Below are 57,671 nucleotides of genomic sequence, written 5' to 3'. Positions count from 1 at the left end.
AAATATGCCAAAGTAAAACCAATTCGTGGTGATATTAAAGATAAAGACGGTAACGTGGTAGCAAGCAATGTGGCTATCGACTTTGAAATTGAAGGTGAATACCCACAATTTGGTAACAACGACAGCCGTGTAGATGATTTAGCCGTAGATTTAGTTGAACGTTTTATGAAAAAAATCCAAACCCATAAAACATACCGCAATGCGGTACCAACACAATCTGTGTTAACCATTACCTCTAACGTAGTTTATGGTAAGAAAACCGGTAACACCCCAGACGGTCGTCGTTCAGGTGCACCATTTGGACCGGGTGCAAACCCAATGCACGGTCGTGACCAAAAAGGTGCGGTAGCCTCATTAACTTCGGTTGCCAAACTTCCATTTGCTTATGCGAAAGACGGTATTTCCTATACATTCTCTATCGTGCCAAATGCGTTAGGTAAAGACGATGATGCTCGAAAACGTAACCTTGCTGGTTTAATGGATGGTTATTTCCACCACGAAGCCACTGTAGAAGGTGGTCAACACTTAAATGTGAACGTATTAAATCGTGAAACATTATTAGATGCCATTGACCACCCTGAAAAATATCCACAATTAACCATTCGTGTTTCTGGATATGCGGTACGTTTCAATTCATTGACCCGTGAACAACAACAAGATGTGATTACACGTACCTTTACTGCTTCAATGTAATGATGAGATGCCCTGCACTTGCGTACAGGGCTATTACAGTAACGATGCTCCGCATCTGATTAATAAGCTACGGAGTAGCAACTACATGCTTAGCCTAGTACGTCAGTGCTAGGCTTTTTTCTTATTTATGCGTATAATACGCCAATTCATTTTTAACTAATAAATCAACGTAACTATGCAATTGATCCGCAACCTAACGCATTTTCCAGCCAATTTTCCATCATGTGCGTTAACCATCGGCAATTTTGACGGCATTCATTTAGGGCATCAAAAAATCTTAACGCATCTAAAAGAAAAGGCTCGAGTATTAAATTTACCCACAGTCGTGATGATTTTCGAGCCACAACCTCGGGAATATTTTCAAGGGGAAAACGCACCCGCAAGATTAATGCGATTGCGAGATAAGTTACATTATTTTCAACAAGCTGGCATAGATTATGTGATCTGCACCAAATTTGACCGTACTTTTGCACAACAAACCGCACAAAATTTCATTAGTGAGTTATTAGTCAATAAATTAAATGTTAAATTTCTCAGTATCGGTGATGATTTCCACTTCGGACAAGCCAGACAAGGCAATTTTGCTTTACTCCAGCAAGCAAGCCCAAAATATGGATTTGAAGTAGAAAATAACCGCACTTTTTGCTTTAATACATTACGAATTAGCAGTTCTGCCATTAGACAAGCTTTAGCAGAAGATCGACTAGCGGATGCAGAAAAATTGCTCGGCAGACCTTATTGTATCTGGGGAAAAGTGATCCATGGTCAAAAACTCGGACGTACCCTAGGTTTTCCTACGGCAAATATTCACTTACATCGCCAAGTCAATCCCATTAAAGGGGTATATGCGGTGCAAGTAAAATTAAATGGTAATCAAATTGTGCAAGGTATTGCGAATATCGGGCAACGTCCAACTGTGCAAGGTACGATACAATTATTAGAAGTTCATCTATTTGATTTTAATCAGAATCTATATGGAAAAAATATCCAAATTGAATTTTGCTATAAACTACGCAACGAAATAAAATTCGCCACCCTTGATGCTTTAAAACAACAAATTAAGCTAGACGAAGATATTGCCAGAGCTTATTTTAATTCCAAATAACCACATTAACAAAAGTGCGATAAAAAACAAAATTTTTAACCGCACTTTGCTTTCTAATAGCGAACAACATTAATAATAAGAATGCTCACCGCGTTGGTGTTCAGTCACATCTTTTGCCCCTTTTAATTCATTCGGAAACATTTCGACTAATTGTTTTTCTACACCGTCTTTTAAGGTCACATCCACCATTGAACAACCGTTACAACCACCACCAAATTGTAAAATAGCGTAGCCGTCATCGGTTAATTCGATTAACGTAATACGTCCACCATGACTTGCTAATTGGGGATTAATTTGGGTTTGAATGACATAGTCCACACGCTCAATTAACGGTGCATCATCTGATACCTTACGCATTTTAGCATTAGGTGCTTTTAAGGTTAATTGTGCCCCTAATTCTTCCGTAACATAATCAATTTCTGCATCTTCCAAAAACGGCAAACTGACTTCATCCACAAAGGCAGAAAACGTATCATATTGTAATTCTGTATCCGTATCTTCTACCGCATTGGTTGGACAATAAGACACGCCACATTCTGCACTTGGTGTACCGGGATTGACCACAAAAATACGAATATTAGTCCCCTCTTCTTGCTGATCTAATAACTTACGAAAATGCGCCTGTGCGGCGGCTGAAATAGTAATCTGTTGCATCATGTTGTTTCCTTAATCTTACTGATTTTGTCAGAAATGATACGCTGAGATTGTTCTTTATGCAAATTTTTATGTACGAGCAAGTCCCCAAACTTGAATATGTTGGACCCCCATTTTGCGTAACTGTTTAGCGATTTCATTCATCGTTGAACCTGTGGTAATCACATCATCAAGGATGCAGACCGATCTATAGTTGCATTTTGTTAGTTTATTTTGCACCATAAATGCATTTTTTAAATTGTTACGCCGAGCTTTAGCGGTTAAACCTCGCTGGCTATGGGTATTTTTAGTGCGTAACAAAAGATCTTCTCGCACCGGAATATTTAACCAACGAGCCAGCCATTTTGCCAGTAATGCTGCTTGATTATAACCTCGTTGCCAGTGACGAAAATGATGTAATGGAACGGGTAAAATCACATCAGGCAAAGACAAAGCATGGGTACGTCTTGCATTTCGCACCGCTAAATAAAGCAAGCGTGCTAAACTCCGATCTAACCAAAATTGCCCTTGGAATTTAAAACGATGAATCAAGGTAGATAAAGGTTCGGAATAACGTCCAATAATCACCATTTGTTGCCATGCTGGTTCTTGCTGTAAGCATTTGCCACAACGCAATTCATCACGAGTTAATTCTGCCCCACAGCAACCACAATAAGCAAAACGGTAAATCTCCGCATTACAACGGCTACATAAACCATGGTACCCTATTGCTAATTTCTGCTGACATTTCACACAACTTAAAGCGAACCAGTTCATTTTATTTTATTCTTGATGTTAATTTGTGATATTCTTATTAAAAAGCCAAATAATCACAAATAGCAACTGAAATATTTGGAATACAAATCACAAAAATTTATTATATTAAGATAAAGGAGTATAAAATGGCTGATCCACATATCCAGTCACCAATGGACTTTTTAGACTATCTCACAGTATGTTTATATCGCACAGGATTTATTCTGGCGGCAATTTTCACCGCACTTCTCCCCTACTACGAATTTGCTCAAATTGGTATTTTAGCGGCAGCGTTGCTTTGTGCTTCATCATTGCATATTTATCTCAAAAAATTCCGCTTGTTGTTGCAATTTGCTACTTGGTTAGCGCTATTTTTCCAGATTATCGGGCAAACAGAACTCGCCTTGGGAGCTGCGTTAGTGACACTAGGTGGGCTTTGTTTTAAAGAATATTTTTGCTTCCGCATTTTTGCGTTAAATCTGATGCCAATTTTTGTAGCCTTATTATGGTTGACTAAAGTGGCTGAAATAATAATCGGATTACAAGTTCTTTCTGTGATTTGCACCGCACTTTTTGCCGTATTAGCGATTCAAAAATGGCGTATGCCATTGCATTTTGATATTGGAGATAAGGGAAAATATCAAATCTAGCAATTAACTTGGCTCCCTAGTAAAGGGAGCTAAACCATTAATCAATTAACCCTGTTTTGTGCAGAAAACGAGCGATCCCGTCTTGTTCAATATGATCGGTTTCAAAATCTGCAACGGCTTTCAATTCATCACAAGCATTACCCATTGCCACCCCCACACCAACGGTAGTTAACATTTCCAAATCATTTAAGCCGTCACCAAATGCCATTGCATTTTCGATAGATAAATTTAAATGCTTAAGTAAATGCAAAATACCACGTGCCTTAGAACCTTGAGCATCAAATAGATCGACCGATTGTTCATGCCAACGAACCGTTTTTAGTCCCTTTAACACCCCAGAATCTGCCACTAATTGATCTTTGCTTTCATCATAAAAGGGCAAAATTTGAAATACATCATGTGTCTGGTAATAGTCTTTATCAATATGGTAATCCGTTTGCAATGGATCTAACGCACTACGCACTTGATCAGTAATTGCTGATACGGCTAAATGTTCGTTTGACACAAAGGCATAATCAAACCCAACAGATTCAAAAAATGCGACGACTTCTGTAATCTTTTGCGGTGGAATCGGTAGCTTATCCACTACGTTGCCCTGATGTATCACATATTGTCCATTCATGGTGACAAAGGTATTCATTCCAGTTTGTTTAGCTAATGCTTTGATTTTAGGTGGAAAGCTACAAGGTGAACGCCCTGTGGCAATAGCCGCAATAATCCCTTTTTGTTGTAATTTTTGAATGCTAGACAATATGCTTTCAGGTAACAAATCCTTATCTTTAACTATGAGTGTTTCGTCAATATCAAAAAATACAATTTTAATTTGATCGCTTAAATTAGGTAAATTCATATAAAATCCTTGAACTCTTGATTAAAATATCCCATTATTATGAATGAATTTGGGCTTAGGGTTAAGTATTATTTATTTATAGGAGCATAAAATGACACAAGTAACATTAGCAGGAACCCCCATTGAAGTAAAAGGACATTTCCCACAAGTGGGTGAAACCGTTGAAAATTTAGTTTTTACTAACACCAAACTAGAAGACGTTGCTTTAAACGACTTTGCTGGCAAACGTAAAATCTTAAATATTTTTCCAAGTATTGATACGGGGGTTTGTGCTACCTCAGTACGTACTTTTAATCAAAAAGCGGTAAATTTAGCCAATACTGTCGTGCTTTGTATTTCTGCCGACTTACCTTTTGCGCACGCTCGTTTTTGTGGCGCGGAAGGCATTGAGAACGTGCAAACGCTATCCACTTTCCGTGATAAATCTTTACACACTAAATTAGGCGTAGATATTGCCAGTAGCGGTTTAGCAGGTTTAACTTCTCGTTCAGTCATTGTGTTAGATGAAAATAACAAGGTATTGCATTCTGAATTGGTGAGTGAAATTAAAAGTGAACCAGATTATGAACAAGCATTAGCGGTTCTGTAAAAAATAAGCCACAGCGTGGCGTAACCATAACCCCGTACGCCAGTACGGGGTTATATCTACATTTAATCCAACTGCCAAACCCCATTTACGGCTGTATTTTCTACTTTAAAATCATGGGTAAACACCGTTAAATTAGCAATTTTGCCGACTTCAATGGAACCAAGTTTATCATCTACACCGATCGCTCGAGCAGGATAAAGGTTACACATTCTCAAACTTTCATCTAATGGAATACCCACTTCTTTCACGGCATTTTCGACACTTTCAATCATGGTGATAGACGAACCACTTAAAATGCCGTTGCCGTCAACACATTTGCCGTCTCGCACATAAATAGTTTTACCTACGAAAGTAAATTCTTTAATATCTGAACCCGCTGGTGCAATGGCATCTGTAACGATACAAAGTTTATTCCCTTTGGTACGTTTAGCGATTTTTACGTTGCCAAAATCCACATGCAAACCATCCACAATAATCCCTGCATAAATATCATCAGAATCCAATACCGCACCAACTACTCCCATATCTCGTCCGGAGCTAATCGGTGACATCGCATTATGTAAGTGCGTTGCAAAAGTAATCCCTTTTTTGAAAGCATCTTTTGCCACATCATAAGTTGCATTAGAGTGACCGATAGATACCACCATACCAGCTTTGACAAAATCAGGCACATATTTTACGCTTGGGTTATCCGCTGCTAAGGTAAGTTTAGTAATCACATCTGCATTCGCACAGAGAAAATCTTTCATCTCCGGGGAAACTTCACGGATATATTCAGGCTGATGCGTACCTTTTTTAGCCACACTCAAATAGGGACCTTCCAAATGCAAACCTAAGGCTTGGTTTTGGTGTTTGGCTAAATATTCTCGCATAATTTTCACCGCAGTTTTCATATCGTCATCAGGAGATGTGATAAAGGTTGGTAAAAAGCTAGTCGTCCCCGAACGTACATTGGTGTCTTGCATAATCTCAAGGGTTTCCACGCTAGTTTGATCATTAAACATCACGCCACCACAACCGTTTAATTGTAAATCAATAAATCCAGCTGTAAGGTTATTACCTTTTAAATCAAAATGTTGAATATCATGAGGTAAATGTTCTTGGCGAACAATATCCACAATTTTATCATTATCCACGATGACGGCATGACCATACAACACATTATAGCCGGTATAGATCACGGCGTTCGTTAAAGCATATTTCATGTTATATTCCTTAAAAGCGTTTAGGGCGTAAAAATATCTAGTTATTCATTTAGTCATTAACGACTGAATGAATAGCTCGGGCTTCTAACTCAGTAAAATATTTCACTGTTTTTACTTTTAATTCTTGCGTCGCTGGCTCATCACAGACCAAAATATAATGGCGATGTTGTTGCAATGCACTAATCGTCCAGAAATGGTTTACACAGCCTTCCACGCCTGCTTGTACCGCAAACGCTTTATTATGCCCCGTGGCAAGAATCATGACTTCTTCCGCATCTAATAATGTGCCTACGCCAATAGTTAAGGCATATTTTGGTACTTTATTCACATCATTATCAAAGAAACGGGAATTGGCAATCAGTGTATCTTGGGTGAGCGTTTTAATTCTGGTGCGAGATGCGAGTGACGATGCGGGTTCATTAAACGCAATATGACCGTCATTACCGACCCCTCCCATAAAGAGATTAATTTTACCATAGGACTTAATTTTTTCCTCGTAACGACGGCATTCAGTATCGTGCTCTTTGGTATTTCCATTCAGAATATTGATATTTTTTTGTTGAATATCAATATGATTAAAGAAATTATTATACATAAAACTATGATAGCTTTCGGGATGTTCTATAGGTAAGTCAACATATTCATCCATATTGAATGTGACAACATGTTTAAAACTCACTTCCCCAGCTTTGCATAAAGCAATCAGTTCTTTATAAGTGGCTAATGGTGTACCACCAGTAGGTAGCCCTAAGACAAAAGGATGATCTTCTGTTGGTTGAAACTGATTAATTCGATCTACAATATGACGTGCAGACCATTTAGCTACTTGTTCAGCATTTTTTAATGGAATTAAACGCATATTATCTCCTTGGAAAAGTTTTGTTTTTTACACCGCGGTTTTTTGTTAACCTTTGTTTATTTCACATTGTAGGGGCGTATTGCATACGCCCTATTAATTCGATCCTTTTATGCCCCATTTACCTATTTGGATACAAGGGCGTATGCAATACGCCCCTACAGAACCTAACCAACATAAAATCAATCAAAACTGCGGTGTTTTTTTGATGATTTTTTTAATTATTTAAGAAATTGCTCATATAACTCTTTAGCGCGAACTAATTGTGCTTCAGTGGCTTTCGCTGTCATTGGTTCACGACAATAACCTGCATCTACACCTTGTAATTTCAAGATTTCTTTGATTGTTAGGTATAAACCATTGGCCAAAATACCTTCAATTAAATCGTTAGTCACGTGTTGAATTTCCAATGCTTCTTTTACTTGGCCGGCTTGCGTTAATTCAAAAATTTGTCTTGCACGTAAACCGTTCACGTTGAACGTTGAACCGATCGCACCATGTACACCTAAAGATGCCGCAGGTACCATCATTTCATCAAAACCCGCCCACACTAATTTTTCTGGATACGCTTTACGTAAACGTTCTAATAAATAGAAGTCACCTGCGGTGAATTTCACACCTAACACTTTTGGATTTTTGTAAAGTTCACCAAATTGTTCCACACCAATATTCACGCCAGTTAAGAACGGGATAGAATACACGATCATATTATTGCCGGTTTCTGCAATAATCGTTTCGTAGTAATGTTTGATTTCTGGAAAACTGAATTTGTAATAAAATGGTGTGACTGCTGATAAACTGTCATAACCTAATTCTGTGGCATATTTACCTAATTCCACCGCTTCTTTTAAGTTTACACTACCTACTTGAGCAATTAATGCGACTTGATCTTTGGCTTCATCTTTGGCAATACGGAAGATTTGTTTTTTCTCTTCGGTAGAAAGCATAAAGTTTTCACCCGTAGAACCACCTACATATAAACCATCGACTTTCATTTTATCAATGTTATGACGAATGATTTGACGTAACCCTTTTTCGTTGATGGAACCATCTTCATTAAAAGACACTAATAATGCACTGAAAATACCTTTTAAGTTTTTCATTAAATTTTCTCCTATTTGTTCTGTTGTTGCTCAATAACGGCAACAGTTTTCTGTTTAGATTGTTTCGCTTTTTCTTGTTCGGCTTGAACTAACAAGGCATAAATCAGATCAAGCACGAATAATTGAGTGATTTGTGTACCGACGGAATCGCCTTGTAATTGACCTTGGCGATTACCGTTATTTAGCACATAATCGGAAACTTTAGTAATGGGGGAACGTAAATTATGGGTAATTGCCACCGTTACTGCGCCAGCCTGTTTAGCAATCTCAAGTGCTTTGGTCGTTTCTGGTGAAGCACCGGAATGACTAATACCAATTACCACATCACCTTTTTTCATCAATGACGCTTGCATATACATAAAATGGTTATTGGTTTCAGAATCTACCTGAAACCCCACACGCATTAATTTATTTTTTGCACCATCTGCCACAATACCTGATGAACCGACACCGAATAAATAAATGCGTTTAGCGTTACGCAATTCTTTTACTACTTTGTTTAACTCATTAAAATCTAACAAATTAATGGTTTCACTCACCACTCTATCAATCACATTTTGTAATTTAGTCGCAATGGATTTAGGGCTATCCTTGGCAGTGATATTGGTATCTAACAACGCGGAAGGCTGTTGACTTTGGGTCGCAAGCTCAATAGCAAAATCTAATTTAAAATCACTAAATCCTTTAAACCCAAGAGTACGACAAAAACGGATAAACGTGGCTTCACCCACATTTAATGATTTTGCAATTTCAGATAAAGAAGATTGTGCCAGTAATTGCGGCGTTGTAAGAATCTGTTCTGCAATGCGTTTTTCGGTTTTCGTCAAACTACTTTGCAATGCTCCGATAGTATCTAAAATCTTACCACCTTTATTAGAATTATTGACCATATTCATTCCTCTAATTATTATGCCTTAGCTAAAACGATTTCACCCCAATATGCCGCACCGATTAACCCAGCATCGCCGGCATATTTTGCAGTGCTTAATTTACAATGATAGAAATGTGGCATCGCTTGCATATATTGTTGCACTAAAGGCAAATAACCGTCTGCTAACCCTACACTACCGCCAATCACAACATGTTGAATATCCAAGCAAATCACTAAATCTGCCACTAGATTTGCAATGGCTTTGGCAGAACGGTGAACAAGCGCGGTGGCTTTTTCATCATTTTCACGAAATAACGCGAACACTTCTTTCGGCGAACAAGGTTTATCCCATTTTTGTGCATCACGTTCTATTGCTCGTCCTGCCGTGACGGCTTCCACACAACCACGACGGCCACAACCGCACATTTCACCATTTGGATCCGCCAAGCTATGTCCAATATGTCCCACTACACCATTTGGTCCAGTTTGCAATTCACCGTTTAAAATAATGCCTCCGCCGACACCAGTCGAAACCACAATAAAGGCAAAATTAGGTACTTCTTGCGGATCCATATGTTGATATTCCGCACAAGCCGCTGCTTGTACATCATTTAATAAGAAAATCGGTTTATCCGTATGACGAGCAATACTGTCTTGGAGTGGAAATTCCGCTAATCCACCTAAATTTTTCGGGTTAAGTGCGGTTAAAATTCCATTATTTATGATACCGGTAGAAGCCACTGCTACGTAATCAAATTGACCGACATATTGCTGAACTAATGTGGCTAAGGCTTGATGCATAGCATTGGCAGCATCATCTTGTGGTGTGGTAATTTGCTGGCGTTGTTGGATTTGGTTGTTTTCCACCAACGCTGCCGCAATTTTAGTACCACCAATATCTAGGGCTAAACAACGCATATAAACTCTCTTTATTTCAATTAGTTAGCAGATTTCACCGCATTGGCAAACCAGCTCACAATATGTTCTAAACGGGTTAATGCAGAACCTACCGTGACGGCATCTGCGCCGATTTCAATAGCCGTTTTGGCTAATTCTGGGGTATTGTAACGACCTTCCGCCATGACAAAACAACCGGCGGCTTTTAAATCTTTGACTAATTGATAATCCGGTTCACGGGGAATTTCGCCACCGGTATAACCTGACATGGTGCTACCCACAATATCAAAACCGAGTTTTTGACAATATAAACCCTCTTCTAAATTAGAACAGTCTGCCATGGCTAAACAGCCACATTCGTGGATTTTTTTCACCGCACTTTCTATATCCACTGGACGAGGGCGATTGGTGCCATCCACCGCAATAATATCTGCTCCCGCAGTAGCTAAATCTTCAATATCTTGTAAGAATGGGGTGATGCGAACCGGGCTATCTGGTAAATCACGTTTTTTAATACCAATAATCGGAATGGTCACAAAAGGACGAGTGGCTTTTAAATTTTCTACACCCTCAATACGCAAGCCAGCAGCCCCACCATGTTGGGAAGCTTGCGCCATCGCGGCAACAATTTCAGGTTTATCCATAGGACCGCCATCAACCGGTTGGCAAGAAGAAATAAATCCTTTTGTGATTTGAGTAAGCACGTCGGAATGAGATAGTTTTGACATATATACTCCATGTAATTTTATTTTTAGAATTAATACTTCATTTTTTTGCTAGGTTACGCCCTAACAAACAAAATAGCAAGACCTTTTGCAATACTTTGCATAAATTTACAGCAAAATAATTTTAAACTTAAATTAAAGATCATATATTGAACTTATTATATGCCTAAAAAATCCCAATAGTGGAGTAAAAATTCAAAAATTTTAAAATAATTTTTCAATTTTGTGATCTATGTCTCATTTTTGAAATTTAACTTCAAAAATATATTTATTTTTTGACTTTTATGATCCAAAATGCTAAGTATATTAAAACCGCATAGGTTTAATTCACTCTCACACTTTTAAACTCTGACAATTAACAGGAGCGTACTATGAAATTTAACAAACTATTACTAGCGACATTTTGTGCCGGCATTGCGGCATCTGCTTTTGCAACTTCTGCCTTTGCCGCAGATTACGATTTAAAATTTGGTATGAATGCGGGTACAAGCCAAAACGAATACAAAGCCGCTGAATTTTTCGCCAAAGAAGTGAAAGATAAATCTGCGGGCAAAATTGAAGTGAAACTTTTCCCATCATCTCAATTAGGTGATGATCGTACTATGATGAAACAATTAAAAGATGGTGCATTGGATTTCACCTTTGCAGAATCTGCCCGTTTCCAAATTTTCTATCCAGAAGCAGAAATCTTTGCCTTACCTTATGTAGTGCCAAACATTGAATTTAGCAAAAAAGCATTATTAGACACCAATTTTGGTAAAGAATTATTACGTAAAGTGCATGATGAACAAGGTATGACGTTATTATCTGTGGCGTATAATGGTACGCGTCAAACCTCATCAAACCGTCCAATTAATTCTATTGCTGATATGAAAGGCTTGAAATTACGTGTACCAAATGCAGCAACTAACCTAGCCTTTGCAAAATATGTCGGTGCAGCACCAACCCCAATGGCATTCTCTGAAGTATATTTAGCCTTACAAACTAACTCTGTAGATGGTCAAGAAAACCCATTACCAACTATTCGGGCGCAAAAATTCTATGAAGTGCAAAAATATTTAGCCATCACTAACCATATCTTAAATGACCAACTTTACTTAATCAGTAATGAAACTTGGGATGATTTACCAGCCGATTTACAAAAAGTGGTGAAAGATGCCGCTGAAGCTGCCGCGGAATACCACAGCAAATTATTCCACGATGGCGAAGCTAACGACATTGCTTTCTTTGAACAACAAGGAGTAACCGTTACTCACCCTGATTTAGCACCGTTCAAAGCAGCATTAAAACCTTACTATGACGAATATTTGAAAAAGAACGGCAAAGTGGGACAAGATGCCTTTGATGAATTTTCACAAATTAAATAATTAAATAATCTCGCCTTGCTCTCATTTTCCTCTGGTGGGAGTAAGGTTTCTTATCTAAGTTTCCGTATTTTACTCGGCGTATCGGAGTAGTTATGAAATTTTTTAACAAAATAGAAGAATGGGTCGGTGGGACATTATTGTTCATCGTATTCCTAATTCTTTGTGCTCAAGTCATTGCACGTCAAATCTTTGATTCTCCCTTAATTTGGTCAGAAGAATTAGCCAGATTGCTGTTTATTTATGTCAGCATGTTCGGAATCAGTATGGCGGTGCGTAGCCAACAACATATTTATCTCGACTTTATCACCAATCTCATGCCGCCAAAAGTAAAAAAAGCCACTAATACTTTTGTACAACTACTGATTTTTGCCTCTATCATTATTTTTATTCATTTAGGTTTTAAAGTCTGGATTGGGGCATCCTTTGAATTGGTGGCGTTGGAAATCAGTGATAAATGGTTATATGCCGCACAAGCCTTTATTTCCTTGCTGGTGCTAATCCGTTTCTTACAAGCACAAACTGAAAATTTTGCCAATCAAACATCCTATTTATCTGCCACGGTTTTTACTATAGGTGCGGTGATTTTATTAGCTCTTTTATTCTTCGTCCCTGATGTATTTAAAGTGCTTCGTATTTCGCAATATGTCAAACTCGGTGATAATGCCGTTTATGTAGTGCTTTTAGTTTGGCTAGTGATTATGTTCTTAGGTACACCAGTGGGTTGGTCGTTATTTATTGCTACCTTGCTTTATTTCTCCATGACGCGTTGGAATATTGCCAATAGTGCCGCCAATAAATTGGTGGACAGTCTAAACAGTTTCTCATTATTAAGTGTGCCATTCTTTATCTTGACTGGTATTTTAATGAACGGAGGTGGTATCACAGAACGAATTTTTAGCTTCGCCAAAGCCTTATTAGGTCATTACACAGGTGGTATGGGGCATGTAAATATCGGGGCGAGTTTACTTTTCTCTGGTATGTCAGGTTCCGCCATTGCCGATGCGGGTGGTTTGGGTCAATTAGAAATTAAAGCCATGCGTGATGCAGGCTATGATGATGATATTAGCGGTGGTATCACGGCAGCCTCTTGCATTATTGGACCACTTGTCCCACCAAGTATTTCCATGATTATTTACGGCGTCATTGCCAACCAATCCATTGCCAAATTGTTCGTGGCAGGCTTTGTACCGGGCGTATTAATCACTATTGCGTTAATGACCATGAACTACTTCGTATCCAAAAAACGTGGCTATCCAAGAACACCAAAAGCCAGTATGGCAGAACTTTGTACTTCCTTTAAATCCAGTATCTGGGCAATTTTAACCCCAATTATCATCATTGGTGGTATCTTCTCAGGCATGTTTACCCCAACGGAAGCCGCCGTAGTGGCTGTGGCATACTCCATCATTGTCAGCCGTTTTGTCTATAAAGAATTAACCTTAAAATTATTGTTCAACAGCTGCGTTGAAGCGGTAGCAATCACTGGTGTAACTGTATTAATGGTAATGACCGTGACTTTCTTCGGCGACATGATCGCACGTGAACAAGTGGCAATGCGTTTAGCCGAAATGTTTATGGCGGTAGCCGATTCTCCATTGACAGTGCTTGTGATGATTAACTTACTGTTATTATTCTTGGGTATGTTTATCGATGCGTTAGCGTTGCAATTCTTAGTGTTGCCAATGCTGATTCCAATTGCACAACATTTTGGTATTGACCTCATCTTTTTTGGGGTGATGACCTTATTGAACATGATGATCGGTATCTTAACACCACCAATGGGCATGGCATTGTTTGTAGTAGCACGTGTGGGTAATATGTCTGTATCAACTGTGACCAAAGGGGTGTTACCATTCTTGGTACCAATCTTTATCACCTTGATATTGATCACGATTTTCCCAGAAATTATAACCTTTATTCCAAATTTATTAATGCCGAATTAACGGTAAACATTTAAACATATACATTAAGGAGTTCTATTATGAAATTCACTCAATCTTTATTAGCTGTCTCTGTATTAGGTTTAACTGCTTTCACTGCTCAAGCAGCACAATATCCTGATTTACCGGTGGGGATTAAAAGCGGTGCAGGTGCCTTAATTGGCGATACCGTTTATGTAGGCTTAGGTTCAGGTGGTGACAAATTCTATTCTCTTAACTTAAAAGAGAAAGATGCACAATGGCAAGAATTAGCGGCTTTCCCGGGCGGTACTCGTAACCAACCAGTCGCAGCTGGTATCGATGGCAAACTTTATGTGTTCGGTGGTTTCCAAAATAACGATGTAGCCGATAACCAAGTAATTAATGATGCCTATTCTTATGATCCAGCCACTAACACATGGACGAAATTAGACACACGTTCACCTCGTGCCGCAGTGGGTGCGAGTGGTGTCACTGATCACGGCAAAGTTTACTTCGTGGGTGGTATCAACCAAGAAATCTGGAACGGCTTATTCCAAGATGTGAAAAAAGCAAGTAGCGGTCTTGATAAAGAAGCCGACAAAGATAAAATTGCTGCCGCCACCAAACCTATCTTTGATGCCTACTTTAACTTACGTGCGCAAGATTTCTTCTTCTCATCAGAAATCGTCAGTTATGAACCTGCGACTAACACATGGCGTAACGAAGGTTACTTCCCATATTCAGGTCGTGCAGGAGCATCAGTCGGCATTAACAATGACAAATTGTTAGTGGTCAACGGTGAAATCAAAGCGGGTCTTCGTACTGACGGCACCGCACAAGGTACCATCACTAAAGACGGCGTAAAAGACTGGAAAAAACTTGGCGACTTACCAGCCCCGAAAGGCTATGACGCACAAGACGGTATCGCAGGCGGTATGGGTGGTTATACCAATGGTCATTTTATCGTCACTGGTGGGGCAAATTTCCCGGGGGCACGTGCAAACTATGCCAAAGGTATCAACGATGCACACCGTACTGGTGGTTTGAAAAAAACCTATCATAGCGATTTCTACGCATTGGATGCACAACATGGTACATGGAAAATCATTGGTAACTATCCGAAAAACATCGCTTACGGTGTAGCATTACCGTATGAAAACAAACTCTTATTTGTCGGTGGTGAAACTGATGGAGGTGCTGCTTTAACAGAAGTTCGCACAGTTAGCTTTGATGGCAAAAAACTTGTCGTTGAAGAATAAAAATCTTCAAAAAATACCCTCACTTTTGCGTTTTCCAGATGCGACTGGTGTAAAAGTGCGGTGTGATGTCCTCTTAATTTTAATCAACCAACGATATCAAGGATGATGTCGTTGTTTTTTTGTCCAACTATAATTAATCCCCCCTGCACTCACGTACAGGGCTCAGCACAGTCACGATGCTCCGCATCTTATCCACCTCTGAACCCAAGCCACAGCGTGGCGTCACTATGCTTAACCCCGTACGCCAGTGCGGGGGTCTATGAGTAATTCCACTTGACATTAACAGACAAAAATTTATACTTAGTAATAATCTGACCCTTAGTTGTACGCTTTTGTCACTTGTCCAGACATTATGCTGAACCTTAGGGTTTTTTTCTATATAAGGAGAATTCAATGGAATTAGTCAATGAAACCAAACTAAACCAAACCGCCCGAAAAGACACATTCTATACTGCAGAAGAACTTGATTTAATCTACAAAATGCGAAATGGGTTAGAAGAAACTGTTACACATGAAGAAGTAATGAAAAATTTAAAAAGGGTTTTAAAACTGGATGAAAACTGACTATAAAATTATTTGGAGAAAAGTCGCTGAAGAAAAGTTAGAAAAACAAGCTCAATATCTTTTGGAACAATCTAAAAATCTAGTTGTTGCAAGTAATTTTTATCAAACAATTAAAGATGGAGTAAACAGATTATCCTATTATGCAGATGCTTACAAGTTTCAGGAAATGAAAAAGATTTACCTTTATAATGGATGATATATTGTTGATTTTCTTATGGATGATGAGTATGTCTATATCGTCAATTTCAGATCTGCACGTCAAAATTTACATTAAACCTACTATTGCATGGAGCAAACATGAAACTCAAACTACACTATCTCGATCGTTCTCGTGCTATGCGAGTGACTTGGTTATTGGAACATATTGGTTTACCTTATGAACTCATCCCGCATAAACGTCAAGAAAATATGCACGCACCGGAAGCATTGAAAGATATTCACCCGTTAGGCAAAGCGCCATTACTCGAAATTGACGGAAAAGTCATTACTGAATCCGTCGCTATGGTGGAATGGATTATCGCAAATCACGCCCCACAACTTGCTCCAGCGACAGATAGCCCTGAATATGCCGACTATTTACAATGGCTACAATTTAGTGAAAGTACCGCAATGATCCCATTAGTGCTTAAATTTATTGCTGCGAGAGAACCCACTCCACCACAAAACACCTTGGCTTATGCAGACAGTGAAATAGAAAAAGTTTATGACTATGTAAACCGTCAATTAGCCAATAAACGCTATATTATGGGCGACAAACTTACGGGAGCCGATTTTGCCTTAGCATTTTCTCTAATCTTTATGAAAATGGTTTATCAAGGTAAATTCACGCATATTGATCGTTATCTTGCCGATTTGAACCAACTTCCAAGCTGGCAAAAAGCCCAACAAATTGAACAACAAGTGTTGCAAGGAAAATAAGGCTTGTCACCCTGCACTCACGTGCAGGGCTCAGCATAGTGACGATGCTCCGCATCTTATTCATCTCCGAACACAAGCCACGGCGTGGCGTTATCATGCTTAGCCTCGTACGTCAGTGCGGGGCGAATGTCTTATTACCCTGCACTTACGTGCAGGGTTAAGCATAGTGACGATGCTCAGCATCTTATTCATCTCCGAACACAAGCCACAGCGTGGCGTTATCATGCTTAACCCCATACGCCAGTGTGGGGGATCTTGACTAACCCCTTGTCATTTCTCAAAAAGTTCCCACTAAAAATGTGATCTAGTTCACATTTTTGAAATAAAGTTTCCTAAATATATTTATTTTTGAATATTTACTTTAATAAAAAATAGTTATTTATAATTATTCATTATAAATCAATATGTTATAAAATTACTAGAAATAAACAAATAAAAACTTTTTTTCAATTTTGTGATCCAGATCTCATTTTTAAGATGACAATGAGTTAGCATAACTCATTGATTTATATATAAATCAATGAGTTAGCATAACTCATTGATTTATATATAAATCACGTTTTTTCATAAAAAACCCATGATATTGACAAGAAAAAATAGTTCAATTAAATTTCAAATCAAGAAGTAAAACTTCAAAAAGCAAAGCAATTTGCTAAATTCTAGTCGAAATGTTCGATTTGTTACTTAACCAAAATAAGGAAACATTATTATGAAAAAAACACTTATCGCTCTAGCCGTTGCCGCTCTTGCTTCAAGTGCTGCTAATGCAACTGTGGTTTATCAAAAAGATGGTACGAAAATTGATATTGATGGACGTGCACATTTTGAGTTACAAAGTGCAAAAAATAAACGTACCGATTTACATGATGTCGGTTCTCGTTTGCGTGTTCGTGCTTATCAAGATTTAACCGATCGCCTTTCTGCTTACGGTGGTGTGGAATTGCGTTTCTCTCAAGGAAAGTATAGTGATAGAGCTGACCAAATTGGTAGTAACTTGCGTACTCATCGTATGTATGCGGGTTTTATTCATAAAGACATTGGTACATTAACTTTCGGTCGTCAATTACATTTAGGTGACCATATTCCTAAAGCAAACTATACCTACGAATGGGGTGGTAACGTACTCTTTGATGCCCACAAAAAAGCGGCTACCTTTATGTCCGTACCGTTTGGTGGTGTTCGCGTAGCAGCAGACTATTACTTCGGTAATTCAAATAAAGCAAATGAAACCTCTAGCGGTAACGCTAACTGGGATGAAGGTCAAGGTTATGGTGTAGGTTTGTACTATGATGGTAAATTGACTGATGATCTTGCAGTGCGTTTTGGTTCAGGTTTCACTGAAGTTACTCAAGCTGTCAATACTGGAACCTCTACTAATCCTATTTTCCTAAAACAAGATGAATTTAAATTACAACGTGGTGGTATCGGTTTTGATGTAACCTATAAAATTGTACATTTAGGTTTTGACTGGGCGTATGGTAAAGCAACTAAAGGAAAAGAAAGCTCAAACATCAATTTCCAAGATGTTTTACCATTAAGCGGTACTCCAGTTCATAAAATTAACCGTTACCAAGTTGGTTTAAAATTTGATGTGACCGAACAAAATGCACTTTATAGCGCCTACTACTTCGGTAAAGCTGAAAAAGCAGATACTACTATTGCAGACTATAAAATGAACGCTTGGATGATTGGTGCTGACCATCGTTTCAACAAAAATGTTGCCGTTTATCTTGAAGGCGGTAAAGCTAAAATTAAACAAAGTGGTGCAGCAGACATCAAAAATCACCGTATCATAACTGGTGTGAGAATTTTATTCTAATTCTCCTAGCTAATGTTTTTTCTCATTTGATCCTTTCGCCCCATTATGTTAATGGGGCTTTTTTATTTTCATTACATTTTTTCTTTTTTCATCTCTTCGGATTTCATCATATCCGATTGCATGTCTCCTTTTTTCATTTCATCAGTTTTCATCATTTCTGATTGCATGTCTCCTTTTTTCATCTCATCGGCTTTCATCATTTCTGATTGCATCTGATCTTTGCTCATCTGATCTTTTTTCATATCAGCCGCATTTGCGTTCACAGCAAACATAGAAAGTAATGATACCGCACTTAAGGTTTTTAAAATGTTTAAAGATTTCATAGTATTCTCCTTTGATTAATATAACGAGATAATGAGTGAAAGAACATATTCACTATCCTTTCATTAGCATTAGTCGAACGAGTAGCAGAAACCTTACAAAATTTTTCGGTATAGTAGTAAAAAATAATCTTTAAACTATTTTTTGTCAGAAAAACAATGCAAAAGAGAGAAATAGAATGTGCCAAATAGCATTTGGCACAAGCATGGATTGCTATTTAATGACAGGTTTACGTGATGGACTACACATCAGGTGTATAATCTTCCCCTGCACCTAATTTCAGATAGGCTTGGCGTTTTGGATCAACTAATTTTGCACTTTTGATCATTTTTTCAATGGTCACGCCCTGTACTAAAATAGAAAATGTAACCACTGCATAGGTCATCAATAGGATTAAATCGCGAACATCAACTACCACGTCATCACCCGTCATCAAACCAACGTGGCTCGGAATACTTAATGCCATGGCAAGTGCCAAACCACCACGTAAACCACCCCAAGTGAGAATTTTTACCGTATAAGGATTATATCGACGAAAGCGTTGCATCACTTTGAAAGGTAGCCAAACACTTACATAGCGAGCCAATAAGCAAACTGGAATGGCAATTAACATCATAATTGAACTCGCCCAAGTAAAGTCCACTAACAATAAGGCTAAACCAATCAATAAGAATAATAATGAGTTAAGCGAATGGTCGATCATTTCCCAGAAGTGATCTAAATAACGCTGGCTTTGTTCGGAAAAACCATGGCGACGTGTCCAGTTGCCAATCATAATGCCTGATGTCACCATGGCTAACGCCCCTGAAACATGCATATAGTTTGCCACCATAAAGCCAGTAGTCGGGATAGTCAAGGTAATTAAGATTTCCAAGCTACCATCATCGGTGGCAGAAATTAAATAATGAGAAACGAACCCCGTAATCAGACCAAATAAAATACCGCCGACAGCTTCGTGTAAGAATAACATGGTAATCCCTGATGTACTGGCTTCTTGCCCGCCAAAAGCAACCGCAAATACCGTGGTAAAAATGACCAAGCCTACCCCGTCATTGAACAAAGATTCCCCCTCCACTTGCATAGATAAACGTTTTGGCGCGCGTAAGTTTTTAATAATCGCTAATACGGCGATGGGGTCAGTTGGCGAAATTAATGCCCCAAAAACTACGCAATAAATAAAATCGATATGCCAGCCCAAACAGGCGGTGGCATAATAAATCAATGCCCCAATCATTAAGGTTGAACAAAGTGTGGAAAATAAGGCAAAAGTGGCGATTTCCCAGCGTTGATCTTTCATTAATGGCAACTTAATGCCTAATGAGCCGGCAAATAGCAGAAAGCCAAGCATGCCATTCAGTAGGAAATTTTTAAAGTCTAATTCTTCCATAATATGCGTAGCTATATTATCTAATCTAAGCCAGCCTAGGAAACCTAGCAGCAACAAAATTAACGAACCAATCATAGCCGATGCTGTGATAGCAATAGTTGATTGTACCCTATCACTGATTTTGTGAGTAATAAAAGCCAACAAAATAGAGATACCGAATAAAAAACAGATATAAGCGTAAATACTCATATGGAATCCTTAAAGAATATTATTTTTTCCAACCTTTTAACGCATCCGCAAAGGCATTGTTGGTAAAAGATTGATTATGCCGTTCATGACGCCCTTTGGGTGATGAATTTCGTTCACAACTGCGGTCAAATTTTTGCTCTTTTTTCACCGCACTTTCCTCTAATCGCATAGTTAACGCAATCCGTTTACGCGCCACGTCCACTTCCAGCACTTTGACTTTCACCACATCGCCCGTTTTCACTACTTGATGGGGATCTTCAACAAATTTATCCGCCAACGATGAAATATGTACTAAGCCATCTTGATGCACACCAATATCCACAAATGCTCCGAAATTGGTCACGTTAGTAATGGTTCCCTCTAAAATCATACCCGCTTGCAAATCCGTGATGTCTTCCACACCGTCCATAAAGGTCGCTGTTTTAAATTCACCCCGTGGATCGCGTCCCGGTTTTTCTAGCTCTTTAAAAATATCCATTACCGTAGGCAAACCAAATTGTTCATCAGTGAATTGTTTTGCTTCAAGCTGACGAATCGCCGACGCATTACCCATTAATTCTTGAATGGATTGTTCTGTGGCTTGTAAAATTTTTTCCACCACCGCATAAGCTTCGGGATGAACACCTGACGCATCAAGGGGATTTTTGCTCTGATTAATTCGCATAAAACCTGCACATTGCTCAAAGGCTTTTGGTCCTAAACGGGGGACTTTTTTCAATTCAGTGCGACTGTTAAAACGTCCGTTCTCATCACGATAAGCCACGATATTTTGGGCAAGCGTTTTACTCATGCCAGCGACACGAGCCAATAAAGCCGATGAAGCGGTATTTAAATCCACTCCGACGGCATTGACACAGTCTTCTACCACCGCATCAAGTTTACGAGCCAGTTGGGATTGATTCACATCATGTTGATATTGCCCCACCCCAATGGCTTTTGGTTCAATTTTCACTAGCTCCGCCAGCGGATCTTGCAAACGGCGAGCTATGGATACCGCTCCACGTAAAGATACATCTAAATTCGGAAATTCTTGTGCCGCCAGTTCAGAAGCAGAATAAACCGATGCCCCAGCTTCACTGACGACCACAATCTGCGGTGTATTTTGCGGAATTTGTTTAATCACTTCCTTGGCAAAACGTTCTGTTTCACGTGATGCCGTCCCGTTACCAATCGCAATTAATTCGACATGATGAGTTTTAATCAATTTAAACAACGTTACCAAAGCGGTTTCCGTTTGCCCTGTATGTGGATAAATCGTGGCAGTATCGAGTAATTTTCCTGTATTATCCACCACGGCGACTTTCACCCCCGTGCGTAAACCTGGGTCAAGTCCCATGGTATTTTTCGCTCCAGCAGGGGCTGCCATTAAAAGTGCGGTTAAATTTCGGGCAAAAACATCAATCGCTTCCTGTTCTGCTTTTTCACGTAACGCCCCCATTAATTCCGTTTCTAAATGTAACGCCAGTTTAATTTTCCATGTCCATGCAATCACTTGCTCACGCCATTTATCCGCAGGTTGCGCATTAAAACGCACCCCCAAATGCTCACGAATAATTTCTTCACAATAGCTTGAACGACTGCCTTCTGCTGCGTCAGGATCGGCGTTAAGACTCAGTTGCAGAAAACCCTCATTACGTCCACGCAACATGGCTAAAGCACGGTGTGAGGGTACATTTTTTAACGGTTCTTGATGATCGAAATAATCTTGGAATTTTGCCCCGTCCGTTTCTTTTCCCGCAAAAACTTTGGAAATTAACACCGCACTTTGTTGTAAATATTGACGGACTTTTGCCAATAATTGTGCATCTTCGGCAAAGCGTTCCATTAAAATATATTTCGCACCGTCTAACGCCGCTTTACTATCCGCCACACCTTTTTCGGCATTCACAAAGGTTTCTGCTGTGCTATCGGGATCGTGATGAGGTTGCAACCATAATAAATCCGCCAACGGCTCAAGACCTGCTTCAATGGCAATTTGTCCTTTGGTGCGGCGTTTCGGTTTGTAAGGGAGATAGAGATCTTCGAGTTCGGTTTTGCTTTGGGTTTGTTGAATTTTTTGTTGCAGTTCAGCGGTGAGTTTGCCTTGTTCTTCAATGGATTTCAGAATCGTCTGACGGCGATCTTCCAATTCACGCAAATAAATTAAACGGGTTTCAAAATGGCGTAACTGGGTATCGTCTAAGCCACCTGTGACTTCTTTACGATAGCGAGCAATAAAAGGAATGGTATTGCCATCATCCACTAACTGAATCGCAGCCAGAATTTGTTGCGGACGAACATTGAGTTCATCAGCGATAATTTGAGAGATTTGTTGGTTTAACATATTGATACTTCTTTAAGCAAAAATTAGCTTAATAGCATACTGTTTTTGTTGGGAAAAATAAAGCAGTATCAAACTAGATACGATCAAAGCCCGCAAAACAAAAAATAAGGCGAATCCATTCAATCCGCCCTATTCTATTTTAGTCAAAGCAGTAAAAAATTAATACACACCTTGTGCCAACATGGCATCAGCGACTTTCACAAAACCAGCCACGTTTGCACCCACCACATAGTTAATATTTTTGCCCTCACCTGAACCATATTTTTTACAGTTGGCATGAATATCTAACATAATACTGTGTAATTTGGCATCCACTTCTTCACGGCTCCAGTATAAACGTTGTGAACCTTGAGCCATCTCTAAACCAGACGTTGCTACCCCACCGGCATTAGCCGCTTTACCCGGTCCAAATAATACATCCGCCGCTAAAAACGCATCGGTCGCTTCAATGGTGGTTGGCATATTGGCACCCTCAGCCACTAATTGTACGCCATTGGCAATGAGTTTTTGTGCATCCGCTAATTCTATTTCATTTTGAGTTGCACAAGGTAACGCAATATCGACTTTTACATCCCAAGGACGTTCATCCGCATGATATTCTAAGCCGAATTGTTCTGCATAATCTTTCACACGACCACGTTTCACTTCTTTAATTTCGATTAAGGCCGCTAATTTTTCTGCGGTGAAACCGTCTTTATCATAAACATAGCCCGATGAATCTGAACAGGTAACCACTTTTGCACCAAGTTGTAACGCTTTTTCAATCGCATATTGCGCAACATTACCTGAACCTGAAACTGAAACGGTTTTACCTTGGAAAGATTGACCTTTTTCCGCTAACATGGCTTGTGCAAAATAAACTAAGCCATAACCTGTGGCTTCAGGGCGAATTAAGCTCCCACCAAAGGAAAGCCCACGACCTGTGAATACACAAGCAGCTTGGTTAGATAATTTTTTCATATAACCAGCAAGATAGCCCACTTCACGACCACCTACACCAATGTCGCCTGCTGGCACATCAGTATCTGGACCAATATGACGATATAATTCTGCAATTAATGCTTGGCAGAAACGCATCACTTCCGCATCAGATTTACCTTTTGGATCGAAGTCGGAACCACCTTTCGCCCCGCCCATTGGCAAGGTGGTTAAGGCATTTTTGAAGATTTGTTCAAAACCTAAGAATTTTAGGATAGATAAGTTAACTGACGGGTGAAAACGCATACCGCCTTTAAATGGACCAATCGCACTATTGAACTGCACACGGAAAGCACGGTTGACTTGGGTTTGACCTTTGTCATCTGTCCATGCCACACGAAATTGGAATGCACGTTCAGGTTCAACTAAACGTTCTAATAACGCTTGTGAACGGTATTTTGGATTTTTTTCAATAAAAGACCAAATAGAGGTAAATACCTCACGCACTGCTTGTAAAAATTCAGGTTGATGACCGTCACGCTGTGCAACGTAAGCTAAAAAGTCTTCTAATGAGTTTACTGTGTTTGACATAATGTTTCCTTTTTAAATAAATAATGTTTGTAATTATTTTGTTTGTCTATCAGACTGAATAGAATATGCAAAAAAATTGAGCATAAAACAATCTTTTTATGATATTTTTGCTATAAATATAAATAAGAATTGTTGTTATTTAATAATTTCATTGTTTTATTAAATATTTTCTAAAAAAAAGCAATTACCATCTTCTTCTGTATAAGATTGACTGTAAAAAGGTAAATAAACACAGAAAAATCAAGAAAACCCAAAATTAAATTAGATAATTTTTATAAAAATGCCTTATATATTAAATTTTATTTAACAAAATTAATTTAAATTTATATTCACAATATAAAATTTTTGCATAAAGTAATTTTAGATCTAAAATCAATATTACGTTAATTTCTACTTTACGACACCCTATTTTACTCACAACACTTTTTTATATTAAAAATAAGGATTTTTTATGTGTGGATTTATTTTTTCTTCTTCGGGAAGCATTGATGATGCGTTTAAGCGTGGTTATGACAATATTTTTCATCGCGGACCAGACAATCAAAGTTTAACTATTGAACCTACTGGAATTTGGGGGTTTCATCGTTTGTCAATTATGGATTTAACCAATAACGGTAATCAACCTTTTAAACATAATGGTGTTGAATTGATCTGTAACGGTGAAGTGTATAACTATGCTGAATTGAAAGCGATGTTAGAAAGCACTTATCCATTCCATTCTGGTAGTGATTGTGAAGTATTAATTCCATTATATCAACGTGTTGGCATTGATGTGATGATGAAAATGTTAGATGCGGAATTTGCTTTGGTGTTAGTTGATAGCAACACTGGCGAAATTTTTGCGGGACGTGATCCCATCGGAATTCGACCAATGTTCTATGGTTATCACCAACAAACAGGCGGTATTGCTTTTGCTTCTGAAGCCAAAGCCTTGGTTTCTTTTTGCCGTGATGTGATGCCATTTCCGCCGGGACATTATTATCGCAACGGTGAATTTGTTTGTTATAACGATATTGCGGATCCCAAAGTCATGGTAGATCACGATGTGGATACCATCGCAAAAAATTTACACGAAAAATTAGAAACCGCTGTGATTAAACGTTTAAATGCGGATGCACCATTGGGCTTTTTATTAAGCGGAGGCTTGGATTCTTCGTTAGTTTGCTCTATTGCACAAAAACATTCGGCGAAACCGATTAAAACCTTTGCGGTGGGGATGGAAACTGATCCGATTGATTTGAAATACGCCAAAGAAGTGGCGGATTTCTTAGGCACGGAACATACCGAAGTGATTATGACTAAAGAAGATGTCTTAGCTGCATTGGAAAACGTGATCTGGCATTTAGAAACTTGGGATATTACCACTATTCGTGCCAGTATCGGCATGTATTTAGTCTGTAAACACATTCGGGAAAATACCGATTTGAAAGTGCTATTAACCGGTGAAGTGAGCGATGAAATTTTTGGTTATAAATACACCGATTTCGCCCCTAGCCCAGCGGCGTTCCAAGCGGAAGCACAAAAGCGGATTCGTGAGCTTTATATGTATGACGTGTTGCGTGCGGATCGTTGTTTAGCGGCAAACTCGTTAGAAGCTCGTGTGCCTTTTGCAGATACAGATTTTGTAGATTATGCGATGAGCATTAACCCTGAACGTAAAATCAATATTTATAACAAAGGTAAATATTTATTGCGTAAAGCCTTTGAAGGGCAAGGTTATTTACCTGATAGCATTTTATATCGTGAAAAAGCGGCATTTAGTGATGCGGTGGGACATTCAATGGTAGATCATTTAAAAGCCTTTGCGGAAAGCCGTTATTCTAACGAAGATGTAGAAAATGCACGACATAAATATCCTTATGCTACGCCGTTCACCAAAGAATCGCTGCTTTATCGTGATATTTTTGAGCAGTTCTACCCGAACCAAGCGGCTTGGATTAAAGACTTCTGGATGCCGAACAAAGCGTGGGAAGGTTGTAACGTCAATGATCCAAGTGCGCGTGTATTAGGCAACTACGGCGATAGTGGTAAATAATTTACTTTCGTCATTACCTTAAAATACGATATATTATATCGTGATTTTATTAACAATGCTGACAAGCGCAGTATAATCCACTGTTCTTTTTAGCTAAAACGATTTTACATATTTATACTTTTACTCTACTTGCAGGAAACAACTATGACAACGCTATATGATCGCAGTGAAGTGCGTGAAAACTGCGGCTTTGGACTGATCGCCAATATTGACGGTGTGCAGAGTCATAAAGTCGTACGTAATGCCATTTTAGGCTTATCTCGAATGCAACATCGTGGGGCTATCTTATCAGATGGTAAAACTGGCGATGGCTGCGGTTTATCTATTCAAATGCCAGAAACTTTTTTTCGCAATGTGGCAACGGAAAACGGTTTCTCACTCGCCAAAAACTTTGCCGTTGGTCAAATTTTTCTACCCCAAGATGAAAAATTAATTGCCGAATTTATTGATATTATTAACCAAGAGCTGACTGAAGAAACTCTAGGCATTGCGGCGTGGCGTGATGTGCCAACTAATCCATCAGTTTTAGGTTCTATCGCTTTAGCGGATATGCCAGCGATTAAACAGGTGTTTATTAATGCCCCGAGCGGCTGGCGTGTGCAGGATTTACAACGTCGTTTATTCGTTGTTCGTCGCCGTATTGAAAAACGCATTGAGCATAATGATTTTTATATTTGTAGTTTTTCCAATCAAACCGTGATTTATAAAGGTTTGTGTATGCCGAAAGATTTGCCTAAATTCTATACAGATTTAGCCGATCTACGCATGCAATCTGCCATTTGTTTGTTTCACCAACGTTTTTCCACCAATACCCAACCTCGTTGGAAATTGGCTCAACCGTTCCGCTATTTAGCCCATAATGGTGAGATTAATACCATTTCAGGTAACCGTGCTTGGGCGAGAGCAAGAAGTTATAAATATCGCACGCCATTAATTCCGGATTTACAAACTGCCGCACCGTTCGTCAATGAAAGTGGTTCGGATTCCAGTTCACTAGATAATATGTTGGAGTTGTTTGTCTGTGGTGGAATGGACTTATTCCGTGCCATGCGTTTGCTTGTTCCACCAGCATGGCAGCACAACCCAGATATGACCGACGATTTACGTGCTTTCTATGATTTTAACTCAATGCATATGGAACCTTGGGACGGTCCAGCAGGGATCGTATTATCAGATGGACGTTACGCCGCCTGTAACCTTGATCGTAATGGGTTACGCCCAGCCCGTTATGTGATTACCGAAGATCGCTTAATTACCATTGCCTCCGAAGTAGGGATTTGGGATTATGCGCCTGATGAAGTGGTAGAAAAAGGTCGTGTTGGACCGGGGCAATTATTAGTTATTGATACCGAAAAAGGGCGTTTAGTCCATTCTAATGAAATTGATAACGAAGTGCGTGCAAGACATCCATATCGTCAATGGTTAGATAAAAATGTAAAACGCTTGGTACCGTTTAGCGACGTGCCAGACAATAAAATTGGTGAGGCAAGCTTAACCGAGCAAGAATTGGCCGTTTATCAAAAACAATTCCTATACGATGCGGAAGAAATTGAAAATATAGTACGTATTCTTGGTGAAAATGGTCAAGAAGCGGTCGGCTCCATGGGAGATGATACACCATTTGCGGTACTATCTGAACGTCCACGTGTGCTGTTTGACTATTTCCGACAGTATTTCGCTCAAGTCACTAATCCACCTATTGACCCACTACGTGAGGCTCACGTAATGAGTTTAACCACCAGTATTGGGCGTGAAATGAGCGTATTCTTTGAAGCAGAGGGTATGAGTAATCGTGTTAGCTTTAAATCGCCAATCTTAGTGTATTCGGATATGCAGCAAATTCTGAATTTACCGAAAGAATACTATAAACACCATATTTTAGATGCGACCTATAATCCAGCTGAAATAAGCTTAAAACAAGCCATTGAAAATTTATGCGAAGAAGCCAAAACTGCGGTGAAAAATGATGTCGTTTTATTGATCGTATCGGATCGCAATATTGCCAAAGATCGTCAACCAATTCCATCCGCCTTATCCGTAGGTGCTTTACAACATCAACTGGTAATGGCTAATTTACGTTGTGATACTAATATTTTAGTGGAAACTGCTGAGGCTCGTAACCCACATCATTTTGCGGTATTAATTGGTTTGGGTGCAACCGCGATTTATCCGTACCTTGCCTATGAAACTTTAGGACACATGATTAAAGTGGGAGCAATCAAAAAATCCTTGCGTGAAGTGACAGCAAATTTCCGTTATGGAATTGAAAAAGGCTTGTACAAAATTATGTCGAAAATGGGGATTTCTACCATTTCATCTTATCGTTGTGCCAGATTATTTGAGTTAGTAGGAATGGGTTCAGAAATTACCGATCTTTGTTTCCCGGGGATTACTAGCCGAATTGAGGGTGCCAGCTTTGCGGATTTTGACCAGCAACTTAGTCAATTACGTAAACGCGCATGGCGACCAAGTCAAGAGCTGGATATGGGCGGATTCTTGAAATTCAAACCGCAAGGGGAATATCACGCCTATAATCCAGATGTGGTGGTGAACTTACAAAAAGCCGTCAATAGCGGTGATTATGAGCAATACAAAGCCTATCGTGATGCGGTGAATCATCGTCCTGTGGCGACCATTCGTGATATGTTAAAGCTCAAAACAGAGCAACGTAATGCGATTGATATAGCACAAGTTGAGCCTGCAGAAAATCTATATAAACGTTTTGACAGTGCCGCTATGTCTATTGGGGCATTAAGTCCAGAAGCACACGAAGCCTTAGCCACCGCAATGAACCGTTTAGGCGGTTATTCAAATTCAGGTGAGGGCGGTGAAGATCCGAAACGCTATGGCACGGAAAAAGTGTCTAAAATCAAGCAGGTGGCATCAGGTCGTTTCGGTGTCACTCCCGCTTATTTAATGAGTGCAGAAGTGATTCAAATTAAAGTGGCACAAGGGGCAAAACCGGGTGAAGGTGGTCAATTACCGGGGGATAAAGTCACCCCTTATATTGCACAATTACGCTATGCAGTACCGGGGTCAACCTTGATTTCACCACCGCCACATCATGATATTTATTCCATTGAAGATTTGGCTCAATTAATTTTCGATCTCAAACAAATTAACCCGAAAGCGTTAATTTCAGTGAAATTGGTGTCTTTACCGGGTGTGGGAACAATTGCCACTGGTGTAGCCAAAGCCTATGCCGATTTGATCACCATTGCAGGTTATGACGGCGGTACGGGGGCAAGTCCATTATCTAGCGTTAAATACGCAGGTTCGCCGTGGGAATTGGGTTTAGCCGAAGCACAACAGGCGTTAGTGGAAAATAATTTGCGACATAAAGTGCGATTGCAAGTGGATGGCGGTTTAAAAACAGGTTTAGATATTGTTAAAGCTGCCATTTTAGGGGCAGAAAGTTTTGGTTTCGGTACAGGTCCAATGGTGGCATTAGGTTGTAAATACTTGCGTATTTGTCACTTAAATAACTGTGCCACAGGTATTGCGACGCAAGACGAAACCTTACGCAGTAAACATTATACTGGCTTGCCAGAAAAAGCCATGAATTACTTTAAATTTATTGCACAAGATGTCCGTGAGATTTTAGCCCAATTAGGCGTAGAAAAACTCACCGACTTAATCGGTCGCACCGATTTATTGGAAATTATTGATGGTCATACGGGTAAACAACGTGGTTTAGATTTAACTAAATTACTCTATTCGCCACAAGTGCCAGCTGGCAGTGCAAGATATTGTACGCAACACAATCCACCATTTGACAAAGGTTTGTTAAACAAAGCGATTGTAGAACAAGCGCAAGAGGCGTTAGAAAGTGGCTTGAATAGTGAAATGAATTTTGACGTGAGCAACCTAGATCGTTCTATTGGTGCAACGCTTTCTGGTATTTTGGCAGCACGTTACGGCAATCGTGGTAATCCATTGCAAGAATTTAATATTAATTTAACGGGTACTGCTGGACAAAGTTTAGGGGTATGGCTGGCAGGTGGCGTGAATCTAACCTTAACAGGTGATACTAACGACTATGTGGGTAAAGGGATGGCTGGCGGTCGTATTGTGATCAAACCGCACGCAGGTGTTTCATTCAAGGCAGAAGATGCCACCATTGCGGGCAACACTTGTTTATATGGTGCCACTGGCGGTGAATTATTTGCATCAGGACGTGCGGGCGAACGTTTTGCGGTGCGTAACTCTGGTGCATCCGCAGTGGTTGAGGGTATCGGCGATAACGGTTGTGAATATATGACTGGCGGTATCGTCACCGTGTTAGGCAAAACGGGGATTAACTTTGGTGCCGGCATGACCGGTGGATTCGCTTATGTACTTGATACAGATGGTGGTTTTAAACAACGGATTAACCCTGAATTAGTAGAGGGTTTAAACATTGTGGATTTACCAACCCATCAAGAGCATTTACGAGGCTTAATTTCTCGCCATGTGGAATTAACCCATAGCGGTATTGGTGAACGTATTTTGGCTAACTGGGAACAATATGTTTCGCAATTTGTGTTAGTGAAACCGAAAGCCAATGATGTTAATGCCTTATTAGGGCATAAACGCCGTACTGTGAATGAATTAGGTGCGCTAGCTCAGTAATAAAAATTTAATAAAATTGTGGGATTTTCACCGCGCTTTCTTTTAGTAATAAGTGCGGTGGAAAAAGAAAAAGTTTTTAAAGATTTGAAGGAATAAACTATGGGTCGTGGAAACGTCTATCAATTTATCGACTTGCAACGTGTGGATCCCCCGAAAATTCCACTTAACGTAAGAAAAACCGAGTTTGTGGAAATTTACAATGTATTTAGCGATACACAAGCACAATCTCAAGCGGATCGCTGTTTGGAGTGCGGCAATCCTTATTGTCAAAACAAATGTCCATTACATAATAATATCCCGAACTGGCTACGTTTAGCCCATGAGGGACGCATTATTGAAGCGGCAGAATTAGCCCATTCCACCAACAGCTTACCAGAAGTCTGTGGTCGTGTTTGTCCACAAGATCGCTTATGCGAGGGTTCATGTACCTTAAATGACGGATTTGGTGCCGTCACCATTGGTAATGTGGAAAAATATATCACTGAAAAGGCCTTTGAAATGGGCTGGAAACCGACCATTAATGCCGTTCCAACAGGTAAAAAAGTGGCGATTATCGGTGCTGGACCTGCTGGCTTAGGTTGTGCCGATGTATTACTTCGTAATGGTGTAGAAGTCAGTATTTACGAACGCCAACCAGAAATCGGTGGTTTGCTCACTTTTGGTATTCCAGCATTTAAACTGGAAAAAAGCGTAATGACACGCCGCCGTGAGTTGTTCACCGAATTAGGCGTAAAATTCCACTTAGGGGTAGAAATTGGCAAAGACATCAAATTGGATGACTTAGTAGCTCAATATGATACGGTATTCTTGGGTGTTGGCACCTATCAAGGCATGAAAGCAGATATTCCCAATGAAAATGCCACTGGCGTTTATTCCGCCCTACCATTTCTCATCGGCAATACGCAACATTTACTCGGCTTTGATGCGCCTGATTTTGTTAATATGCAGGGTAAACGTGTGGTGGTTCTGGGTGGTGGTGATACGGCTATGGACTGCGTGCGGACATCCGTTCGTCAAGGTGCATCAGAAGTCACCTGTGTGTATCGCCGTGATGCTGCCAATATGCCAGGTTCGAAAAAAGAATATCATAACGCTAAAGAAGAGGGTGTCGATTTCGAATTTAACGCTCAACCGGTAGAAATTGAAGCCGATCCTGTTGCTATTGAAACAGACGCATCAGGCAAAGTGACAGGGATTAAAATTGTCAGAACCAAGCTTGGTGCCGCAGATAGTAACGGTCGCCAACGTGCGGAAATTATTCCGAACAGCGAAGAAATCATCTCTTGTGATGCGGTGATTGTGGCATTCGGTTTCGCTCCACATGCAATGCCTTGGTTAGCCGCAGTCGGCGTGGAAGTGGATAATCGTGGTCGGATTAAATCCAACGGCGAATTAAAACAGCAAACCGCCAATCCAAAAATCTTTGCCGGCGGTGATATTACCCGAGGATCTGATTTAGTGGTGACAGCGATTGCCGAAGGACGTGATGCAGCAGAAAGTATTCTAGAATATTTGGATATTTAATGATATTAAAAGTGTGGTGATTTTTCACCACACTTTTACTTTTTATCTTTTGGCAAACCCTTGCTTATGTAAGAATGCCAAAATATCTGGACGAACCGGCTTAGCTAACGTATTTCGTACTTGTTCTGTCCAATTAAATACCTTGCCATTACGTTCTAGATAATAGGCTTTGACTTGCTCATTATAGATAGCTAAATCTGTTTGCGTTGCTACTTGATAAGCGTTTTCTGACAATATAAGTGAGGTTGGTAAACGGGGGCGCTGTAATGGTTCCTGATCCGGATAACCTAAGCATAATCCCACCAACGGAATCACGCCTGTCGGCAATGCCAAAATATCTGTCACTTGAGCAATATCATTGCGCAAACTACCAATATATACACCGCCTAATCCTTCACTTTCGGCACTCAATAAAATATTTTGCGCCATAATCCCCACATCTACGGCGCCGATTAACAATATTTCAGTCCAATCTGTTTGAGCTTCTGGCACAAGCTGTTGATGACGGTGCGTATCCACACAAAACACTAAAAATTCAGGACTTTCTTGCACATACATTTGTCCTTTTCCCCCAGCAGATCCACAAATCTCTCGAATTTGCTGACGTTTATGTAAATCAGTGACTCGAATAATACTCACTGATTGCAAAAAACTTGATGTACTCGCCATTTTACCGGCTTCAATTAATTGATTAAACAATTCATCTGGAATAGCTTGATCCTTAAATTTCCGGATTGAACGATGATGAAGTGCTGTGGTTAATGCGGATGAATGTTGCATAATTTTTCCTTATTAGATGATTTAGAAAATCCCTATTATAAAATAAAAAACAGGATTATCCCTAACCCTGTTTTTCTCGGGAGGACAGATCGATCCGCACTCTACAAAATTTGACTAATTACGTATTACGCATAATACATTTCAAATTCCACTGGATGTGGTGTCATATTCAAACGCTCTACTTCCTTACGTTTCAAACCGATAAAGGTATCGATAAAGTCTTTGGTAAATACACCACCTTTGGTTAAAAACTCATAGTCTTTTTCCAAATTATCCAAGGCTTCGCCTAAGGAACTTGATACCGCTGGAATTTCTTTTAGCTCTTCTGGCGGTAAATCGTAAAGGTTTTTATCCATAGCATCACCCGGGTGGATTTTATTGATAATCCCGTCCAGACCTGCCATTAATAACGCAGAGAAACACAAATACGGGTTCGCCATTGGATCAGGGAAACGAGCTTCTATACGTGTGGCTTTTGGGCTAGTAACCGCTGGAATACGAATAGACGCAGAGCGGTTACTTGCAGAATAAGCTAATAACACTGGTGCTTCAAAACCCGGTACCAAACGTTTATATGAGTTCGTAGTTGGGTTAGTAAACGCATTTAAGGCTTTAGCGTGTTTAATGATACCACCGATGTAGTAAAGGGCAGTTTCAGAAAGTCCTGCGTATTTATCGCCTTGGAACACGTTTTTTCCATCTTTGCTTAATGACATATTACAATGCATACCTGAACCGTTGTCGCCTGCAAATGGTTTTGGCATAAAGCACGCGGTTTTGCCATGTTCTAACGCCACGTTTTGCACGATGTATTTGTAGATTTGGGTTTCGTCTGCTTTTAATACTAAACTATTAAATTTAGTCGCAATTTCATTTTGGCTTGCAGTAGCTACTTCATGGTGATGTGCTTCCACTACTAAGCCCATTTCTTCTAATAATAAACACATCTCAGAACGAATATCGTGTCCAGTATCAATCGGGGCAACGATACAATAGCCACCTTTTTTCAATGGGCGATAAGCGTTGTTGCCGTCTTCATATTTGCGATCAGTATTCCACGCTGCTTCAATATCATCAAGTTGATAAGATACTTTGTGTGGTTGGGTAGAGAAACGAACATCATCAAATAAGAAGAATTCAGGTTCTGGACCGAACATAACATTGTCCGCTACGCCTGTTGAACGCATATATTGTTCTGCACGCATGGCAATAGAACGTGGATCACGGTCGTAGGTTTGCATGGTGTTTGGATCGTAAATGCTACAACGAATAGATAGGGTTGGAATTTGCGCAAATGGATCCACCACTGCACTTTCCGCAATTGGCATTAACAACATATCCGCTTTGTTAATCGCTCGCCAGCCTTCTACCGAAGAACCGTCAAACATTTTTCCTTCTTCGAAAAAATCTTCATCCACTGCACTGACTGGCAATGACACACCGTGTTCTTTGCCTTTAATGTTGGTGAAACGAAGTAAAACGAATTTGATGTCGTTTTCTTCAATGAGTTTAAATACATTAGCAATAGCTTGAGTTTTTGACATAAGAAACTTCCTTCCAAGTATAATTTATAGTGAGTAAATTCTTGCAATCTGCTTGCATAGAGAACATAACGAATTAATTTAAATATAACAACAATATTTAGTGATAAATTTAATAAATAATTTTTATATTTAAATTATATTCAATTTTATACTAAATTTGTTAAACGATTTCTAATTTATCATTTTTGACAGAAATAATCAATCAGCTTGGTTAACAATTCTCGAGTCGGTCGAATAAATTCTGTTGCTAAAAATTCATCTGGCTGATGTGCTTGTTCAATGCAACCCGGACCGAGCACTAACGTCGGGCAAAGCTGTTGAATAAAGGGAGCTTCGGTACAATAATTCACCACTTCACACTTTTCCCCTAACAATTTTTCCACCACCTGTATCACTTGAGCAGAATGTTCACATTCATAGCCCGGAATCGGCTCATGTAAATGACGTAAGGTTAAACGGTCACCGTATTGTTCAAATAACGGTGCTAACTTTTCTCGTAACATGGTTTCTAAATCGTCTAATTGCATAGCCGGCAACGGGCGTATATCAAATTGCAATTCACAGCAAGCACAAATCCGATTGACCGCATCACCACCGTGAATTGAGCCGAAATTCATTGTAGGATAAGGAATGGCAAAATCCGCGTGATGATATTTTTCTTTCAGTTCATTACGCATTTGCATTAAATAACCCGTGGCTTGGTGCATAATTTCAATGGCATTCACGCCTTTTTCAGGATCGCTAGAATGCCCTGATTTGCCAATAATTTGTAAGCCCTTGCCAATATGCCCTTTGTGGGCTCGCACGGGGCGTAACGATGTTGGCTCACCAATAATGGCACAATTAGGACGAATATGGGTATGCTGAATAAAGGTGCGAGTACCAAGCATGGTGGTTTCTTCGTCTGCCGTGGCGAGAATGCGTAAAGGTTTGGTTAATTTGGTTAAATCAATCTGCTGAATCGCATCCAGAACAAAGGCAAAAAAGCCTTTCATATCCGCCGTGCCTAAGCCGTAAAATTTGCCGTCTTGTTCTGTTAATTTGAAGGGATCAAATGTCCAACGTCCCTCGTCAAATGGCACGGTGTCCGTATGCCCTGCCAATAATAAACCGCCTTCGCCCTCGCCGATCGTTGCCAACAAATTATATTTGTCATTACTGCCCGCCACAGGTAGAATTTCCGTTTTAAAACCCAGATCCTTTAACCAATTCGCCAACAACTCAATTAAAGTGCGGTTAGATTGATCGGCGTTTTTTTCAATACTGCTGATCGTTGGAATGGCAATCAGCTGGGAATACATCTGAATAAAGGATGGGTGTTTTTTCATTGGGCTACTTTCTGCATTACTCTATAAAGGTGATTTGACTGGCAAGCATAGCACAACTCATTTATTTCGTCAGTGAAAATTTTACTCTTTTTGTGTCTATTCGCCAGAATAAAAACAACCCCACCAACCCAATCAAATACCCCAAAATCACCCATTGAGCCACTGCCACCGATTGCTGGCTAATTTGGCAAATCCCCAAATAAAGATAGCCCACGCCTGCCAGTAATTGAATAAGATAATAAATTGAAAGATAAGGGAAACGGAGCAATTCAAGATGATGAAATTCTTTCAAATTGGCAATAAACAAACAACCAATACCGACAGCAAGAAAACCGCTGACATTGTCAGGCAAAAGGATGGAGCTTATGCCATAAAAAAATAGCAATACCAGCAATAAATTGCGGTAAATAAGATTGGGAATGAAAAGTGGATTTTTAAGTTGGCTGTTTTTTAAGGCGATTGTGCTTAAACGAAGGCTAAAATTCACGCTTTCCCAAAGGGTCGCCAATACGGCGAGATGAACGAAGAAAAACAGGCTAGTCATAATATACTCTTCCTTGAAAATACTGTTTCACGGTTTTTTCTTCATACTGATTATCTCGCAAGGAAAGCGGCGTGTTGAGAATAATAGATTGTTGAATTTGCATACCTTTTTCTGATAATAATAAAATTTCGTGGCTTAATCGCACGGCTTCAAAGCGGTCGTGGGTGACTAATAAACAAGCTAAATTTTTTTGTTCAATGCGTTGTTGCAACAAGGCGATTAAACGCTGGCGTAAATCCCGATCTAAACCTACAAAGGGTTCATCTAATAACGCTAAGTCGCAATCGCTTAATAATAAACGCAAAAATGCTACACGCTTTGCCATGCCGCCGCTGAGTTCGGTGGGATATTTATTTAAATCCGCTGGGGTTAAGCCGATTTCTTCCGCTAGGGCGTAAATTTTTTGACGATCAGGGGTTGGCATAAAAATTTCAATATTTTTCACCGCGGTTAGATTATTTAATAGTCTATTTTCCTGAAATAGAAAGCCGATTTTGTTGAATTGATTAATAATTTTGCCGGATTTGGGTTTGTCTAAACCGCTCACTAACCGTAACACGGTGGTTTTGCCACAACCGCTAGGCCCAAACAGGGTTTTGATTTCGCCCTGTTGTAATGCAAGGCTAAAATCTTGCACAATTACATCTTGTAAAATGGCAAAATGCAAATGGGATAATGTTAGCATATTCTCTTTTTCCTGCTTACCTTTTCCATGGCATAAACAAAATTTCCAGTGGCTTAATAATCAAATATTCAAATAACGCCACCAACAAAATCACCAACAACACATACGCCATCACCGTGGGCGTATCCAACATTACTCTAGCATCAGCAATGCGAGATCCCACACCGTCACTCGCCCCCAATAATTCTGCCATGACCACAATTCGCATGCCCGATGCCACGGCGACACTGATACTGGCAATAATGTAAGCTGTTAAATGGGGAATATACAGATAACGCAGTTTTTTCGCCCAGCCGAGATGATGCGCATCAAACACTTCTTTCATTTGCTGGCTCACCGTGGTAATCCCCACGGAACTGCTGGCAAAGGTCAGTGGCGTGACAATGATAATAATGGTAAACAGCACGCTGGCGTTGCCAAAACCGAACCAAAATAACGCCATCACTACCCAAATAATTGGTGGTGTGGCGAGTAACATGGTCATTAAGGGTTTAAGCATTGCCATCAGGGTTTTTGATGTGCCAGCGATAAAGCCTGCGATCATGCCAAGCAATAAAGCACTGCTTACGCCCACCAAGGCACGCCACAGGGAAAGATCAAGTTGATTTTCGCCAAAATTTCGCAATAAATCCATGGCTTGCTGAAACACCACCAGCGGACTAGGGAGCAGAAATTCGCCAACGCTATTACTGCCCCATTGCCAAATGGCGAGCAACATTGCCACCACGCCAAGGGTGGCAAAACCACCCCATAAATAATCAATGACATAGAAAATTGGCGTTTGTGGCTTGCGAACTTTATCCACGCTTAACATAGGAAAAAGTCGTCCGCTGGCAATTTTCCGCCTAATAGTTTCGGGTTGTAACGCAACACAATGTCATAGAATTTCAGCAATTCTTCCTTGATTTCTGAACCTTTTCGCACGGTTAAATTAGCGTGCGGAATGGCGTTTGCAATGGCAGGAGCTGGTGCTGGGAAATAATTTGTGCCAATTTCCGCCGCACTTTGCGGATTGTTTTTCACCCAAGTTAAAGCACTTTGCAAATCCTGATGTAACAGCTCAAAGTCTGCCACATGGGCTTGATAAAAATCACGATTGGCGATAATCCCTGCTTGGGGAATAATCGGTTGGGTGTTAAAACTTTCCGCCCAACTTTGCAAGAAATCAAAGGTTCGCACCACTTCTACGCCCATTTTTTTACCTTTCAAAATACAAGCACTGGCGAGCGGTTCAGGCAAATAGGCAATGTCAAAAGGTTGAGTTAAAAATAGGCTTACCGCTTCCGCTGGTGTTGCCGTATAGGTAATATCCACCTTACTTTCATCAATACCCCGTTGTTTTAACAAGGCTCTAAAGGTAATGTCAGGCATATCATTTTTAAAAGGCATAATGACTTTTTTCCCCACCAATTGCTCAGGGGAGCTGATGTCATTTTTGCCTAATAATTGTACAATACCGTTAGTCAAAATATTAATCATTCCCACATTTTGCCCTTGGTTTTGCAGATTCACCCCCACATTGCTTGGACTCATCATCACTTTAAATTCACCGCTGGCAACCCCTGCTCTAAGTTGATCGGGATTTTTCCAGATTTTAAGGCTGGTGTCCGCTTGTTTGGCTAATTGTCCTTGTAGCGTAGCGACCGCAATGGTTAGGCTTGGCAAGGCAGGCGCGCCATAAATAGTAAAGGCAGTTTTGCTTGCCGCAAACAAACGGGGTGCGGCACTGGATAATAATAGGGCGGAACTTAATTTTAAAAATGTTCGGCGTTGTATTTCAGTATTCATCTTTTTTCTCCCAATCTTAGAATGAAGCATGTAGGCTTAACCAGAATGTGCGACCTGGGGCGTTCACCACATTTGGGGTGAGTGCCAACACATGATCGCCGCTAATAAATTCGGCATATTGGCGGTTAAACAGATTGTTCACGCCCAAACGCACGGCATATTTATCCTGAAAATTTAAGCCTGCGTAGAGATCCACCACGGTAAATTGTTTCGCCGCTTCACGGTTGTCAATGCCTAAGCCAGAAGTGCGGTCAAAATCGCCTTTGTTTTGTTTCGCCACATAACGCACCGCCGCACCAAGGTTGTAACTGCCGTATTGGAAATAGTTGCGGTAATCTAAATTGGCGTTCAACTCAAAGGGACGAATTTGATACAACGGGCGATTATCGGTGTCGTTTTTGCCGTAGTTATAAAAGGCTTTTGCCCCCACTGCCCAATTTTGCAAGAAATTGTAGTTAGCGTATAAATTTGCCACGATTAACTTGGCATCCACATTGCGAGTGATAATGCCACCGCTACGATCAACGGTGCCTGATTGTCCCCGAGTGCGGTCAAAAATAATCAAGTTTTTCACATCGTCATACACCAAAGAACCGCCAACATTCCAGCCGTTATCCAAAATAGAATTTAAATAACCTTTGTAAAATTCATTTTTCAAATCAAAATCAAATTTAATTCGATTATGCTCTTCAGGTTTCAGCCAAGGATTATCCACAATGGCACTGGCAGGTTGTTGATTCATGGTTGTGCCGTTCGGACGAACCACAATAGATGCCAAGGAATTAAACCGCTCCATATTGTCGCCCACCCGTTCTAAATGTCCGAGGCTTAACGCATAGTGTTGCAATTCAGTTGGAGTAAATTCATATTTCAACTCGGCAGACAAGGCATTTTGTTTGATTTTGCCGTCCGTTGAATTTCGCCCGAAATAGGTTTTCCACAAGGTTTGAATATTAGCAAATTGCGTACCAGGCATCATTGGATTTGGCAAATTGCTATTGAATTTCCGCACATCCGCACTGTTATATTCATAGGTCAAACCTAAGCCCAGTTTATGCTGATCATTAAAGGTATAATGCAGATTATCAAATACCCGATAGCGATCAATATGCACATTACCAAAACGATAACCGTTTAAAATATCCCGTGCAGCGGTGTGCAAATAGCGGTCGCCATCTTGGTCATCATGCTGATAACTTACGCCAATTTGATTGTGGAAATTGCGCCAATCCACATCATATTTCACGGCTGCATCAAAGATTTCACGATGCAGCAACACATACACATTATTGCCCGCCACAGAGCGTAAAGTATAGTTATCCGCATGGCGTTTCACATGGCGATAGGTCAATTCAGTACTGAGCGTATTGCTCAAATCTTCCTGCCCCAAACGCCCATTTAACCGCACCACATAACGCTCGGTACTGACAGGATCCATTTGATGTTCAGGCTGTTTATCCTCGTCCAAATCATCATGAATAAAGGTTAAACGAAACTCCGTGCGATCATTGGGCAACCAGCCCAACACCGCCGCTTGATTAAAGCGTTCATAACCAAAATTCACCTTGTTACCTTGCCCGTCTTTATAGCGATTGGCTTTGGTGTGATTCACATTAAACAAGGCATAATAATTGGCTTCACGGAAACCTGAAAACAGGGAGTTATAAAAACTTGAGCCATAAACACCTGAGCTTAATTTTAACGGTGCAACGCCCTCATTGACTTTATTCGCCACGGAAAAATACGACAAACGGTCAGTGCGATCAAATTGATTTTCAATCATATAACCTTGCGCAATATTGGGAGCGATAGGTTTCGGTGGGGAAAAGGATTTTAACGGTTGAATTTGATCAGGATCGGCAAGATCGGTGGCAAAAGCCGTTGGTGTCACTGCTAATACCACTATGCTTAAAAAGGTTTCTTTTTTCATAATAATCTCTATTAGTATTAATAATCATTCTTATTATAATTAATACTTGATTAAAAGAGTAAGGTATTAATATGGAAAATTACTTAAATGTGAGAAAGATCGCAAAATAAAAACACTTCGTTACAAATATTTTACAAGTACATTACACAATAATTACACCATACTTATCCTGATGGAGAATGTGCCCTTTAATTGCCTCAAAAGTGCGGTATAATTTCGCTAAGTTTTTCATTATATTTGCCGAATAACAGTTGCTTTTTGTATATTTATGCAGAATAATAGCATAAATAATCATCATACTGTATTCTAAAGGGGGGAAGTTATGACACAAAAAGTCATTATTATCGGTGCCAGTGGCTACACTGGTGCAGAATTAGCTCAGATTTTAACACGTCATCCGCATTTTGAGCTGGCTGGGCTTTATGTTTCACAACAAAGTTTAGATGCGAATAAATTAATTTCGGATCTTTATCCACAACTACGAACGTTCTGCGATTTACCGTTGCAACCGTTGCCTGATGATTTATCCCTATTAGCAATTGATGCGGATGTAGTATTTCTAGCCACAGATCACCAAGTCAGTCACGATCTTGCCCCTGTTTTCCTACAGCAAGATTGCCATGTTTTCGATCTGTCTGGGGCTTTTCGTGTCAATAATGCTGACTTTTATACCAAATATTATGGATTTGAACATAAATATCCAGAATTATTAGATTTTGCCGTATATGGTTTGGCAGAATGGAATAGTAAACAGATTCAGCAAACAGATTTAGTCGCTGTTGCCGGCTGTTACCCAACCGTTTCACAGTTAAGTCTCAAACCATTAATTGAAAATAATTTATTAGATCTCAATCAATTACCTGTTATTAATGCAGTTAGTGGGGTAAGTGGAGCCGGACGCAAACCCAGTATTACCAGCAGTTTTTGTGAAGTAAGTCTAAACGCTTATGGTGTCTTTACGCACCGTCACCAACCTGAAATCGCCACCCATTTAGGTACCGAAGTGATTTTTACCCCCCACTTAGGTAACTTTAAGCGGGGTATTTTGGCGACAATTACGGCTAAATTGCAAGAAAATGTGACGGATGAGCAAATTACATCTGCCTATCAGCAATATTATGCGAATTGTCCATTAGTGCGAATTTACGCACAGGGCTTACCAAGTATTAAGGCGGTAGAATTTACTCCTTATTGTGATATTGGTTTTGCCACCCATAACGGACATATAGTGATTGTAGGAGCAGAAGATAACCTGCTCAAGGGGGCAGCATCACAAGCGGTACAATGTGCCAATATTCGCTTTGGTTATAATGAAACGCTCGGTTTATTTTAAGGATTTATCGCAATGATTAGACCTTTAGTGATTAAATTAGGCGGTGTGTTATTAGATACCCCAGCCGCAATGGAAAATTTATTTCTTGCTTTAGCTCATTATCTACAACACTCTACTCGCCCTTTAGTTATCGTGCATGGTGGTGGTTGCGTAGTGGATGATTTAATGAAAAAATTAGGCTTACCCGTACAAAAGAAAAATGGCTTGCGAGTGACCCCAAGCGATCAAATTGACATTATTGTAGGAGCGTTGGCTGGCATTGCCAATAAAAAACTGCTGGCACAAGCCATAAAATTTCAGTTAAATCCTGTCGGATTAAGTCTTGCTGACGGCAATTTAACCAGTGCAGTGCAATCTGATCCTGAATTAGGTCATGTCGCCAATGTACAAGCAAAAAACGCTACTCTGTTAGAGCAATTATTAACCAGCAATTTTTTACCGATTATTAGCTCTATTGCTGTTGATGATCAAGGGTGTTTAATGAATGTCAACGCCGATCAAGCTGCCACCGCTATTGCAGCATTAATTAACGCAGATTTAGTCATGTTGTCGGATGTGGACGGCGTATTAGACGGCAATAAGCAACGCATTTCACAATTAACTGCAGCACAAATTGAACAATTAATTGCTGATAAAGTGATTACTGACGGTATGATTGTCAAAGTAAAAGCAGCGTTAGACGCAGCACAATTATTACAACGTGGCGTAGATATTGCGAATTGGAAATATCCTGAAAAACTCACCGCACTTTTTGCGGGTGAAATTATCGGCACAAGAATTACTCCCTAAATAAAAATAAAAGGACAACAACATGGCATTATGGGGCGGTCGCTTTACCCAAGCGGCAGATAAACGTTTTAAAGATTTTAATGATTCACTGCGTTTTGACTATCGTTTAGCAGAACAAGATATTGAGGGTTCAGTGGGTTGGTCAAAGGCATTAGTGAGTGTCGGCGTTCTCACCACAGATGAGCAGGCTCAACTGGAACAAGCGTTAAATCAGTTGTTAATTGAAGTGCGGTCAAATCCGCTGGCGATTTTGCAAGATGATGCGGAAGATATTCATAGTTGGGTAGAAAGTAAGCTCATTGATAAAGTCGGCAATCTAGGTAAAAAACTACACACAGGACGTAGCCGTAACGATCAGGTTGCCCTTGACATAAAAATGTGGTGCAAACAGCAAGTCACAGAATTGCAATACAGTGTACGTGAACTACAAGCCAAATTAGTGGCAACCGCAGAAAATAATCAACACGCCGTGATGCCTGGTTATACCCATTTACAACGCGCTCAACCAATCAGCTTTGCTCACTGGTGTATGGCGTATGTAGAAATGTTAGAACGAGATTACAGCCGTTTAGCGGATGCTTATCGCCGCATGAATACTTGTCCGCTCGGCAGTGGGGCATTAGCGGGGACAGCCTACCCTATCGATCGTGAGCAATTAGCACAAGATCTTGGTTTTGCTATGGCAACTCGCAACAGCTTAGACAGTGTTTCCGACCGTGATCATATTATTGAATTGCTTTCCACTGCATCATTAAGTATGGCACACCTCTCCCGTTTCGCTGAAGATATGATTATTTTCAACAGTGGCGAAGCAGATTTTGTGGAATTATCCGATCGAGTCACATCAGGATCGTCACTCATGCCACAAAAGAAAAACCCCGATGCATGCGAGTTAATTCGTGGTAAAACAGGGCGTGTGATCGGTTCTTTAATGGGAATGTTGACAACCATCAAAGGCTTGCCATTAGCCTATAATAAAGATATGCAGGAAGACAAAGAGGGCATTTTCGATGCTTTAGACACATGGCACGATTGTTTAACCATGGCATCATTTGTGTTAGAAGATATTAAAGTTAATGTGAATCGTACCAGAGAAGCCGCTCTCAAAGGCTACTCCAATGCCACTGAGTTAGCGGATTACTTAGTCGCTAAAGGTGTACCATTCCGCGATTCTCATCATATTGTGGGTGAAACTGTGGTTTATGCCATCAAGCTACAAAAAGGCTTAGAAGATCTAACTGTACAAGAATTCCATCAATTTAGCGATGTCATTAGCGAGGATGTTTATCCTATTTTGTCATTGCAATCTTGCTTGGATAAACGTAGTGCCAAGGGTGGTGTGTCTCCGTTGAGAGTGGCAGAAGCGATTGAAGAAGCGAAAGAACGAATCGGTGTATAACCTGACTAGCAGTGGTATCCTATAAAAATACCTGTTTTTGAATATTATCTCAGAAACAGGTATTTACACAAATTTTGTTATAGACTCGACTAATCTTTTACTCATACTCCATCTCCAACCTTTCGCATTTCTTATGCAGATACATTCCTTATGTTATGGTTATATCAAGTATGTTGTTATACATTTTTCATGGGCTAAAAAACTCTTAGTAGTTTAACTTCTATTATTACTATACTTTATAATATATCAATTTTATCTACAATTTCTTTCAAAATTGGATTTATTGCCTCAAATATAGACTTAATTCCACTTGGAGAAATGATTTGTTGTTGCGCTTTTATTGGAATTTTTTCCCGATAATCAAAGTATTGTCTATGGGCCATGCAATTACGATATTTGTGTAATGTATCTAGATTGGATATTAACGCTTCAAGTTTTGGCGTTTTTGACTCAATATCCAAAACAACCGTATAACCCAAAGTATCAATCATCAAACGGCGAAAATGTTCAGAGTAACTTAAGCCATGAACTTTTCTAACATATGATTTCTCAAAATTTTCTATTTCTTTTTCTGATAATCCTTTTCTATGTAAAAAAGATATTATTACATTATCATAAACCTCTTCTAACCACCCGCAAAGTTCAAGTGCTGCCATCTTGCAATATAGACTTAATTGGAGATCAAAATTCGGTTCAGTAATATCCCGATCGTACCATTCCCCTATACTATCAAGAGTTGCTTGGATTTTTTGAGTATCCATCATTTTTGAGAGCTATCTCCAAACACATTATTAGCCTGATTTAATCTTGCTTCAACTTTTTGTTTCTGCATCAACCCTCCTTGTAAATTCTCAGTTTTAAATTCTTCCAAACTGATGAGCGTTTCATATCTAGTACTCAAATCAACATTAGCGCCATTTTTTAAATACTCTAAATTCTTTGCTACTCCATAAAGAATAGCTTCGAGAATAACCTTTGAAAGTTTTTTATGATCAATATTATTTGCAAATACTAAATCTATGACTTCCGAAAAAAGGGTTTTCTTTTTCTCAAACTCTTCATCATCTATCATTTTATAACATGCCATATAATCATTTAAAAATTTGGTCAAATTACCTCGATAAATACTAAATTCATCCTGAAAAGCGAAAAATCGCAAAATAAATTCTTCAAATGCAAATCGAGAATTCTCACTTCCTAATAATGCCTTAATTTCATTATATTTATCTATTGCACAATTAACTAGGAGATTATTCAACTTACCATTAAAAATACAGTTTCTAATTTCTTGGTTATTTAACTTTACCCCCCCAGTGTTAAGTCTATGAAATATAGTAAAAATATAATCCATATGATCTTTTTTACTTAGATCACATCTCAATACTGTAACTGGAATAGAGACATTTTCTATGAAGCTAATCACTTCAGGAAAGCATTCTTTTATTTGCTTAATTTTCATTCCCGAAAGTCTATCATCTATATCATCTAAAGAAGATAGCTGAAACTCATCATCATTTTCTACAGCATCAAGAAACTTTACTATTGTTGATATTCTTTGTAATCCATCAATTACAACTCTTTTCTGACTACTAATATCCAAACTAATACACATACTCGGAATAGGAAGATTCTTCAATAAAGAATCTAAAAATCGAGTCTGATCTCGTAATTTCCAAACCTGCTCACGTTGGAAATCTGGAGATATATCAATCTGTTTTTTATCATACATTCTTTTGAGATCCGCACATGAACGTGATTCATTGAATGCAAAAATATCTTGTGGAGGAACTACGTTCTCAATCACTTCGTCATATTCATCTAATATTTCTTGTTGTTTATACATATTTAACTCCAGAATAAATAACATAATACTAACTATTATTTAACAATTGTATTCTATAAAAAAAGGGGTTATCTTTTATGAGTGTGTTACAAAAGATCAGGTTCCAATTTCCATGACTAATAATAATATTTTGTTATGGTCCTCTTAATCTTAACCTAATTTGCTGTATATTGTAATAGCGGAATATGATCAATTGCTATTTTAATTTCATTCTCTCCAAAAAAACTTTCTATTCTTACACTATCTAAGCATTAAGCAACATCCATAACCATTTCCAAATCACATTAATCCCTTACATAATCCCCACAGCTCAACGAAAATCTCCCCATTTATACTTTAATTATGATAATATTTCCCTTTTATATTTTGTAGGAGAAACATTTTTATGCTCAATTTTGTCCAGCGATTTTTTAAAATGGAATCTGCTAGTGGGATTTTATTATTGATCTTTGCTTTCATCGCAATGTTATGCGCAAATAGTAGTTTACAATCTGCTTATTTCGACTTTCTAGATATTCCGGTAGCAATACAATTCGGTACATTTAGCATTAATAAAAACTTTATTCATTGGATCAATGATGGCTTTATGGCGGTATTTTTCGTGTTGGTTGGCATGGAAGTCAAACGTGAAATATTAGAAGGTTCCTTATCTAGCTATCAACAAGCAATCTTTCCCGCATTTGCTGCCATCGGTGGAATGATTATTCCTGCTATAATTTACTGGTTTATTACTCAACAACATGCTGAGTTATCAAATGGTTGGGCTATCCCGATGGCAACCGATATTGCCTTTGCATTAGGCATTGTAGCCTTGTTAGGTAAGCGGGTACCTTTTCCTTTAAAGGTCTTTTTACTCGCGTTAGCCATTATTGATGATTTGGGGGCTATTGTGGTAATTGCATTGTTTTTTTCATCAGATTTAAGTACCCTAGCCTTAACCGTTTCTGCTATTGCAATTATTGGTTTAATTATTTTAAATCGTCTAAAAGTCGGGTATATTTGTGCTTATTTATTAGTCGGTTTAGTGTTATGGGCATCGGTGTTAAAATCAGGTGTGCATGCCACGCTTGCTGGGGTGATTCTTGGTTTTTGTATTCCATTAAAAGATAAAAACGGCAACACCCCATTGCATACTGTTGAACATTTTCTAGTGCCTTGGTGTTATTTTTTCATATTACCATTATTTGCTTTTGCTAATGCCGGGGTTTCTCTTGGTAATGTGAATAGTAATATGATTTTATCTGCCTTACCAGTGGGAATTAGCCTTGGTTTATTCATCGGTAAACCACTTGGCGTGTTTAGTTTTAGTTATTTATCCATTAAACTTGGTGTAGCGAAATTGCCAGAAGGTGTGAATTTAAAACAAGTCTTTGCCATTGCGGTACTTTGTGGGATCGGTTTTACCATGTCAATGTTCCTTGCCAGCCTTGCCTTTGAAGGAGGAGTAGCTAGTACTATCAATACATTATCAAGATTAGGGGTATTATTAGGTTCTTGTAGTTCAGCTATTTTAGGTTATGGATTACTTTATTTATCCACCAAAAGTTCATAAAAAAACACCGCACTTGGCAAAAGTGCGGTGAAAATTGCTACTCATTTTCTAGAAATGCTTTTATCTGACTTTCCACCTGATCAAACATTTCATAACGTTTACGGTGCATAGATCGTTTCTTACTCGCAATATTTTCCAATGATTTTCGCTTAATTTCATTCGACAGCCGCCAGTATTTATTAACGAATGTCGCTCCATTTTGTTGCCAAAATACATCATAATTAAACAATAAATATTTATTATCATTCCAACGATATTTAGCTTGGTATTTATGTGGAATACCATATAATTCACAACCTAATAGGTGAGCCAATATTTTAAATACGTTGACTAACATAAACATAGGACGAGTGCCATGTAACAATTTAGTTGCATCACGTACGATATTTTGAGCTTGATCATGATTTGGTCCTTGAATTGATGCAATTAATAATTTATTGGGGAATAAAAAAGTAAATGATGCATCATAAATACGGCTTTTTTGTTGATTCACAATATTTAATGAGAAAAATCCTTCAAAAGGATCTATCCTATTAATATTTAAATATAAATCTAATTCATCGGTTAATTTAGCTAATAAAATATGTTCTTGCTCAATTAATAGCGTGAGTTTATCCTGTGGAAAATAACGTTCTACCAAATAAAAATTGGCCATTATCGCGTTCAAACGAGCATTAATATTAAAACGTTTATCACAGTATTTATTTAATAATGCATTCGCACGGTAAATATTTTTCTGAAAAACAGGTTGCCATATAGAATGTGCGATTAAATAGTCTGACAACTGTTGAATAGATTGCTTATATAAAAATAATCGCACCCTATATCGGCAGTACTCTCTTAATAATTTTAACTTACGTTTTTCGATCGGAAATAAATTATGAAAGGATAATGATGATAACAAAATAAACATAAAAAATTATCAGCTCTTTCAAAAAGATTAACTAGCGTTATAACATAAAAAAAACCTGCCTAAACTTCACCATCTATAGCGAAGCAAGGCAGATCTTTTATTTAGCTTACCATTGATAACGGTAAGTAGCTTGAGCAGACCAAGGTTGTTTTATATGTTGACCGTAGGCATTGTTCGCTTGAACGCTAAAACTATGGCTACCACCAGATAAACTTAAACCGACTGCCGTTTCCACTCTGCCACCAAGACGGGCAATATCAAAACCTTGTTGACCTAATGTCACTTTGCTATGGTTAAATTTATCATACACACCGTTTACTTCAGCAAATGGTTTCAAACTCAAACGACCGGTTTGAATACCTTTCGCCACACGTACACCTACTTTGCTGTGCAATACATTTAAGCGATCTTCATATTTGTTACCAGAAATAGTTGACCAACCTAATTGTACTTGCGGTGTCACTGACCATTGTTCAGCAAAACTAAATTCGCGACCGACTTCAGTAGAAACAATGTAAGCATTGTAATGATAGGTTACATCTTTTTTACCCTGTCCCCCCGCATTAAATTCAGAACGTAAACGAGAGTATTTGGCAATACCGTCCACATAGAAGCCATTTTCATTCAAATAGCTCGCATAAAGTGCAACTGCTTTTGAATACAATTTAGCATTACTATATGAACCGTCGAAGTCCATTTTGGCAGCGGTTGTACTGATAAATCCCCCAATACGTACATTATCCGTTACATCCGTATCCGCACCGACTTGTAAATTGTAAGTATCTAGTGTGCCACCAGATGTTTTACTTTGTGATGATACCGATTGTTTATCAAATTTTTGGCTTTGATTAACGCTACGTGTCCAAACACTCGTTGATGTACCCTTTCTCACATCACCTAAACGTTGATGAATACCGGCTAATTCTGCATCTAATATTGCGACTTGTGCCGCGCGCAAAGACGTTAAGTTATTTGCAGTATCATTCAACTCCAACTGCGGTTTTGCGGTTGAACCACTGTTTGGTTTGGTTTGTGGTTTAGTTTCCGGCTTAGTTTCCGGGTTAATTTCCGGTTTAGTTTCTGGCTTAGTTTCCGGTTTCATTTCCGGCTTAGTTTCAGGCTTAGTTTCCGGCTTAGTTTCCGGCTTAGTTTCCGGTTTCATTTCAGGTTTAATTTCAGGTTTAATTTCTGGCTTAGTTTCCGGTTTCATTTCCGGCTTAGTTTCCGGCTTAGTTTCCGGCTTAGTTTCCGGCTTAGTTTCCGGCTTAGTTTCCGGCTTAGTTTCCGGCTTAGTTTCCGGCTTAGTTTCCGGCTTAGTTTCCGGCTTAGTTTCCGGTTTAATTTCAGGTTTAATTTCAGGTTTAATTTCTGGCTTAGTTTCCGGTTTAATTTCCGGCTTAGTTTCCGGTTTGGTTTCCGGTTTGGTTTCCGGTTTGGTTTCCGGTTTGGTTTCCGGTTTAATTTCCGGTTTAATTTCCGGTTTGGTTTCCGGCTTAGTTTCCGGCTTAGTTTCCGGGTTAATTTCCGGGTTAATTTCCGGGTTAATTTCCGGGTTAATTTCCGGGTTAATTTCCGGGTTAATTTCCGGGTTAATTTCCGGCTTAGTTTCCGGTTTAATTTCCGGGTTAATTTCCGGTTTGGTTTCCGGCTTAGTTTCCGGGTTAATTTCCGGGTTAATTTCCGGGTTAATTTCCGGGTTAATTTCCGGCTTAGTTTCCGGTTTAGTTTCCGGTTTAATTTCCGGTTTATTATCATCATTAGGAGGAAGATTTAAATCTTCATGCGGCGATATTTTTTCATCATCCGGATATGGAACTAATTCATCAGATTTCGGTTCCTCGGCCTTTGGTTCTTCCATTTTTGGTTTATTAAAATCTGGATCTATTTCTGGTTCATTATTGTTATCAAGTTTGCTAGCCAATCCCCATTCTTTTTTCCCATTAATGGTTAGTTCATATAAATGATAACGATAACCTCCAGCGTTGATATATTGATTGTCTCCACCTAATTTAACTGTTAGATTATCAGATAAATCAGTCGATTCTAATAACGTGATAATATGTTTTTTCGGGTCATCAAATTTATGGTCTCCACTCTGATCGCTGACTAAAAAAATTGCACTATTCTCTTGATTACTTAACTTACCCGATAGTACCACTTTATCACTTTGATCTTGTGATATATTTGAGTTGACATAGAAGTTATGTGCTCCCTGATATTTGCCCGTTATCGTTAATGTTTTAAATCCATCAGAATTATTCACAAAACTAATATTTGATTCTCCCCCAATGGTAGATAAATTATGTACGATAGAATTCGAGGTAACATTCCAAGTTGAATCAATTAACTTAATATCGACCCAACTATTTGGATTTTTTAATCCTCCAGTTAAAGTAGATTTCTCTAAATAAACTAATGTCGCAAGATTGTAATTGACATCATTCTCAGTACTAATTTCTACTAATTGATTATCAATATTTAATGTACTATTCAAAAGAGCTAAATCCATTATTCCTTCGGAATCCTCCCAATAAATACCTCGTCTAGTATGAATATTGCTATCTTGAAATAAGAAAGAATGTTCTTTGGGGTCTCCAACTATATCTTTAGATGAAACGGTTGTAGCAATATGAATGAATAAGCCATCTTGATCATTGATATTTGTCGCCATCACTTTTTTCGCAGTGAGCCTAGAAGCATCCTCCTGTAACGAAAATAAGGTAGATTTTTCTCCTGTAGCATTAAGTGTTACATTATCAAAAATAGCACTATGTTGGGCCAAAACAACAACAGCACTTTGATTCGCACGGTTGGTAAATGACGAATTACTTACTACTGTTGTAGGATTATCTCCATTATATCCGAACTTAAGATCCAAGGCACTACGAAATGCCTGAGGTCCCTCTGATGGTTTAGTTGATACATTAACCTCCGCATTATTGATTGTCACATTGGTATTTCTAAATGATAAACCAAAGTCACTTTTTGGATTCGTTGAATTAACTTTCAACCCATTAATACTCACATTGCTATCATTCACAATTACAACACCACTTTGCTTTGATGAATGATCAATAGAGATATTACTCAAGACTGCCTTTGTTACATTTGAAATAACAATAGAGGCATTCGCCCATTCATCCTTGATATGTTTATCTTCTAACTCATAAGAGTCCTTATTAACTTCAACCTGTTTTCCTATCTGTGTTAAATCAGCAAGTGCTGATTGGGTGACCGCAAAATTCGCTATTAAAGCGAGCGTTAATGCTGAATATTTGAAATGAACAATTTTCATTTTATTCTCCTTAATTAAAAAATGTATCCATACACATAAAAACTGCAGACGGCATGATATACCTATGAAAACACTATTTCAAGAAAAAATAATAATATTTTATATTAATAATGATAATAAAATGAGAATTTAATATTTTTTTGACTTTTATCAAAGAAATGATCTGATAGATTTGACTGTAAAAATTTTTAAGATAGAACAATACATTGAAATATCTAGCATTTATTCATTTTATGTCCAGTTACTAAACCACTTTAGCTATAATATTTATTAACTTAATCGACAAAATAACATAAAAAATCTACCTATACTTCGCCATCCATAGCAAAGCAAGGCAGATCTTTTATTTAGCTTACCATTGATAACGATAAGTAGCTTGAGCAGACCAAGGTTGTTTTATATGTTGACCGTAGGCATTGTTCGCTTGAACGCTAAAACTATGGCTACCCGCAGATAAACTTAAACCGACTACCGTTTCCACTCTGCCACTAAGACGGGCAATATCAAAACCTTGTTGACCTAATGTCACTTTGCTATGGTTAAATTTATCATACACACCGTTTACTTCGGCAAATAGTTTCAAACTCAAACGACCGGTTTGAATACCTTTCGCCACACGTACACCTACTTTGCTGTGCAATACATTTAAGCGATCTTCATATTGGTTACCAGAAATAGTTGACCAACCTAATTGTACTTGCGGTGTCACTGACCATTGTTCAGCAAAACTAAATTCGCGACCGACTTCAGTAGAAACAATGTAAGCATTGTAATGATAGGTTACATCTTTTTTACCCTGTCCCCCCGCATTAAATTCAGAACGTAAACGAGAGTATTTGGCAATACCGTCCACATAGAAGCCATTTTCATTCAAATAGCTCGCATAAAGTGCAACTGCTTTTGAATACAATTTAGCATTACTATATGAACCGTCGAAGTCCATTTTGGCAGCGGTTGTACTGATAAATCCCCCAATACGTACATTATCCGTTACATCCGTATCCGCACCGACTTGTAAATTGTAAGTATCTAGTGTGCCACCAGATGTTTTACTTTGTGATGATACCGATTGTTTATCAAATTTTTGGCTTTGATTAACGCTACGTGTCCAAACACTCGTTGATGTACCCTTTCTCACATCACCTAAACGTTGATGAATACCGGCTAATTCTGCATCTAATATTGCGACTTGTGCCGCGCGCAAAGACGTTAAGTTATTTGCAGTATCATTCAACTCCAACTGCGGTTTTGCGGTTGAACCACCGTTTGGCTTGGTTTGTGGTTTAGTCTCCGGTTTAGTCTCCGGTTTAGTTTCCGGTTTCATTTCCGGTTTAATTTCCGGTTTAATTTCCGGCTTAGTTTCCGGTTTAATTTCCGGTTTAATTTCCGGCTTAGTTTCCGGCTTAGTTTCCGGCTTAGTTTCCGGCTTAGTTTCCGGTTTAATTTCCGGTTTAATTTCTGGCTTAGTTTCCGGTTTCATTTCCGGCTTAGTTTCCGGTTTAGTTTCCGGTTTAGTTTCCGGTTTGGTTTCCGGTTTGGTTTCCGGTTTGGTTTCCGGTTTAGTTTCCGGTTTAATTTCCGGTTTAATTTGTGGTTTAGTTTCCGGTTTAATTTCCGGTTTAATTTCCGGTTTAATTTCCGGTTTAATTTCCGGTTTAATTTCCGGTTTAATTTCCGGTTTAATTTCCGGTTTAATTTCCGGTTTAATTTCCGGTTTGGCTTCCGGGTTTGTTTCCGGTTTATTATCATCCTTAGGAGGAAGATTTAAATCTTCATGTGGCGATATTTTTTCATCATCCGAATATGGAACCAATTCATCGTCTTTTGGATCTTTCATTTTTGGATCTTCCGCTTTCGGGTCTTCCACTTTTGGTTTATTAAAATCAGGATCTTTTACCGGCTCGCCGTCTTTGAGTAAACTAGTCAATTTCCAAATAGCCTGTCCATTCGTCGTCGTTTCATTCGCTAAATGATAACGATAGCCACCGGCATTAACATAATTTGTGCCATTTAGTATCACCGTAATATTATTTGCATAATCTGGTGTCGCTTCAAGCACTGTCGCACTGTGATTAGGATTCTCAAATTCATCATTACCACTTCTATCTGTAATATTTAAAATGGCTCTTGAATTTTCCAGAATTCTATTATTTATGACGATCTTATCACTTTGATTATCGACTAGTTTTGAATTTAAATTGAATGAATGGTTTCCTGAATATCGCCAATCTACACTTAATGTTTTGGTTTTATCGCTATCATCATAAGCAAAATCAATGAGTGATTGCTCACCTGATGAACTTAAAAGCTGAATATGCGAGTCAGATGTCATTTTCCATGTCGATGTCGGATGTAAAGTAATATCAATAGTACTGTTCGGTTCTTTAAACCCACCAATTAATGTAGAATTGTTTTGCAGTTCAAACACTGTAGTGAATATGTCGTAGTCATTACGAGTTGCATGAACTAACTGATCTTTAGCTTCAAGCGTGGTATTATCTAAATGTATCTTAACCGTTTGGATGTTTCCAGCCAGATCAGTATCATCGCCATTTTCAATCCAATTAATCCCTTGCTTACTCGTAATATGGCTGTTTTCAAAGCTAAAATTATTACCATGCTCTCCAATTACCGTGCTTTTTTCTACTTGAATAACAAAACCATTATCTCCGGCATTGTTGGCAGTAATATTATCAGCAATCAACTGAGAATTATCTCTTATAGAAAACAACGTTGAGCCTTTCCCAGTCGTATTTAATGCTACATGACGAAAAGTGGCATTATGGTTCTCAAACCCAACAACTGTACTGTTATCACCATGGTTAGCAATGGATGAATTGGTCACCGTAGAAGATTGCTCTGGCTGGCTATCAAAATACAACGCTCCATGAGGTGAATTTGCTATGGTGACATCAACGGTCATATTGTTAATGCTGGCATTCGATTCAGCAAGAAATATGCCAAATCTACTTTCTTTATTGGTTGAAGTGACATTCAAACTATTAACCGTAAGATTGGTGTTGGCAATATGAATAATCCCCACTGGATTTTTTGCATTCGTAATAGACACGTTATCTATCACAGATTTTGCCACATTATTAAGATGAAGGAATACTGATTTTGGGCTTTCATCTTCCGTAATATTTTGATTGCGTAACTCAAAAGCCGGCACATGCTGTTGATCTATTGTCGCTGTCGGTGCATCTGCTACCTGCGTAGTTTGAGCTAAATTCGCAACGGCAAAATTCGATATTAAAGCAAGCGTTAATGCTGAATATTTGAAATGAACAATTTTCATTTTATTCTCCTTAATAAAAAATATATCCATACACATAAAAACTGCGGACGACATGATATACCTATGAAAACACTATTTCAAGAAATAATAATAATATTTTATATTAATAATGACAATAAAATTAGAATTTAATATTTTTGATCTACACCCCAAAAGTTGGACTAATAACCAACCCAGTCAAGGTGTAGATTTTTATGACTAAATACAACCAAACATTCAAACAACAAGTCGTGGATTTTTACTTCTCAAATCACGAAAGTTTATCTATAACATGCAAACATTTTGACCTGCCCAATGAGACAGCTAGACGTTGGATTGTGCAATTTAAACACTCAGGCAGTAGTGGATTAGCTGTCCGACATAGCAAACAAAAGTATTCTCCAGAGTTCAAATTTAACGTTGTTCAAAGCGTACTTTTGGGTCAATTTTCGGGTCGTGGTGCAGCGTTACATTTTGGCTTAAGTAGCTCGGGCATGATTAGTCAATGGTTGAAAACCTTTGAAAAACAAGGTATAAATGGCTTATTACCCAAACCTAAAGGTCGTCTGAATATGACCCCGAAATACCCTAAAATGCCCCCAAAACCTAAAACCCGTGGAGAAGAGCTGGAACTTCGTATTTTAAGACTTGAAGCGGAGAACGCTTTTCTAAAAAAGTTGGACGAGATTATCAAACGAGAAGACAGGAAACGGCAGAAGCGGTCCAAGCCTTAAGATTACGCTATCCGTTAGCTTTGTTGCTCGAAATTGCGGGACTTTCTCGTAGTGTATTTTTCTATCATATCAAGCCTAAAACGGATAAAGATGAAGCTCTTAGAGCAGAAATCAGGAAGATAAAAGCAAAGCACCCTGAGTATGGCTATCGCCGTGTAGCTGCGGAATTAAAAGGTATCAATCATAAGAAAATTCAACGACTTATGCAAGAAATGGGCTTGCAGGTGAAAAGCAAAAAATGCCGAAAATATAATGCTTACCGTGGTGAAGTCGGAAGAATTGCCGAAAATCGGCTTAAACGTGATTTTACCGCTAGCAAACTGAATGAAAAATGGCTTACAGATATTACGGAGTTCAAGGCAGAAGATGGTAATAAACTCTATTTTTCGCCGATTTTAGATACATTTAACAACGAGCTAATCGCACATCACACTAGCACTAGTTCGAATTGGGCATTAGTAGAAACGATGTTGCAAAACGCATTGAAAAAACGTACTAAGGAAGAAAAAACGGTGTTGCATTCACACCAAGGTTGGCACTATCAAATGCGAGCTTATCAGCGAATATTGCAAGAAAATGGCATTGAACAAAGTATGTCTCGTAAAGGAAATTGCCTAGATAATGCTGCAATGGAGAGTTTTTTTGGGCGAATGAAAACGGAGCGTTTTTATGGGAAATCCTTTAAAACAGTTGATGAGATTAAAATCATGATTGATGAGTATGCTCGCTATTACAATGAAGAACGTATTCAGTTAAAATTAAAAGGACTGAGTCCGATACAATATCGTCTTCAGTCCTTAATGTAAGTGTCTAACTTTTTGGGGTCAGATCATTTTTTTCATCCCCTTTCGTTTTTAACAACATATTCTATTTAAAAAACACTCTGGCATTTCTAAACAACCGCATCCAAGCTCCATCTTCATTCCATTCTTTTGGATACCAAGAATTGCTCACAGCACGGAAAACTCGTTCAGGATGTGGCATCATAATAGCAACACGTCCGTTCTGGTTGGAAAGTGCGGTGATTCCATCCACCGATCCGTTTGGATTTGCTGGATAGGCTTCGGTAGGTTGAATATTGTTATCCACATATTGAGCAATAATTAACCCTTGTTTATGTAAGCCTTGTAGCTGGTTTTCATGTTTAAATTCCACTCGACCTTCGCCATGTGATACGGCAATAGGCATATATGATCCTGCCATTTCCGTAAACCATGGAGAATTATTTTGATTAATTCGTACTAACGCTGCGCGAGCTTCAAAACGTTCCGACATAT

Annotated in this window: 45 protein-coding genes and 1 pseudogene (2 of these 46 running past the window's edge); 19 read left to right on the top strand and 27 right to left on the bottom strand. The window is 39.0% G+C overall.

Annotated features, from left to right (window positions below; genetic code table 11):
* Together pflB and ribF are read left to right on the top strand one after the other, a co-directional pair.
* Nucleotides 1-693, top strand: partial view of a formate C-acetyltransferase gene (pflB, locus tag E0709_RS03225; RefSeq protein WP_132301614.1) — the final stretch only. 1,620 nt of this gene lie to the left of the window's left edge; only the last 693 of its 2,313 coding nucleotides appear in the window; the start codon falls outside the window, past its left edge; its stop codon occupies nucleotides 691-693.
* A gap of 175 nt (nucleotides 694-868) precedes the next feature.
* The gene (gene ribF, locus E0709_RS03220) at nucleotides 869-1,798 is read left to right on the top strand and encodes a bifunctional riboflavin kinase/FAD synthetase (RefSeq protein ID WP_132301616.1); all 930 of its coding nucleotides are present in this window, start codon (nucleotides 869-871) and stop codon (nucleotides 1,796-1,798) included.
* A 69-nt stretch (nucleotides 1,799-1,867) separates the two neighbouring features.
* On the opposite strand, the gene nfuA is transcribed toward ribF, so the two are convergent.
* Both nfuA and E0709_RS03210 read right to left on the bottom strand, forming a co-directional pair.
* Nucleotides 1,868-2,452, bottom strand: a complete 585-nt coding sequence (gene nfuA / locus E0709_RS03215) for a Fe-S biogenesis protein NfuA (RefSeq protein ID WP_132301849.1) — start codon at nucleotides 2,450-2,452, stop codon at nucleotides 1,868-1,870.
* A 69-nt stretch (nucleotides 2,453-2,521) separates the two neighbouring features.
* A complete protein-coding gene (locus E0709_RS03210; protein ID WP_132301618.1) occupies nucleotides 2,522-3,208 on the bottom strand; it encodes an amidophosphoribosyltransferase in 687 nt (228 codons plus the stop codon).
* Nucleotides 3,209-3,333: 125 nt separating this feature from the next.
* Between E0709_RS03210 and E0709_RS03205 the strand changes: the two genes are divergently transcribed.
* A complete protein-coding gene (locus E0709_RS03205) occupies nucleotides 3,334-3,837 on the top strand; it encodes a DUF2301 domain-containing membrane protein (RefSeq protein WP_132301620.1) in 504 nt (167 codons plus the stop codon).
* 37 nt (nucleotides 3,838-3,874) lie between these two features.
* On the opposite strand, the gene E0709_RS03200 is transcribed toward E0709_RS03205, so the two are convergent.
* Nucleotides 3,875-4,687 (bottom strand): Cof-type HAD-IIB family hydrolase, encoded by an 813-nt coding sequence (locus tag E0709_RS03200; protein ID WP_132301621.1) that lies wholly within the window; start codon nucleotides 4,685-4,687, stop codon nucleotides 3,875-3,877.
* 91 nt (nucleotides 4,688-4,778) lie between these two features.
* Between E0709_RS03200 and tpx the strand changes: the two genes are divergently transcribed.
* Nucleotides 4,779-5,276 (top strand): thiol peroxidase, encoded by a 498-nt coding sequence (gene tpx, locus E0709_RS03195; RefSeq protein WP_132301623.1) that lies wholly within the window; start codon nucleotides 4,779-4,781, stop codon nucleotides 5,274-5,276.
* 62 nt (nucleotides 5,277-5,338) lie between these two features.
* Here the strand turns inward: tpx and nagA are convergent, their stop codons facing one another.
* The 6 genes from nagA to E0709_RS03165 all read right to left on the bottom strand — a co-directional run bounded on the left by nagA (nucleotide 5,339) and on the right by E0709_RS03165 (nucleotide 10,936).
* Nucleotides 5,339-6,481: an N-acetylglucosamine-6-phosphate deacetylase gene (gene nagA, locus E0709_RS03190; RefSeq protein ID WP_132301625.1), complete on the bottom strand. Its 1,143-nt coding sequence runs from the start codon at nucleotides 6,479-6,481 to the stop codon at nucleotides 5,339-5,341.
* A gap of 49 nt (nucleotides 6,482-6,530) precedes the next feature.
* The gene (nagB, locus tag E0709_RS03185; protein WP_132301627.1) at nucleotides 6,531-7,340 is read right to left on the bottom strand and encodes a glucosamine-6-phosphate deaminase; all 810 of its coding nucleotides are present in this window, start codon (nucleotides 7,338-7,340) and stop codon (nucleotides 6,531-6,533) included.
* Between the two features lie 218 nt (nucleotides 7,341-7,558).
* Nucleotides 7,559-8,440 (bottom strand): N-acetylneuraminate lyase, encoded by an 882-nt coding sequence (nanA, locus tag E0709_RS03180; protein WP_132301629.1) that lies wholly within the window; start codon nucleotides 8,438-8,440, stop codon nucleotides 7,559-7,561.
* An 11-nt stretch (nucleotides 8,441-8,451) separates the two neighbouring features.
* Complete coding sequence (locus E0709_RS03175; RefSeq protein WP_132301631.1) at nucleotides 8,452-9,330, bottom strand: MurR/RpiR family transcriptional regulator; 879 nt, start codon at nucleotides 9,328-9,330, stop codon at nucleotides 8,452-8,454.
* A 17-nt stretch (nucleotides 9,331-9,347) separates the two neighbouring features.
* A complete protein-coding gene (locus E0709_RS03170) occupies nucleotides 9,348-10,229 on the bottom strand; it encodes an N-acetylmannosamine kinase (protein ID WP_132301633.1) in 882 nt (293 codons plus the stop codon).
* A 20-nt stretch (nucleotides 10,230-10,249) separates the two neighbouring features.
* Nucleotides 10,250-10,936: an N-acetylmannosamine-6-phosphate 2-epimerase gene (locus E0709_RS03165; protein ID WP_132301635.1), complete on the bottom strand. Its 687-nt coding sequence runs from the start codon at nucleotides 10,934-10,936 to the stop codon at nucleotides 10,250-10,252.
* 368 nt (nucleotides 10,937-11,304) lie between these two features.
* Here E0709_RS03165 and E0709_RS03160 point away from each other — a divergent pair, with 368 nt between their 5' ends.
* The 7 genes from E0709_RS03160 to E0709_RS03135 all read left to right on the top strand — a co-directional run bounded on the left by E0709_RS03160 (nucleotide 11,305) and on the right by E0709_RS03135 (nucleotide 18,761).
* Nucleotides 11,305-12,300: a sialic acid TRAP transporter substrate-binding protein SiaP gene (locus E0709_RS03160; RefSeq protein WP_132301637.1), complete on the top strand. Its 996-nt coding sequence runs from the start codon at nucleotides 11,305-11,307 to the stop codon at nucleotides 12,298-12,300.
* Between the two features lie 92 nt (nucleotides 12,301-12,392).
* Nucleotides 12,393-14,243: a TRAP transporter large permease subunit gene (locus E0709_RS03155; protein ID WP_132301639.1), complete on the top strand. Its 1,851-nt coding sequence runs from the start codon at nucleotides 12,393-12,395 to the stop codon at nucleotides 14,241-14,243.
* A 38-nt stretch (nucleotides 14,244-14,281) separates the two neighbouring features.
* On the top strand, nucleotides 14,282-15,460 hold the full coding sequence (locus E0709_RS03150; RefSeq protein ID WP_132301641.1) for an N-acetylneuraminate epimerase: 1,179 nt from the start codon (nucleotides 14,282-14,284) through the stop codon (nucleotides 15,458-15,460).
* A 393-nt stretch (nucleotides 15,461-15,853) separates the two neighbouring features.
* Nucleotides 15,854-16,024: a hypothetical protein gene (locus E0709_RS12265; protein ID WP_165867212.1), complete on the top strand. Its 171-nt coding sequence runs from the start codon at nucleotides 15,854-15,856 to the stop codon at nucleotides 16,022-16,024.
* On the top strand, nucleotides 16,014-16,220 hold the full coding sequence (locus E0709_RS03145; protein ID WP_243640861.1) for a type II toxin-antitoxin system RelE/ParE family toxin: 207 nt from the start codon (nucleotides 16,014-16,016) through the stop codon (nucleotides 16,218-16,220). Before E0709_RS12265 ends, E0709_RS03145 begins: the two co-directional genes overlap by 11 nt.
* Nucleotides 16,221-16,321: 101 nt before the next feature.
* On the top strand, nucleotides 16,322-16,942 hold the full coding sequence (locus tag E0709_RS03140) for a glutathione S-transferase family protein (protein WP_132301643.1): 621 nt from the start codon (nucleotides 16,322-16,324) through the stop codon (nucleotides 16,940-16,942).
* A gap of 709 nt (nucleotides 16,943-17,651) precedes the next feature.
* On the top strand, nucleotides 17,652-18,761 hold the full coding sequence (locus tag E0709_RS03135) for a porin (RefSeq protein ID WP_132301645.1): 1,110 nt from the start codon (nucleotides 17,652-17,654) through the stop codon (nucleotides 18,759-18,761).
* A gap of 71 nt (nucleotides 18,762-18,832) precedes the next feature.
* Here E0709_RS03135 and E0709_RS03130 read toward each other — a convergent pair whose 3' ends face one another.
* From E0709_RS03130 to gdhA, 4 genes and pseudogenes are all read right to left on the bottom strand, one after another.
* Nucleotides 18,833-19,084 carry a hypothetical protein gene (locus tag E0709_RS03130; protein WP_132301647.1) on the bottom strand — a complete coding sequence of 84 codons (252 nt, stop codon included), beginning with the start codon at nucleotides 19,082-19,084 and terminating at the stop codon, nucleotides 18,833-18,835.
* Nucleotides 19,085-19,323: 239 nt separating this feature from the next.
* A complete protein-coding gene (locus tag E0709_RS03125) occupies nucleotides 19,324-20,658 on the bottom strand; it encodes a cation:proton antiporter (protein ID WP_132301649.1) in 1,335 nt (444 codons plus the stop codon).
* 120 nt (nucleotides 20,659-20,778) lie between these two features.
* A pseudogene (locus E0709_RS03120) lies at nucleotides 20,779-22,981 on the bottom strand (Tex family protein); the annotation flags it as partial.
* A gap of 159 nt (nucleotides 22,982-23,140) precedes the next feature.
* Nucleotides 23,141-24,490, bottom strand: a complete 1,350-nt coding sequence (gene gdhA, locus E0709_RS03115; RefSeq protein WP_132301653.1) for an NADP-specific glutamate dehydrogenase — start codon at nucleotides 24,488-24,490, stop codon at nucleotides 23,141-23,143.
* Nucleotides 24,491-24,941: 451 nt separating this feature from the next.
* Between gdhA and asnB the strand changes: the two genes are divergently transcribed.
* The 3 genes from asnB to E0709_RS03100 all read left to right on the top strand — a co-directional run bounded on the left by asnB (nucleotide 24,942) and on the right by E0709_RS03100 (nucleotide 32,660).
* Nucleotides 24,942-26,525 (top strand): asparagine synthase B, encoded by a 1,584-nt coding sequence (asnB, locus tag E0709_RS03110; RefSeq protein ID WP_132301655.1) that lies wholly within the window; start codon nucleotides 24,942-24,944, stop codon nucleotides 26,523-26,525.
* Nucleotides 26,526-26,669: 144 nt separating this feature from the next.
* Nucleotides 26,670-31,136, top strand: coding sequence for a glutamate synthase large subunit (gene gltB / locus E0709_RS03105; protein WP_132301657.1), 4,467 nt, complete (start codon nucleotides 26,670-26,672; stop codon nucleotides 31,134-31,136).
* Between the two features lie 99 nt (nucleotides 31,137-31,235).
* The gene (locus tag E0709_RS03100; RefSeq protein ID WP_132301659.1) at nucleotides 31,236-32,660 is read left to right on the top strand and encodes an FAD-dependent oxidoreductase; all 1,425 of its coding nucleotides are present in this window, start codon (nucleotides 31,236-31,238) and stop codon (nucleotides 32,658-32,660) included.
* A 42-nt stretch (nucleotides 32,661-32,702) separates the two neighbouring features.
* Here E0709_RS03100 and nfsA read toward each other — a convergent pair whose 3' ends face one another.
* The 8 genes from nfsA to E0709_RS03060 form a co-directional block, all read right to left on the bottom strand.
* A complete protein-coding gene (nfsA, locus tag E0709_RS03095) occupies nucleotides 32,703-33,440 on the bottom strand; it encodes an oxygen-insensitive NADPH nitroreductase (RefSeq protein WP_132301661.1) in 738 nt (245 codons plus the stop codon).
* Nucleotides 33,441-33,565: 125 nt separating this feature from the next.
* A complete protein-coding gene (gene glnA / locus E0709_RS03090; protein WP_132301663.1) occupies nucleotides 33,566-34,984 on the bottom strand; it encodes a type I glutamate--ammonia ligase in 1,419 nt (472 codons plus the stop codon).
* A 179-nt stretch (nucleotides 34,985-35,163) separates the two neighbouring features.
* Complete coding sequence (gene argE / locus E0709_RS03085; RefSeq protein ID WP_132301665.1) at nucleotides 35,164-36,312, bottom strand: acetylornithine deacetylase; 1,149 nt, start codon at nucleotides 36,310-36,312, stop codon at nucleotides 35,164-35,166.
* Between the two features lie 61 nt (nucleotides 36,313-36,373).
* Entirely contained in the window at nucleotides 36,374-36,856 is a 483-nt protein-coding gene (locus E0709_RS03080; RefSeq protein ID WP_132301667.1) for a hypothetical protein, read from the bottom strand.
* On the bottom strand, nucleotides 36,849-37,541 hold the full coding sequence (locus E0709_RS03075; protein WP_132301669.1) for an ATP-binding cassette domain-containing protein: 693 nt from the start codon (nucleotides 37,539-37,541) through the stop codon (nucleotides 36,849-36,851). Before E0709_RS03075 ends, E0709_RS03080 begins: the two co-directional genes overlap by 8 nt.
* Nucleotides 37,542-37,557: 16 nt before the next feature.
* Nucleotides 37,558-38,355 (bottom strand): ABC transporter permease, encoded by a 798-nt coding sequence (locus E0709_RS03070; protein WP_132301671.1) that lies wholly within the window; start codon nucleotides 38,353-38,355, stop codon nucleotides 37,558-37,560.
* Nucleotides 38,349-39,329: an ABC transporter substrate-binding protein gene (locus E0709_RS03065; RefSeq protein ID WP_132301673.1), complete on the bottom strand. Its 981-nt coding sequence runs from the start codon at nucleotides 39,327-39,329 to the stop codon at nucleotides 38,349-38,351. Before E0709_RS03065 ends, E0709_RS03070 begins: the two co-directional genes overlap by 7 nt.
* A gap of 16 nt (nucleotides 39,330-39,345) precedes the next feature.
* Nucleotides 39,346-41,259, bottom strand: a complete 1,914-nt coding sequence (locus E0709_RS03060; RefSeq protein ID WP_132301675.1) for a TonB-dependent receptor domain-containing protein — start codon at nucleotides 41,257-41,259, stop codon at nucleotides 39,346-39,348.
* A 322-nt stretch (nucleotides 41,260-41,581) separates the two neighbouring features.
* Here E0709_RS03060 and argC point away from each other — a divergent pair, with 322 nt between their 5' ends.
* Genes argC through argH form a run of 3 tightly spaced genes read left to right on the top strand, consistent with a single transcriptional unit; the run spans nucleotide 41,582 to nucleotide 44,780 of the window.
* Nucleotides 41,582-42,592 carry an N-acetyl-gamma-glutamyl-phosphate reductase gene (argC, locus tag E0709_RS03055; protein ID WP_132301677.1) on the top strand — a complete coding sequence of 337 codons (1,011 nt, stop codon included), beginning with the start codon at nucleotides 41,582-41,584 and terminating at the stop codon, nucleotides 42,590-42,592.
* A gap of 15 nt (nucleotides 42,593-42,607) precedes the next feature.
* Nucleotides 42,608-43,381: an acetylglutamate kinase gene (gene argB / locus E0709_RS03050; protein WP_132301851.1), complete on the top strand. Its 774-nt coding sequence runs from the start codon at nucleotides 42,608-42,610 to the stop codon at nucleotides 43,379-43,381.
* A gap of 22 nt (nucleotides 43,382-43,403) precedes the next feature.
* On the top strand, nucleotides 43,404-44,780 hold the full coding sequence (gene argH, locus E0709_RS03045; protein WP_132301679.1) for an argininosuccinate lyase: 1,377 nt from the start codon (nucleotides 43,404-43,406) through the stop codon (nucleotides 44,778-44,780).
* A gap of 236 nt (nucleotides 44,781-45,016) precedes the next feature.
* On the opposite strand, the gene E0709_RS03040 is transcribed toward argH, so the two are convergent.
* Entirely contained in the window at nucleotides 45,017-45,544 is a 528-nt protein-coding gene (locus E0709_RS03040; RefSeq protein WP_132301681.1) for a HEPN domain-containing protein, read from the bottom strand.
* The gene (locus E0709_RS03035) at nucleotides 45,541-46,623 is read right to left on the bottom strand and encodes a DUF262 domain-containing protein (protein ID WP_207905231.1); all 1,083 of its coding nucleotides are present in this window, start codon (nucleotides 46,621-46,623) and stop codon (nucleotides 45,541-45,543) included. Before E0709_RS03035 ends, E0709_RS03040 begins: the two co-directional genes overlap by 4 nt.
* A gap of 385 nt (nucleotides 46,624-47,008) precedes the next feature.
* Here E0709_RS03035 and nhaA point away from each other — a divergent pair, with 385 nt between their 5' ends.
* On the top strand, nucleotides 47,009-48,175 hold the full coding sequence (gene nhaA / locus E0709_RS03030) for a Na+/H+ antiporter NhaA (RefSeq protein WP_132301685.1): 1,167 nt from the start codon (nucleotides 47,009-47,011) through the stop codon (nucleotides 48,173-48,175).
* Between the two features lie 37 nt (nucleotides 48,176-48,212).
* On the opposite strand, the gene E0709_RS03025 is transcribed toward nhaA, so the two are convergent.
* From E0709_RS03025 to E0709_RS03015, 3 genes are all read right to left on the bottom strand, one after another.
* Nucleotides 48,213-49,088 carry a VirK/YbjX family protein gene (locus E0709_RS03025; protein ID WP_132301687.1) on the bottom strand — a complete coding sequence of 292 codons (876 nt, stop codon included), beginning with the start codon at nucleotides 49,086-49,088 and terminating at the stop codon, nucleotides 48,213-48,215.
* A gap of 106 nt (nucleotides 49,089-49,194) precedes the next feature.
* The gene (locus E0709_RS03020) at nucleotides 49,195-52,383 is read right to left on the bottom strand and encodes an autotransporter outer membrane beta-barrel domain-containing protein (RefSeq protein ID WP_135107927.1); all 3,189 of its coding nucleotides are present in this window, start codon (nucleotides 52,381-52,383) and stop codon (nucleotides 49,195-49,197) included.
* 352 nt (nucleotides 52,384-52,735) lie between these two features.
* Nucleotides 52,736-55,681: an autotransporter outer membrane beta-barrel domain-containing protein gene (locus tag E0709_RS03015; RefSeq protein WP_165867215.1), complete on the bottom strand. Its 2,946-nt coding sequence runs from the start codon at nucleotides 55,679-55,681 to the stop codon at nucleotides 52,736-52,738.
* A 194-nt stretch (nucleotides 55,682-55,875) separates the two neighbouring features.
* Here E0709_RS03015 and E0709_RS03010 point away from each other — a divergent pair.
* Nucleotides 55,876-57,200, top strand: a protein-coding gene (locus tag E0709_RS03010; RefSeq protein WP_132301695.1) for an IS3 family transposase whose coding sequence is annotated in 2 segments (ribosomal slippage) — nucleotides 55,876-56,341 and nucleotides 56,341-57,200 — 1,326 coding nt in all. Because the reading frame shifts where the segments join, the coding sequence is not laid out codon by codon here.
* 61 nt (nucleotides 57,201-57,261) lie between these two features.
* Here the strand turns inward: E0709_RS03010 and purL are convergent.
* Nucleotides 57,262-57,671 carry the 3' portion of a phosphoribosylformylglycinamidine synthase gene (gene purL, locus E0709_RS03005; RefSeq protein ID WP_132301697.1) on the bottom strand. Its footprint extends 3,484 nt past the window's final position, so the window shows 410 of its 3,894 coding nt (coding positions 3,485-3,894); the start codon falls outside the window, past its right edge — the gene reads right to left on this strand; it ends in the stop codon at nucleotides 57,262-57,264.

Origin of the sequence: Lonepinella koalarum, assembly GCF_004565475.1 — a bacterium.
Taxonomy (GTDB): Bacteria; Pseudomonadota; Gammaproteobacteria; order Enterobacterales; family Pasteurellaceae; genus Lonepinella; species Lonepinella koalarum.
The sequence above is the reverse complement of the archived record's forward strand: the minus strand, read 5'-3'. Positions and strand labels throughout refer to the sequence as shown.

What these genes read in the sequence shown, in the direction of transcription:
- ribF (WP_132301616.1), top strand. Translation starts at nt 869, where the DNA reads ATGCAATTGATCCGCAACCTAACGCATTTTCCAGCCAATTTTCCATCA.
- nfuA (WP_132301849.1), bottom strand. Translation starts at nt 2,452, where the DNA reads ATGCAACAGATTACTATTTCAGCCGCCGCACAGGCGCATTTTCGTAAG.
- E0709_RS03210 (WP_132301618.1), bottom strand. Translation starts at nt 3,208, where the DNA reads ATGAACTGGTTCGCTTTAAGTTGTGTGAAATGTCAGCAGAAATTAGCA.
- E0709_RS03205 (WP_132301620.1), top strand. Translation starts at nt 3,334, where the DNA reads ATGGCTGATCCACATATCCAGTCACCAATGGACTTTTTAGACTATCTC.
- E0709_RS03200 (WP_132301621.1), bottom strand. Translation starts at nt 4,687, where the DNA reads ATGAATTTACCTAATTTAAGCGATCAAATTAAAATTGTATTTTTTGAT.
- tpx (WP_132301623.1), top strand. Translation starts at nt 4,779, where the DNA reads ATGACACAAGTAACATTAGCAGGAACCCCCATTGAAGTAAAAGGACAT.
- nagA (WP_132301625.1), bottom strand. Translation starts at nt 6,481, where the DNA reads ATGAAATATGCTTTAACGAACGCCGTGATCTATACCGGCTATAATGTG.
- nagB (WP_132301627.1), bottom strand. Translation starts at nt 7,340, where the DNA reads ATGCGTTTAATTCCATTAAAAAATGCTGAACAAGTAGCTAAATGGTCT.
- nanA (WP_132301629.1), bottom strand. Translation starts at nt 8,440, where the DNA reads ATGAAAAACTTAAAAGGTATTTTCAGTGCATTATTAGTGTCTTTTAAT.
- E0709_RS03175 (WP_132301631.1), bottom strand. Translation starts at nt 9,330, where the DNA reads ATGGTCAATAATTCTAATAAAGGTGGTAAGATTTTAGATACTATCGGA.
- E0709_RS03170 (WP_132301633.1), bottom strand. Translation starts at nt 10,229, where the DNA reads ATGCGTTGTTTAGCCCTAGATATTGGTGGTACTAAAATTGCGGCAGCG.
- E0709_RS03165 (WP_132301635.1), bottom strand. Translation starts at nt 10,936, where the DNA reads ATGTCAAAACTATCTCATTCCGACGTGCTTACTCAAATCACAAAAGGA.
- E0709_RS03160 (WP_132301637.1), top strand. Translation starts at nt 11,305, where the DNA reads ATGAAATTTAACAAACTATTACTAGCGACATTTTGTGCCGGCATTGCG.
- E0709_RS03155 (WP_132301639.1), top strand. Translation starts at nt 12,393, where the DNA reads ATGAAATTTTTTAACAAAATAGAAGAATGGGTCGGTGGGACATTATTG.
- E0709_RS03150 (WP_132301641.1), top strand. Translation starts at nt 14,282, where the DNA reads ATGAAATTCACTCAATCTTTATTAGCTGTCTCTGTATTAGGTTTAACT.
- E0709_RS12265 (WP_165867212.1), top strand. Translation starts at nt 15,854, where the DNA reads ATGGAATTAGTCAATGAAACCAAACTAAACCAAACCGCCCGAAAAGAC.
- E0709_RS03145 (WP_243640861.1), top strand. Translation starts at nt 16,014, where the DNA reads ATGAAAACTGACTATAAAATTATTTGGAGAAAAGTCGCTGAAGAAAAG.
- E0709_RS03140 (WP_132301643.1), top strand. Translation starts at nt 16,322, where the DNA reads ATGAAACTCAAACTACACTATCTCGATCGTTCTCGTGCTATGCGAGTG.
- E0709_RS03135 (WP_132301645.1), top strand. Translation starts at nt 17,652, where the DNA reads ATGAAAAAAACACTTATCGCTCTAGCCGTTGCCGCTCTTGCTTCAAGT.
- E0709_RS03130 (WP_132301647.1), bottom strand. Translation starts at nt 19,084, where the DNA reads ATGAAATCTTTAAACATTTTAAAAACCTTAAGTGCGGTATCATTACTT.
- E0709_RS03125 (WP_132301649.1), bottom strand. Translation starts at nt 20,658, where the DNA reads ATGAGTATTTACGCTTATATCTGTTTTTTATTCGGTATCTCTATTTTG.
- gdhA (WP_132301653.1), bottom strand. Translation starts at nt 24,490, where the DNA reads ATGTCAAACACAGTAAACTCATTAGAAGACTTTTTAGCTTACGTTGCA.
- asnB (WP_132301655.1), top strand. Translation starts at nt 24,942, where the DNA reads ATGTGTGGATTTATTTTTTCTTCTTCGGGAAGCATTGATGATGCGTTT.
- gltB (WP_132301657.1), top strand. Translation starts at nt 26,670, where the DNA reads ATGACAACGCTATATGATCGCAGTGAAGTGCGTGAAAACTGCGGCTTT.
- E0709_RS03100 (WP_132301659.1), top strand. Translation starts at nt 31,236, where the DNA reads ATGGGTCGTGGAAACGTCTATCAATTTATCGACTTGCAACGTGTGGAT.
- nfsA (WP_132301661.1), bottom strand. Translation starts at nt 33,440, where the DNA reads ATGCAACATTCATCCGCATTAACCACAGCACTTCATCATCGTTCAATC.
- glnA (WP_132301663.1), bottom strand. Translation starts at nt 34,984, where the DNA reads ATGTCAAAAACTCAAGCTATTGCTAATGTATTTAAACTCATTGAAGAA.
- argE (WP_132301665.1), bottom strand. Translation starts at nt 36,312, where the DNA reads ATGAAAAAACACCCATCCTTTATTCAGATGTATTCCCAGCTGATTGCC.
- E0709_RS03080 (WP_132301667.1), bottom strand. Translation starts at nt 36,856, where the DNA reads ATGACTAGCCTGTTTTTCTTCGTTCATCTCGCCGTATTGGCGACCCTT.
- E0709_RS03075 (WP_132301669.1), bottom strand. Translation starts at nt 37,541, where the DNA reads ATGCTAACATTATCCCATTTGCATTTTGCCATTTTACAAGATGTAATT.
- E0709_RS03070 (WP_132301671.1), bottom strand. Translation starts at nt 38,355, where the DNA reads ATGTTAAGCGTGGATAAAGTTCGCAAGCCACAAACGCCAATTTTCTAT.
- E0709_RS03065 (WP_132301673.1), bottom strand. Translation starts at nt 39,329, where the DNA reads ATGAATACTGAAATACAACGCCGAACATTTTTAAAATTAAGTTCCGCC.
- E0709_RS03060 (WP_132301675.1), bottom strand. Translation starts at nt 41,259, where the DNA reads ATGAAAAAAGAAACCTTTTTAAGCATAGTGGTATTAGCAGTGACACCA.
- argC (WP_132301677.1), top strand. Translation starts at nt 41,582, where the DNA reads ATGACACAAAAAGTCATTATTATCGGTGCCAGTGGCTACACTGGTGCA.
- argH (WP_132301679.1), top strand. Translation starts at nt 43,404, where the DNA reads ATGGCATTATGGGGCGGTCGCTTTACCCAAGCGGCAGATAAACGTTTT.
- E0709_RS03040 (WP_132301681.1), bottom strand. Translation starts at nt 45,544, where the DNA reads ATGATGGATACTCAAAAAATCCAAGCAACTCTTGATAGTATAGGGGAA.
- E0709_RS03035 (WP_207905231.1), bottom strand. Translation starts at nt 46,623, where the DNA reads ATGTATAAACAACAAGAAATATTAGATGAATATGACGAAGTGATTGAG.
- nhaA (WP_132301685.1), top strand. Translation starts at nt 47,009, where the DNA reads ATGCTCAATTTTGTCCAGCGATTTTTTAAAATGGAATCTGCTAGTGGG.
- E0709_RS03025 (WP_132301687.1), bottom strand. Translation starts at nt 49,088, where the DNA reads ATGTTTATTTTGTTATCATCATTATCCTTTCATAATTTATTTCCGATC.
- E0709_RS03020 (WP_135107927.1), bottom strand. Translation starts at nt 52,383, where the DNA reads ATGAAAATTGTTCATTTCAAATATTCAGCATTAACGCTCGCTTTAATA.
- E0709_RS03015 (WP_165867215.1), bottom strand. Translation starts at nt 55,681, where the DNA reads ATGAAAATTGTTCATTTCAAATATTCAGCATTAACGCTTGCTTTAATA.